This is a genomic window from Epibacterium sp. MM17-32, assembly GCF_022348205.1.
Lineage (GTDB): Bacteria > Pseudomonadota > Alphaproteobacteria > Rhodobacterales > Rhodobacteraceae > Epibacterium.
Genome location: NZ_JAKRFC010000022.1, coordinates 1 through 43136, shown reverse-complemented (window position 1 = coordinate 43136; position 43136 = coordinate 1). Strand labels below are relative to the sequence as shown.

The 43136-nt window shown below is 62.8% G+C and carries 47 protein-coding genes; 28 read left to right on the top strand and 19 right to left on the bottom strand.

Going from position 1 to position 43136, the window contains the following annotated elements:
• The 7 genes from MHM88_RS21895 to MHM88_RS21865 all read right to left on the bottom strand — a co-directional run.
• Positions 1 to 618, bottom strand: a 618-nt coding sequence (locus tag MHM88_RS21895) for a trimeric intracellular cation channel family protein (protein WP_239368990.1), incomplete at its 3' end; no start/stop codon positions are given.
• A gap of 95 nt (positions 619 to 713) precedes the next feature.
• Complete coding sequence (rnhA, locus tag MHM88_RS21890) at positions 714 to 1187, bottom strand: ribonuclease HI (protein WP_239322604.1); 474 nt, start codon at positions 1185 to 1187, stop codon at positions 714 to 716.
• The gene (locus MHM88_RS21885) at positions 1180 to 1779 is read right to left on the bottom strand and encodes a trans-aconitate 2-methyltransferase (protein WP_239368988.1); all 600 of its coding nucleotides are present in this window, start codon (positions 1777 to 1779) and stop codon (positions 1180 to 1182) included. The genes rnhA and MHM88_RS21885 overlap by 8 nt, the downstream gene beginning before the upstream one ends.
• Complete coding sequence (locus tag MHM88_RS21880) at positions 1776 to 2234, bottom strand: DUF3429 domain-containing protein (RefSeq protein ID WP_239368986.1); 459 nt, start codon at positions 2232 to 2234, stop codon at positions 1776 to 1778. Before MHM88_RS21880 ends, MHM88_RS21885 begins: the two co-directional genes overlap by 4 nt.
• Positions 2234 to 2851, bottom strand: a complete 618-nt coding sequence (locus MHM88_RS21875; protein ID WP_239322607.1) for a LysE family translocator — start codon at positions 2849 to 2851, stop codon at positions 2234 to 2236. The genes MHM88_RS21880 and MHM88_RS21875 overlap by 1 nt, the downstream gene beginning before the upstream one ends.
• Before the next feature lie 139 nt (positions 2852 to 2990).
• On the bottom strand, positions 2991 to 3941 hold the full coding sequence (gene ispH / locus MHM88_RS21870; RefSeq protein WP_239368984.1) for a 4-hydroxy-3-methylbut-2-enyl diphosphate reductase: 951 nt from the start codon (positions 3939 to 3941) through the stop codon (positions 2991 to 2993).
• Positions 3942 to 4100: 159 nt separating this feature from the next.
• On the bottom strand, positions 4101 to 4670 hold the full coding sequence (locus tag MHM88_RS21865) for an NYN domain-containing protein (RefSeq protein ID WP_239322609.1): 570 nt from the start codon (positions 4668 to 4670) through the stop codon (positions 4101 to 4103).
• A 138-nt stretch (positions 4671 to 4808) separates the two neighbouring features.
• On the opposite strand from MHM88_RS21865, the gene folK reads away from it, so the two are divergent.
• The 14 genes from folK to recO all read left to right on the top strand — a co-directional run bounded on the left by folK (position 4809) and on the right by recO (position 16133).
• Positions 4809 to 5378 carry a 2-amino-4-hydroxy-6-hydroxymethyldihydropteridine diphosphokinase gene (gene folK / locus MHM88_RS21860; RefSeq protein ID WP_239368982.1) on the top strand — a complete coding sequence of 190 codons (570 nt, stop codon included), beginning with the start codon at positions 4809 to 4811 and terminating at the stop codon, positions 5376 to 5378.
• A 113-nt stretch (positions 5379 to 5491) separates the two neighbouring features.
• Positions 5492 to 5845: a DNA-directed RNA polymerase subunit omega gene (gene rpoZ, locus MHM88_RS21855; protein WP_005615037.1), complete on the top strand. Its 354-nt coding sequence runs from the start codon at positions 5492 to 5494 to the stop codon at positions 5843 to 5845.
• A gap of 36 nt (positions 5846 to 5881) precedes the next feature.
• The gene (locus MHM88_RS21850) at positions 5882 to 8014 is read left to right on the top strand and encodes a bifunctional (p)ppGpp synthetase/guanosine-3',5'-bis(diphosphate) 3'-pyrophosphohydrolase (RefSeq protein WP_239322611.1); all 2133 of its coding nucleotides are present in this window, start codon (positions 5882 to 5884) and stop codon (positions 8012 to 8014) included.
• 31 nt (positions 8015 to 8045) lie between these two features.
• The gene (locus MHM88_RS21845) at positions 8046 to 8750 is read left to right on the top strand and encodes a DUF2062 domain-containing protein (RefSeq protein ID WP_239368980.1); all 705 of its coding nucleotides are present in this window, start codon (positions 8046 to 8048) and stop codon (positions 8748 to 8750) included.
• 174 nt (positions 8751 to 8924) lie between these two features.
• Entirely contained in the window at positions 8925 to 9683 is a 759-nt protein-coding gene (locus MHM88_RS21840; RefSeq protein WP_239368978.1) for a pyridoxine 5'-phosphate synthase, read from the top strand.
• On the top strand, positions 9680 to 10117 hold the full coding sequence (locus MHM88_RS21835) for an ABZJ_00895 family protein (RefSeq protein WP_239368976.1): 438 nt from the start codon (positions 9680 to 9682) through the stop codon (positions 10115 to 10117). The genes MHM88_RS21840 and MHM88_RS21835 overlap by 4 nt, the downstream gene beginning before the upstream one ends.
• 23 nt (positions 10118 to 10140) lie before the next feature.
• Entirely contained in the window at positions 10141 to 10767 is a 627-nt protein-coding gene (locus tag MHM88_RS21830) for a LysE family translocator (protein WP_239322615.1), read from the top strand.
• Positions 10768 to 10790: 23 nt separating this feature from the next.
• A complete protein-coding gene (locus tag MHM88_RS21825; RefSeq protein ID WP_239368974.1) occupies positions 10791 to 11420 on the top strand; it encodes a LysE family translocator in 630 nt (209 codons plus the stop codon).
• Between the two features lie 19 nt (positions 11421 to 11439).
• Positions 11440 to 11871, top strand: a complete 432-nt coding sequence (acpS, locus tag MHM88_RS21820) for a holo-ACP synthase (protein WP_239322617.1) — start codon at positions 11440 to 11442, stop codon at positions 11869 to 11871.
• 345 nt (positions 11872 to 12216) lie between these two features.
• On the top strand, positions 12217 to 13053 hold the full coding sequence (lepB, locus tag MHM88_RS21815; protein WP_239368972.1) for a signal peptidase I: 837 nt from the start codon (positions 12217 to 12219) through the stop codon (positions 13051 to 13053).
• A gap of 221 nt (positions 13054 to 13274) precedes the next feature.
• Positions 13275 to 13961 carry a ribonuclease III gene (gene rnc, locus MHM88_RS21810; RefSeq protein WP_239368970.1) on the top strand — a complete coding sequence of 229 codons (687 nt, stop codon included), beginning with the start codon at positions 13275 to 13277 and terminating at the stop codon, positions 13959 to 13961.
• On the top strand, positions 13958 to 14863 hold the full coding sequence (gene era / locus MHM88_RS21805; protein ID WP_239368968.1) for a GTPase Era: 906 nt from the start codon (positions 13958 to 13960) through the stop codon (positions 14861 to 14863). The genes rnc and era overlap by 4 nt, the downstream gene beginning before the upstream one ends.
• A gap of 211 nt (positions 14864 to 15074) precedes the next feature.
• Positions 15075 to 15404 (top strand): DUF1491 family protein, encoded by a 330-nt coding sequence (locus tag MHM88_RS21800; RefSeq protein ID WP_239368966.1) that lies wholly within the window; start codon positions 15075 to 15077, stop codon positions 15402 to 15404.
• A gap of 3 nt (positions 15405 to 15407) precedes the next feature.
• Positions 15408 to 16133 carry a DNA repair protein RecO gene (recO, locus tag MHM88_RS21795; protein ID WP_239368964.1) on the top strand — a complete coding sequence of 242 codons (726 nt, stop codon included), beginning with the start codon at positions 15408 to 15410 and terminating at the stop codon, positions 16131 to 16133.
• Positions 16134 to 16156: 23 nt separating this feature from the next.
• Here the strand turns inward: recO and MHM88_RS21790 are convergent, their stop codons facing one another.
• On the bottom strand, positions 16157 to 17083 hold the full coding sequence (locus MHM88_RS21790; protein ID WP_239368962.1) for an RICIN domain-containing protein: 927 nt from the start codon (positions 17081 to 17083) through the stop codon (positions 16157 to 16159).
• Between the two features lie 322 nt (positions 17084 to 17405).
• Between MHM88_RS21790 and MHM88_RS21785 the strand changes: the two genes are divergently transcribed.
• Positions 17406 to 19289, top strand: a complete 1884-nt coding sequence (locus tag MHM88_RS21785) for a PhoX family phosphatase (protein ID WP_239368960.1) — start codon at positions 17406 to 17408, stop codon at positions 19287 to 19289.
• 191 nt (positions 19290 to 19480) lie between these two features.
• On the opposite strand, the gene dgt is transcribed toward MHM88_RS21785, so the two are convergent.
• From dgt to MHM88_RS21770, 3 genes are all read right to left on the bottom strand, one after another.
• Positions 19481 to 20857, bottom strand: coding sequence for a dGTP triphosphohydrolase (gene dgt, locus MHM88_RS21780; RefSeq protein WP_239368958.1), 1377 nt, complete (start codon positions 20855 to 20857; stop codon positions 19481 to 19483).
• A 276-nt stretch (positions 20858 to 21133) separates the two neighbouring features.
• Positions 21134 to 22048: a cation diffusion facilitator family transporter gene (locus MHM88_RS21775; RefSeq protein ID WP_239368956.1), complete on the bottom strand. Its 915-nt coding sequence runs from the start codon at positions 22046 to 22048 to the stop codon at positions 21134 to 21136.
• A 4-nt stretch (positions 22049 to 22052) separates the two neighbouring features.
• Positions 22053 to 22820 carry a sulfite exporter TauE/SafE family protein gene (locus MHM88_RS21770; RefSeq protein ID WP_239368955.1) on the bottom strand — a complete coding sequence of 256 codons (768 nt, stop codon included), beginning with the start codon at positions 22818 to 22820 and terminating at the stop codon, positions 22053 to 22055.
• A gap of 144 nt (positions 22821 to 22964) precedes the next feature.
• Here MHM88_RS21770 and MHM88_RS21765 point away from each other — a divergent pair, with 144 nt between their 5' ends.
• Complete coding sequence (locus tag MHM88_RS21765) at positions 22965 to 24662, top strand: acyl-CoA dehydrogenase family protein (RefSeq protein ID WP_239368953.1); 1698 nt, start codon at positions 22965 to 22967, stop codon at positions 24660 to 24662.
• 118 nt (positions 24663 to 24780) lie between these two features.
• Positions 24781 to 25464 (top strand): SGNH/GDSL hydrolase family protein, encoded by a 684-nt coding sequence (locus MHM88_RS21760; RefSeq protein WP_239368951.1) that lies wholly within the window; start codon positions 24781 to 24783, stop codon positions 25462 to 25464.
• 97 nt (positions 25465 to 25561) lie between these two features.
• Here the strand turns inward: MHM88_RS21760 and MHM88_RS21755 are convergent, their stop codons facing one another.
• Positions 25562 to 27160, bottom strand: coding sequence for a phosphoenolpyruvate carboxykinase (locus MHM88_RS21755; RefSeq protein ID WP_239322630.1), 1599 nt, complete (start codon positions 27158 to 27160; stop codon positions 25562 to 25564).
• Positions 27161 to 27547: 387 nt separating this feature from the next.
• Here MHM88_RS21755 and MHM88_RS21750 point away from each other — a divergent pair, with 387 nt between their 5' ends.
• Genes MHM88_RS21750 through MHM88_RS21720 form a run of 7 tightly spaced genes read left to right on the top strand, consistent with a single transcriptional unit; the run spans position 27548 to position 33004 of the window.
• Positions 27548 to 28249 carry a response regulator transcription factor gene (locus MHM88_RS21750; protein WP_239322631.1) on the top strand — a complete coding sequence of 234 codons (702 nt, stop codon included), beginning with the start codon at positions 27548 to 27550 and terminating at the stop codon, positions 28247 to 28249.
• 39 nt (positions 28250 to 28288) lie between these two features.
• Positions 28289 to 30025: a sensor N-terminal transmembrane domain-containing protein gene (locus tag MHM88_RS21745; RefSeq protein WP_239322632.1), complete on the top strand. Its 1737-nt coding sequence runs from the start codon at positions 28289 to 28291 to the stop codon at positions 30023 to 30025.
• Between the two features lie 10 nt (positions 30026 to 30035).
• Entirely contained in the window at positions 30036 to 30488 is a 453-nt protein-coding gene (locus tag MHM88_RS21740) for an HPr kinase/phosphorylase (protein ID WP_239368998.1), read from the top strand.
• Complete coding sequence (rapZ, locus tag MHM88_RS21735; protein WP_239368996.1) at positions 30472 to 31371, top strand: RNase adapter RapZ; 900 nt, start codon at positions 30472 to 30474, stop codon at positions 31369 to 31371. Before MHM88_RS21740 ends, rapZ begins: the two co-directional genes overlap by 17 nt.
• Before the next feature lie 9 nt (positions 31372 to 31380).
• Entirely contained in the window at positions 31381 to 31788 is a 408-nt protein-coding gene (locus MHM88_RS21730; protein ID WP_239322633.1) for a PTS sugar transporter subunit IIA, read from the top strand.
• Positions 31789 to 32058 (top strand): HPr family phosphocarrier protein, encoded by a 270-nt coding sequence (locus tag MHM88_RS21725; RefSeq protein ID WP_239322634.1) that lies wholly within the window; start codon positions 31789 to 31791, stop codon positions 32056 to 32058.
• A 37-nt stretch (positions 32059 to 32095) separates the two neighbouring features.
• Entirely contained in the window at positions 32096 to 33004 is a 909-nt protein-coding gene (locus MHM88_RS21720; RefSeq protein ID WP_239368994.1) for a lysophospholipid acyltransferase family protein, read from the top strand.
• Between the two features lie 213 nt (positions 33005 to 33217).
• Here the strand turns inward: MHM88_RS21720 and MHM88_RS21715 are convergent, their stop codons facing one another.
• On the bottom strand, positions 33218 to 34093 hold the full coding sequence (locus MHM88_RS21715) for a 3-hydroxybutyryl-CoA dehydrogenase (RefSeq protein WP_239322635.1): 876 nt from the start codon (positions 34091 to 34093) through the stop codon (positions 33218 to 33220).
• Positions 34094 to 34261: 168 nt separating this feature from the next.
• Between MHM88_RS21715 and MHM88_RS21710 the strand changes: the two genes are divergently transcribed.
• On the top strand, positions 34262 to 35086 hold the full coding sequence (locus MHM88_RS21710; protein WP_239322636.1) for a DUF6473 family protein: 825 nt from the start codon (positions 34262 to 34264) through the stop codon (positions 35084 to 35086).
• 105 nt (positions 35087 to 35191) lie between these two features.
• Here MHM88_RS21710 and MHM88_RS21705 read toward each other — a convergent pair whose 3' ends face one another.
• The 6 genes from MHM88_RS21705 to MHM88_RS21680 form a co-directional block, all read right to left on the bottom strand.
• Positions 35192 to 36121: an electron transfer flavoprotein subunit alpha/FixB family protein gene (locus MHM88_RS21705; RefSeq protein WP_239368949.1), complete on the bottom strand. Its 930-nt coding sequence runs from the start codon at positions 36119 to 36121 to the stop codon at positions 35192 to 35194.
• A complete protein-coding gene (locus MHM88_RS21700) occupies positions 36121 to 36879 on the bottom strand; it encodes an electron transfer flavoprotein subunit beta/FixA family protein (protein ID WP_239322638.1) in 759 nt (252 codons plus the stop codon). The genes MHM88_RS21705 and MHM88_RS21700 overlap by 1 nt, the downstream gene beginning before the upstream one ends.
• 273 nt (positions 36880 to 37152) lie before the next feature.
• Positions 37153 to 37725: a cob(I)yrinic acid a,c-diamide adenosyltransferase gene (locus MHM88_RS21695; protein WP_239368947.1), complete on the bottom strand. Its 573-nt coding sequence runs from the start codon at positions 37723 to 37725 to the stop codon at positions 37153 to 37155.
• 3 nt (positions 37726 to 37728) lie between these two features.
• Positions 37729 to 37932 (bottom strand): twin transmembrane helix small protein, encoded by a 204-nt coding sequence (locus MHM88_RS21690; RefSeq protein ID WP_239322640.1) that lies wholly within the window; start codon positions 37930 to 37932, stop codon positions 37729 to 37731.
• A 69-nt stretch (positions 37933 to 38001) separates the two neighbouring features.
• Positions 38002 to 38832 (bottom strand): SDR family NAD(P)-dependent oxidoreductase, encoded by an 831-nt coding sequence (locus MHM88_RS21685; protein ID WP_239368945.1) that lies wholly within the window; start codon positions 38830 to 38832, stop codon positions 38002 to 38004.
• A 32-nt stretch (positions 38833 to 38864) separates the two neighbouring features.
• Positions 38865 to 39509 (bottom strand): SH3 domain-containing protein, encoded by a 645-nt coding sequence (locus MHM88_RS21680; RefSeq protein ID WP_239368943.1) that lies wholly within the window; start codon positions 39507 to 39509, stop codon positions 38865 to 38867.
• A gap of 314 nt (positions 39510 to 39823) precedes the next feature.
• On the opposite strand from MHM88_RS21680, the gene parC reads away from it, so the two are divergent.
• The 3 genes from parC to MHM88_RS21665 all read left to right on the top strand — a co-directional run.
• Entirely contained in the window at positions 39824 to 42172 is a 2349-nt protein-coding gene (parC, locus tag MHM88_RS21675) for a DNA topoisomerase IV subunit A (protein WP_239368941.1), read from the top strand.
• Positions 42173 to 42306: 134 nt separating this feature from the next.
• Positions 42307 to 42903 carry a hypothetical protein gene (locus MHM88_RS21670; protein ID WP_239368939.1) on the top strand — a complete coding sequence of 199 codons (597 nt, stop codon included), beginning with the start codon at positions 42307 to 42309 and terminating at the stop codon, positions 42901 to 42903.
• Positions 42904 to 43016: 113 nt separating this feature from the next.
• Positions 43017 to 43136 (top strand): GTP-binding protein (locus MHM88_RS21665; protein ID WP_239368992.1); only part of this gene is annotated, 120 nt, incomplete at its 3' end.

The window sequence follows — 43136 nt, the reverse complement described above, 5'->3', positions numbered from 1 at the left end:
GCGCGGCGGCCGGGGTTTGTAAACCGGCAGATGCCACCCGAAGGCCAAGGATCCGGCGCGGGTTGCCCAGGTCACCGCAGCGCATCCGATCAGGGCCGAGCCTGGCGCCAGCCCCAGCCAGATCAGCGTCACCGCCACAATCGCCCCGGCCATGGCGCAGGAGATGTAGAGCTCTCCCTGTTTCAAAACCAGTGGAAGCTCGTTGCAGACCACATCGCGCAACAGTCCGCCGAGGCTGCCGGTTGCCATGCCCATCAACACCACGATCACCGGACCATGGCCCAGCTCCATCGCTGCCCCGGTGCCGGCCGGCACCGCGATCGCCAGGGCAAAGGTGTCGAGCCAGATCACCCAGCGCAGGCGGCTTTCAACCAGGTGGGCGGTGAAGAACACCAGAACGGCAACGCCGGAGGCCAGCAGGATGGGCATCGGATCGCCGACCCAGAAGACCGGATGCCGATCAAGCAGCACATCGCGCACGGTGCCGCCACCCACGGCGGTCAGGCAGGCGATGAAGGCAAAGCCGACGATGTCCAGTTGCGCACGGCTGGCAACCATCGCCCCGGAGGCCGCGAACACAATGACCGATGCGTAATCGAGAAGGGTCAGAAAGCTCATGCGGTGATCCCCTGTGTGACGGTGTGGCGCGAATGCCCCAGCAGGCTGCGTTGCGGTCGATCACAGAGCAGGCTCTGGCCCGCGCAGCGTGATCGCTATCCCGCAGGCGCCTTGCCGGAGGATTTGAACGGCGCCATGCCCGCGCGGGCCAGTTCATCCGCACGTTCGTTTTCCGGGTGGCCCGCATGGCCCTTGACCCATTCCCAGGTCACATCATGGCGCGCCTGTGCCGCATCGAGGCGCTGCCACAGTTCCACGTTCTTCACCGGCTTTTTGGCCGCCGTTTTCCAGCCGTTCTTCTTCCAGCCGAAGATCCAGCCGGTGACGCCGTTCTTAACATAGGCCGAGTCGGTCACCACGGTGATCTTTGACGGCCGGGCGAGGCTTTCCAGCGCATGGATCGCGGCCAGCAGCTCCATCCGGTTGTTGGTGGTTTCTTTCTCGCCGCCCTTCAGCTCGCGTTCCTTGACGACGGTCTCGCCGTCCATGGCACGCAGCAGGGCGCCCCAGCCGCCGGGGCCGGGATTTCCGGAGCAGGCTCCGTCGGTGTAGGCAAATAAATCAGGCATGGGCGGTCAGTACGACAAAGGTCTCCTCGGCGCCAGCCAATCCTTGGCCATTTCCGCGCGACACGTTGACGATGGTAAAGCCGAAGAACTCCAGAATATCCCGCAGTTCCTCCTCACGATAATAGGCGTAGAACCGCCCCAGGTCATCACGACCTTCGCCTTCGCCCAGCTTCATGCCAAGGGCCAGGCGGCCGCCGGGCTTGAGGGCACGGCGCAGGCGCATCAGGTGGGTGGGGAAATCGTCCCGCGGGGCATGCAGAAGGCTGAAGAAGGCCCAGATGCCATCGAACACACCTTCGACGGCGATGTCCTCGAACTCGGCCACGCTGACCTCGACCCCGTAGGTGGCGAGCGCATAGGCTGCCATCTCGGGCGAGGCATCCACCGCCGCCACCCGATAGCCATCATCGCGAAACCGCGCCGCCCAATGGCCCGGGCCGCAGCCCAGATCCAGGACAGTGCCGCCCGCGGGCAGCCCGGCGACAAAGGTGCCGTAATCCTGTTCGTGGTCGGTGTCCTTGGCGCGGGCAAATCCCTTGGCATAGTCTTCGGCGGCCTTTGCATAGACGGCCATGGTTTCTTCATCGCTCATAGGAACACTCCGACGGACAGGGACAGGACGACAATGGCGGTCAGGAGCACACGCAACCGCATCCACCAGCCCGGCGTCAGCCGCCAGAGGCTGAACATCATGTCGAGCAGCAGCAGGCCGAGAAACCCCCAGATCAGGTTCATGCCCGCACTGACCGGCCCGCCGCCGGTCATGAAAAACGCCCAGAGCGCCGGGATCACCGACAGGGCGTAGCAGGCCGCCGATTGCAGGCGACCCGAGGCGCGGGTGGCATAGCCCCAGAGCACGCCGGACATGAAGCTGAGGATGACCGAGCCATAGAACAGCTGCACATAGGGGCCGACAAACCGCGGGCCGAGGGCGCTGCTGCCCCAACTTTGCAGGGAGGGGACCAGCAGCGTCAACGCGCCCCAGACAAAGGGGATCACCCCGGCCAGCCCAAGGACCAGCGGTGCGGTTGGAATGCCGCGCAGCATCAGGCGCGCTCCATCGCCAGGCGTATGGCCAGAGCGCCAAAAATGGCGGCAAAGCTGCGGTTCAGCCATTTGACCACCCGGTCCGAGCCAAGGATCAGGCTGCGGGCCTGGGCGGCGAACAGGCCATAGAGGACAAACACCGCAAAGGTCATCGCCATGAACACCGCGCCGAGGCTGACCATTTCCTGGGTTGTGCTGGCTGCATTGCCGCTCAGGAACGGCGGCATCAAGGCCAGAAAAAAGACCGAGAGCTTCGGGTTCAGGATGTTGATGAGCGCGCCGCGCTGGGCGATCTTGATCCCCGGCTGCGGGTCGGGCTTGGCGGCGGAAACCGACAGCGCGCCATCGGATTTCAGCATTTGCCAAGCGAGATACAGGAGGTAGAGCACGCCCGCGATCTTCACGCCCTGAAACAGAAGTGCCGAGGAATGCAGCACCGCCGCCAGTCCAAGCGTGGCCGCCGCCAGGTGGGGCAGGATGCCGATGGTGCATCCAAAGGCGGCCCAGATCGCCGCCCGTCGCCCGCGACCAAGGCCAAGCGCCAGCGTGTAGATGACACCGGTGCCCGGTGCGAGAACGACAACAAAGGCCGTCAGCAGGAATTGCAGGGAAATCAATGAACCGGTTCCTTATGATGCGAATGAGGCGGCAAGAACAAATGCCTCCTCAAGGTAGTCGCAGCGCCCCGGATCGCAAGCCTTTGCGACGATTGCGGTCGTGCAGAGCCGGATCACACAGCCTGATCACACAGTGGGATCAGGCGGTGCGCAGGGCGCGTGGGACCTTGAATTCCACGTTTTCCACCGCCGTTTCCACCAGTTCCACGGTGACCTCATAGCGGCTGCGGAAGGCGTCGATGACCTCGTTGACCAGCAACTCCGGTGCCGAAGCCCCGGCGGTGATGGCAATGGAGCGAATGCCGTCGAGCGCGCGCCAGTCGATGTTTTCAGCGCGTTGTACCAACTGCGCATAGGTGCAGCCGGCCTTCGCCCCCACTTCGACCAGGCGCCGGGAATTGGAGGAGTTCGGCGCCCCCACCACCAGGAGGGCGTCGGATTTCGGCGCCACCGCCTTCACCGCCTCCTGACGGTTGGTGGTGGCGTAGCAGATGTCTTCTTTGTGCGGGCCGATGATGGCGGGAAACCGCTCCTGCAGGGCGGCGACGATGTCCTTGGTGTCATCGACCGACAGGGTGGTCTGGGTGACAAAGGCGAGACGCTCCGGATCGCGGACCGCCACCCGGGCCACATCCTCGACGGTCTCGACGAGCAGAACTTCGCCCTCGGGCAGCTGGCCCATGGTGCCGATGGTTTCCGGGTGGCCCTTGTGACCGATCATGATCATCTGCAAGCCCGCCTCGGCATGGCGCTGCGCCTCGATATGGACCTTGGAGACCAGCGGGCAGGTGGCATCGACAAAAACCATCTCGCGGGCCTGCGCGGCAGCGGGCACCGATTTCGGCACCCCATGTGCGGAAAAGATCACCGGCCGGTCATCGGGGCACTCTTCCAGTTCCTCGACAAACACCGCGCCCTTGGCCCGCAGTTCGTCGACGACGAATTTGTTGTGCACGATCTCGTGGCGCACAAAAACCGGCGCGCCCCATTTCTCCAGCGCCATCTCCACGATCTTGATGGCCCGGTCAACGCCGGCGCAAAACCCGCGCGGCGCGGCAAGATAGAGGGTCAGGGGTGGTTTCTCGGTCATGGATCGACGTTCCCGGGGCAGGCGGAGGACAGGCAGGATGTGCCCCAGAGGTAAGGCCTGTGGCCTGCGAGGTCCAGTGCCGGCGGCACCGCAAGCGCCCAAAAGAAAACACCCGGCGGTTGGGGCCGGGTGCTTTCCATGTGAGTGGTTGTATCGGGCTCAGCTGCCTGTCGAGGCAGAGCGTGTCTCGCTCGGAACTTCGCGCGGTGGTCGGCCGATGACTTCGCGCAGCTCTTCAAGCTCGATGAAATTGTCGGCCTGACGGCGCAACTCGTCGGAGATCATTGGCGGCTGGCTGCGGATCGTCGAGACGACCGAAACCCGGACGCCCTGACGTTGCAGGCTGGCAATCAGAGGGCGGAAGTCCCCGTCGCCGGAAAACAGTACGATATGATCGACGCGCGGTGCCAGTTCCATGGCATCGACGGTCAGTTCAATATCCATGTTGCCTTTGACTTTGCGACGGCCCATGCTGTCGGTGTATTCCTTGGCGGGTTTGGTCACCATGGTGAACCCGTTGTAATGGAGCCAGTCCACAAGCGGGCGAATCGGTGAATACTCGTCGTTTTCCAGCAACGCGGTGTAGTAGAAGGCCCGAACAAGCTTGCCGCGCCGCATGAATTCCTGGCGCAGAAGCTTGTAGTCGATGTCAAATCCCAATGCCTTGGCAGAGGCATATAAATTCGAGCCATCTATGAACAGCGCGAGCCGTTCGTCCTTGTAAAACATTTTAAATGTGTCCTTCTGGTGTCGCAGGGACCGGATGTCCGTGAGTGAGTGAAATAAATGCCGATCCTGCGGGTGGACTTAATTTAGGTTATTTGGCACTCCCCGCAAGTGTTAGCTCTTATGGAATTGGGGTCAAGCATGGCCGAAATCCGGTCGTCATTTCTGGTTGCACTCGGCAGCAACCTGCAGAACGCGGGCACCACACCGCTGGAGACTGTACAGGCTTGCCTGGCGGAATTCGCCCCGGCAGGGCTGCAAGTTATTGCAATTTCGAACTTCTATCGCACCCCGTGTTTCCCGGCCGGGGCGGGGCCCGACTATGTCAACGCGGCGGTTGAACTCCGTGCCAACCTCTCACCGGCGGAGGTTCTGTCGCGATTGCACAAAATTGAGGCACAGTTTCAACGCACCCGGACACAGAGATGGGGCATGCGGACCCTGGACCTGGACCTGCTGGCGGCAGAGCAACGGATTCTGCCGGATGTGCAGACCTACGAGACCTGGCGGACCTTGCCAGCAGAGCGTCAGCGCCAGGAGGCTCCGGATCAGCTGGTCCTGCCGCATCCGCGGATACAGGACCGCGCCTTTGTGCTGGTACCGCTGGCGGATGTGGCGCGCGACTGGGTGCATCCGATCCTGAACCGCAGCGTCGGGCAGATGCTGGCGGACTGTGATGCGGCGGATCTGGCCGAGGTACAGGCGCTCTAGCGGGCAATCACGCGAGGTTTTCCTGCAATTGTGAACTCTGTCGACTTGTCAAGTCCGGTGATTCATCATAGAAGCACGTCTTCTGGACCCAGAACTGTATTGGAGAGTCGCCCATGGCCCGCGTGACGGTCGAAGACTGCGTTGACAAGGTTCCCAACCGATTTGAGCTGGTGATGCTGGCCGCGCATCGTGCGCGTGAGATCTCTGCCGGTGCCGAACTCACTGTGGACCGCGACAACGACAAGAACCCGGTCGTCTCCCTGCGCGAGATTGCCGAGGAAACCCAGAGCGCCGACGCCCTGCGCGAACGCCTGATCGAGAGCAACCAGTCTCAGATCGAGGTGGACGAGCCGGAAGAGGATTCCATGGCGCTTCTGATGGGTGGCGAAGCCGACAAGCCGCAAGAAGACGACATGAGCGAAGAAAAGCTCCTTCGGGCTCTGATGGAGGCTCAGGGTCAAGGCTGATCCGGGCTGCATGAAGCGAGAGGTTGCGGACCGGCAATGACATCTGCTGATGATCTGATTTCCCTGGTCCGCGACTACAACCCGAAGGCAAATGAACAACGCCTGCGTGATGCCTATGCCTTTGGCGAGGACATGCACGAGGGGCAGTTCCGGCATTCGGGAGAACCCTATTTTACGCATCCCGTAGCGGTGGCCGCGATCCTGACGGAACAGCGGCTGGATGATGCGACCATTATCACCGCGCTGCTTCACGATACCATCGAAGATACCAAGGCCTCTTATGAAGAGGTCTCCTCGCGCTTTGGCGAGGAGGTGGCGATGCTGGTGGATGGGGTCACCAAGCTGACCAACCTGCAACTGTCCTCGCGCGAAACCAAACAGGCGGAAAACTTCCGCAAGCTGTTTATGGCGATGTCGAAGGACCTGCGGGTCATTCTGGTGAAGCTTGCCGACCGTCTGCACAATATGCGCACCATCCGCGCTATGCGGCCCGAGAAACAGGCCCAGAAGGCGCGCGAGACGATGGACATCTACGCGCCGCTGGCGGGCCGCATGGGCATGCAGTGGATGCGTGAGGAGCTTGAAGACCTCGCCTTCAAGGTGTTGAACCCCGAAGGACGCCAGTCGATCATCCGCCGCTTTGTCACCCTGCAACGGGAGACCGGCGATGTGATCCACCGGATCACCGGCGACATGCGCGGCGAGCTGGAAAAGGCCGGCATCGAGGCGGAGGTCTTTGGCCGCGCCAAGAAACCCTATTCGATCTGGCGCAAGATGCAGGAAAAGGACCAGGGCTTTTCCCGCCTCTCCGACATCTATGGGTTCCGGGTCATTACCCGATCCGAAGAGGACTGCTATCGCACCCTTGGCACCATCCACCAGCGCTGGCGCGCGGTGCCGGGGCGGTTCAAGGACTACATCAGCCAGCCGAAATCCAACGGCTATCGCTCGATCCACACCACGGTGTCGGGGCGCGACGGCAAGCGGGTGGAGGTGCAGATCCGCACTCGTCAGATGCATGACGTTGCTGAATCCGGTGTGGCCGCGCATTGGTCCTATCGCGACGGCGTGCGTACCGAGAACCCCTTTGCCGTTGATCCGGCCAAGTGGATCGCCTCGCTGACCGAGCAATTCGATGGCGAGGACGATCACGACGAATTCCTCGAAGCGGTCAAGCTCGAGATGTATTCGGACCAGGTGTTCTGCTTCACGCCCAAGGGCGACGTGATCAAGCTGCCCAAGGGCGCGACACCGATCGATTTTGCCTATGCCATCCACACCCGCATCGGCCATGCCTGCGTGGGCGCCAAGGTCGATGGCATCCGCGTGCCGCTGTGGACGCGACTGCGCAACGGGCAGTCGGTCGAGGTCATCACCGCCGAAGGTCAGACACCACAGGTCAGCTGGCTGGAAATCGCCACCACCGGCAAGGCCCGCACCGCCATTCGCCGGGCCCTGCGCGAGGCGGACCGCGAACGCTTTGTGAAGCTCGGGCATGAACTGGCCCGTTCCGCCTTTGAGCATGTGAACAAGAAAGCCACCGACAAGGCGCTGGAAACCGCCGCCCGCGCCCTGCGGGTGAGCGATGTGACCGAACTGCTGGCCCGCCTTGGTGCGGCAGTGATCACCGCCCATGATGTGGTACAGTCGGTCTATCCCGAACTCACCGACAAGGAAGGCGAGGAGGTCTCCCCCCGCCGCGCGGTCATCGGGCTGGAGCCGGGACAGAAGTTCGAGCGTGCCTCCTGCTGCGAGCCGCTGCCGGGCGAGCGGATCATCGGGATCACCTCGCGCGGGCATGGTGTGGTGGTGCATACGGCAGATTGTGACCGCCTCGGAGAATTCGAGGACCAGATGGAGCGCTGGGTCGATGTGCATTGGCATTCCGGCACCCATCCGGCGGTCTACAGCACCACGCTGGAACTGACGATCGGCAACGATGCCGGTGTCCTGGGCCGCATCTGCACGCTGATCGGTGAAAAAAAGGCCAATATCTCCAATCTTGAATTCGTTGACCGGAAACCCGACTTTTACCGCTTGATGATCAATGTGGAATTGCGTGATGTGGAACAGTTGCACTCGTTGATATTGACATTGGAAGCTGAAAGCGACGTCGCTGCGGTCGCGCGCTACCGGGAACAGCCTGGAACGCAACACCGTCCGATCTAGCCTCTTTGGCAGCAAGCACAGGGACGATCCTTTGGTATTCAGGCGCCGAGACAGACGCCCGCCGCTGAGGGCGGTTGCGGAGTTTCTCTGGCCCCGTGGGGGCTGGGGCCGGGCGTTCCTGTATGTCAAACACCGGATTCGCCGGCTGCCAGACAGCCCTGAACGCATCGCGCGCGGGATCTGGGCGGGGCTTTTCACCACGTTCACGCCGTTTTACGGGGTCCACTTCATTGTCGCCGCGGTGCTGTCGCGGTTGATGAACGGCAACCTGCTGGCCGCGCTTTCGGCAACCTTTTTTGGCAATCCGCTGACTTATGTGCCGATCGGGGTGATTTCGCTCCAGACCGGCCACTGGGTGTTGGGCAGCCAGCCGGTTGCCGAGGTGGATGCCACGCTCACCGACAAGTTCCTCGCCGCCGGGTCGGACCTTTGGTACAACGTCTATGCCATTGCCACCGGCATGCCGACGGATTGGTCGGGGTTGGAGATTTTCTACGACGAGGTCTTTTATCCCTATATGATCGGCGGGGTCATCCCGGGGATCATCGTGGGCACCATCGGCTATATTCTGTCGGTGCCGGTCATTCGCACCTATCAGCATCGCCGCCGCCGCAAGATCAAGGCGAAGTTCGAGGCGATCAAGAAACGCGCCGAACTGGAAGCGGTCAACAGCCCGCATGCCCCCAGCGGGACCAAGCCGCCCGGCCGCACGTCGCGTGTTCTGCGTCCGGACTAAAGGGGCGCATTGCTCAAGTTCGACCTGCGTGCCTCTTCGGGACGGCTGCGTGGCCCGCGCGACGGGTCAGCGGGGGTGACGGAGAATTGTATCACTTGCCGCCTTGCGCCTTGCCTCTGCGCCGCGGCCCGCTAGGCTCGCGCTCAAAGACAGCAACGACAAAGAGCTTCTCTCATGTCCAAGACTTCCCTGCGCCTCGGCGTCAATATCGATCACGTGGCCACGGTGCGCAATGCGCGCGGTGGTGCCTACCCGGATCCGATCCGTGCCGCCAAGCTGGCAGAAGAGGCGGGTGCGGACGGGATTACCGCGCATCTGCGCGAAGATCGCCGCCACATCACCGATGCGGACATCGATGGTCTGATGGAGGCGCTCTCGGTTCCGCTGAATTTTGAAATGGCGGCGACCGACGAGATGCAGAAGATCGCGCTGCGTCACAAACCGCATGCCGTCTGCATCGTGCCGGAAAAGCGCGAGGAGCGCACCACCGAAGGCGGGCTTGAGGTGGCGCGCGAGGAAAACAGGCTGGCGCATTTCATTGCTCCGCTGCGCGATGCGGGGTGTCGCGTGTCGATCTTTATCGCTGCGGACCGCAAACAGATCGAGGCTGCCCATCGCATCGGCGCAGAGGTGATCGAGCTGCACACCGGCGCCTATTGCGACCATCACGCCGAGGGCAATCTGGCTGCCCGCGATGCGGAGCTGGAAGCGCTGCGGGAGATGGCCAGCTTTGCCCATTCCCTCGGTCTCGAGGTGCACGCGGGGCATGGTCTGACCTATGAGACCGTGCAGCCGGTGGCGGCTTTCCCGGAGGTGATGGAGTTGAACATCGGGCATTTCCTGATCGGCGAGGCGATCTTTCGCGGCCTCACCCCGGCCGTGCAGGAGATGCGCCGCCTGATGGATCTGGCCCGGGAGGGCGTTGCGCAATGAAGCTGGGTCGGTTTGCCGTCGTCTATCTGGCGACCATTGTCGGAATGCTGGTGATCGTCCTTCTGGTGCAGGCGATCGCCCGGTTCGATATCAGCAATTCTGGCATGGCCATTATCCCGGCGATGGTGGCGGCGCTTGTCGAAGGGCAGTCGTTCGCGCGCGCCGAAAACCGCCTGCCCGAAAGCCCGGAAATGTGGCGCTTTGCGCGCCGGGCCTCGGTCATTGTTCTGGGCCTCACCATGATGTCGGCTGCGGTCTTCAGCATCGCGGTGCCGGAGATCGCCTATATGCTGCGCCAGCCGAACGGGGCGTTGCTGCTGCTGCTGGCGATCCTGTTTCAGACGCTGGTGTCGTTCTTCCTGATGCGTCTGTTCCTGGCGAGTGGCGCAAAATCTGCGCTTAAGGCCGCAAGCCGGAAGGGTGACCGGAGCTAGATAAGGAAGGGGCGAAAACGCAAATGATCCTCGAGACACCCGCAGCGTCCTTTGGCCTGATCGCGCTGGCGTTCCTTGTGGTCACGGCCTCGCCAGGCCCGGCCAATCTGGCCTGCGCGGCGGTGGCGATGTCCGAGGGGCGCAGGGCGGGACTGCGCATGGCGCTTGGACTGGCGTTGGGGCTGTCTGCCTGGGGGCTGGCGGCGGTGGCGGGACTTGGGACCCTGCTGAGCCGGTTCGAAGGCGCGCTGGTGGTGCTGAAACTGTTCGGTGCGGCGTATCTGCTGTGGTTGGCGATGGATGCAGCCCGATCCGCGACACGGGTCACGCCACCGGTTCTGCCTGTCTCGGGGCGCAGCCGGTTTCGCCGCGGGCTGATCTTGAACCTCTCCAATCCCAAAGCGGTGTTTGCCTGGATGGCGGCGCTTTCGATGGGGCTCGAAGCGGAGGACGGTCTGGGGCCGATGTTGTTGGCGGCGCTGCTCTGCATGGGTCTCGGAGTGGTCAACTACCTGCTCTGGGCGGTCGTGTTTTCCACCAGACCCGCCATGCGCGCCTATGATCGGATGCGCGGCTGGATCGAGTGGGCGGTGGCGGGGCTGTTTGCTATCGCCGGGCTGGGCCTGTTGCGCGCGATCCTGGATCGCTGAAACCGCTGCAAAGGAGCGTAAGGATGGAGACGTCACATTTTCTGTTGCCGCTTGCGACTGTGGTCCTGGGTTGGGTGCTGGCAGGCGGCAGCCCCGGACCGGCGACGCTGACCATTTCCGGCACTGCCATGGCGCAGGGGCGGCGGGCTGCCGTGGTGCTGGCGCTGGGGGTGCTGAGCGGGTCGGCACTCTGGGGGCTGGTTGCGGCGCTTGGCTTTGCGGCGATCATGCGGGCCAATGTCTGGATGTTTGAGGTCATCCGCTACGCGGGGGCGGTCTATCTGTTCTATCTGGCGGTAAAGTCGCTGCGTGCGGCCTGGCGGGGGCAGGCACGGCGAGCGCCTCCGGCGGCGGATGGGGTGCTCTTTGTCAAGGGGCTGCTGCTGCATCTGACCAATCCGAAGGCAGTTCTCGCCTGGGGCGCGATCTATGCCATTGCACTTGCGCCCGGGGCGCCGGCGGCGGCGGTCTGGCAGCTTTATGGCCTGCTGATCTGTGTCTCCGCGATGGTGTTTGTCGGCTATGCGCTGCTGTTTTCGGTTGCCGTGATCGGTCGTGCCTATGCCCGCACGCGTCGTGGGTTTGAATTGGCCTTCGGGCTCCTGTTTGGTGCCGCGAGCCTCAAGATCCTGACGTTACGGTTGGCTTGGTGATGTTTCACAGGAGGCGCGCATGATTTTGGGGATTGGCACGGATCTGGCCAATATCGACCGTATCCAGCGGACGCTGGACCGGTTTGGCGACCGGTTTCGCAATCGTGTCTTTACCGATGTGGAGCAGGCCAAATCGGAACGCCGTCGCGATGTGGCTGGCACCTATGCCAAACGCTGGGCCGCCAAGGAGGCCTGTTCCAAGGCGCTGGGAACCGGGCTGCGGATGGGAATTGCCTGGAAGGACATGGCGGTGTCGAACCTGCGCAGCGGCCAGCCGGTGATGCAGTTGAGCGGCTGGGCGGAAGCGCGGCTGGCCGAGATCACACCGCCGGGCCATGAAGCGGTCATCCATGTGACGCTGACCGACGACCATCCCTGGGCCCAGGCGATCGTGCTGATCGAAGCGCGCCCAGTGGCGGCCGGGTCGACGCAATCTCCGGATCACCTTTAACCCCAGATGCATTACGCCACCGGTGCAGGGAGGGGTTGCGCTGCGCCACGCGCATCGCGCAGGGGGCGGGCGCCGCACCTGCGGTGCGGCGCCCGCCGGATCAAGACCAACCGGCCTGCCCAAGCACCCCGCCTGTCGACGTTGCCGGTGGCCGCAACCGGATCGATGCCCGGAGAGACCGCGGCTTCGCGGAGCCCATGATGTCCGCCAGCGGCATCAGCCTCGCGTTGCGACGCCGCGTCCCTTGCTGCGCCACATCATGCCCGTGCCAACGCCACCGCTTGACTTGCGGCGGGCAGCCCCGCATGTACGCCCGGACCCGCCCACAAACGACCGGAGAGCCTGATGGCGTCGAAAACCACTGCTGGGAATTCAATCGTCGAGACGATCAAGACCATTGTCTATGCGCTGCTGATTGCCGGTGTCTTCCGCACCCTGTTCTTTCAACCTTTCTGGATCCCGTCCGGCTCGATGAAGGAAACGCTGCTGGTCGGCGATTTTCTCTTCGTCAACAAGATGGCCTATGGATACTCCTACGCGTCCTGCCCCTCGATCCGCCTCGGGGCGATCGGGGTCAATATCGATGCCAAGGACATCTGCGGCTTCCTTGATGGCGACAACAGCCGGATCCTCGGCGGCACGCCGGAGCGGGGCGATGTGGTCGTCTTTCGCCACCCCGTGAATGGCACCGACTACATCAAGCGCCTGGTCGGGCTGCCGGGAGACAAGCTGCAAATGAAAGACGGGGTGCTGCACATCAATGGCACCGCCGTCGGGCTGATGGATGATGGCGTGTTCGAAGAAACCATGGAACGCCAGGGGCCGCAGGGGACCTTTCCCCGCTGCGAAAACGATCCGGTCGGGCAGGGCGGCACCTGCGAGAAATCACGCCGGATCGAGACCCTGCCGGGTGGCACGTCCCATGCCGTGATCAATATCGGCATGCAGGGCAGTGACAATACCGGCATCTATCACGTCCCCGATGGCCATTACTTCTTCATGGGGGACAATCGGGACAACTCTGCCGACAGTCGCGTGCCGCAGGCCGTGGGCGGGGTCGGCTATGTGCCCTATGAAAACCTGATCGGGCGCGCCGACCGGATCATGTTCTCTTCTGCCGGTCGGTCGATGTTGTTCTTCTGGACCTGGCGCGGGGACCGCTTCTTCAAAGGGATCTACTGATCTTTCCCGTCCTGTCGTTCCTGGCGAGAGCCGCAGGCATCCCCGCCTGCGGCTCTTTGCGTTGCGGGGCGCTCCGGGTTGGTGGCGCGGGCGTGACCGGGGTGATTTTACCGCAAACGCAAGGCAGGATCCCGCGCGGGGTGCTTTCCTCTTTCGCGGTGGTGGGATATGGAACAAATCCACCGGGGCCATCGCGCCCCACCGTTGTTCGAGGACCACACGTGAAGCTTTCCCGCGATATGCTCGCTTTTCAGGACCGGCTTGGCTACCGTTTTGCCAGCCCGGAGCTGCTGTTGCGCGCGCTGACGCATCCCTCCGTGTCGTCGCCCACCCGACAGGACAACCAGCGTCTGGAATTCCTCGGCGACCGGGTATTGGGGCTGGTGATGGCGACCGCGTTGCTGGAGCATGACAAACAGGCCACCGAAGGCCAGCTGGCCCCGCGGTTCAACGCGCTGGTGCGCAAGGAAACCTGCGCCGACGTCGCCCGTCAGATCGATATCGGTGCGGTGCTGAAATTGGGCCGTTCAGAGATGCTCTCGGGCGGGCGGCGCAAGCAGGCGCTGCTGGGGGACGCGATGGAGGCGGTGATCGCCGCGATCTACAAGGACGCGGGCTTCGAGGCGGCGCAGAGTGTTATCCTGCGTCTCTGGGGCAAGCGGATCGGCACAGTCGAGGATGACGCGCGCGACCCCAAGACCGCGCTCCAGGAATTTGTCCAGGCCCGCCGCCAGCCGCCTCCGGCCTATGTGCTGGTTGCCCGGACAGGCCCCGATCACGAACCCGTCTTTACGATCGCCGCCCGGCTCGAGGATGGCACCGAAGAACAGGCCACCGCAGGATCCAAACGCCTTGCGGAACAGGCTGCCGCAAAGGCCCTGCTGGCCAAACTGGAGCAAGAGACATGACCACACGCGCAGGCTTCATCGCCCTCATCGGCGAGCCCAACGCCGGCAAATCCACGCTCCTGAACCGCATGGTGGGGGCAAAGGTGTCCATCGTGACCCACAAGGTGCAGACCACCCGCGCCCGCATCCGCGGCGTGGCCATGGAAGGCGACAGCCAGCTGGTGTTTGTCGACACTCCCGGTCTGTTCCAGCCGCGCCGCCGGCTTGACCGCGCCATGGTCGCGGCCGCCTGGGGCGGGGCCGCGGATGCGGATGTGATCGTGCTGCTCATCGAGGCTCATCGCGGTGTCACCGAAGGCGTCGAGCGTATCATCGAAAACCTCGGCGAAGTCGCACAAGGCCGCCGCGTGGCCCTGGCGATCAACAAGATTGATCGGGTGCAGTCAGATGTGCTCCTCGGCCTCACCAAGGACCTGAACGACCGGTTCCCCTTTGCCGAGACATTCATGATCTCGGCGGAAAAGGGCTACGGCACCGACGATCTGCGCAGCTGGCTGGCAGCGGAACTTCCCGAAAGCCCCTGGCTCTATCCCGAGGATCAGATCGCCGATCTGCCTCTGCGGATGATCGCGGCGGAAATGACCCGGGAAAAGCTGACCCTGCGCCTGCATCAGGAACTGCCCTATCAGCTCACCGTCGAGACCGAGAAATGGGAAGAGCGCAAGGATGGTTCCGCCCGCATCGATCAGGTGGTCTATGTGGTGCGCGACGGTCACAAGGGCATCGTTCTGGGCAAACGGGGTGAGACGATCAAGGCGGTGGGCCAAGCCGCGCGCGCCGAATTGGAAGAGTTTCTGGATCGCAAGATCCACCTCTTCTTGCAGGTCAAGGTGCGCCCGAACTGGCTCGAGGAATCCGAGCGCTATTCGGAAATGGGGCTGGAATTCAAGGACGGCAACTGACGCCGCCCCGACCTCCGACATAACGCCACCGCAGCCCGGGGCGATCACGAGAGCGTCTTCATCTTCTCGAAAATATCCCCGCCGGAGGCTCCGCCGCTGCGTCCGGCGCGCCTTCTGCGGCACTTGCGCCGCGCCGTCATCTTTCCCTAAATACTCCCGCCGGAGGCGCCCATGGGATGCCCCGCAGGCCGCCATTGCAGCAGGAGCGCCCATGTCCCGCCTTACCGCCCGTTTCTGGGTTGATGCCTACCTGGCCCGCTTGCGGTTTCAGCACATCCCCGCCTTTGTCACCGCCCATGGTGATGACACTGCCGGTGCGGTGCTGGTCAAGCTCAATACGCTCGACGGGCAGGCCCGGGTCTATCAGCGTTCGTTTGACCTGATGACCGGAGACCGCAAATGGGTCGAATTGACCGCAGGCGCGGATGCCGAGGCCGAGGCCTCCATCGCCCGGCAGCGCCAGTTCGACAGCGACCTCTGGGTGATCGAGGTCGAAGACCGCGCAGGGCGCCACCTGCTGGATGAGCCGGGGCTGGACTAGGCGATGGACTGGCGCGATCACGGCATTCTGCTGACGGTGCGCCGGCATGGCGAATCCTCCGCCCTGATCGAGGTCTTTACCGAACATCACGGGCGGCATGCAGGGCTTGTGCGGGGCGGCGCCAGCCGCAAGATGGCCCCGCATCTGCAACCGGGGGCACAACTGGATCTCGGTTGGTCGGCGCGGCTCGAAGATCACCTCGGCACCTACAAGGCCGAACCCCTGCGCAGCCGCGCGGCGCTGGCGATGTCGGGGCGACTGGCACTGGCCGGGCTCAATGCGGTCTGCGCGCTGCTGGCCTTTGCGCTGCCGGATCGCGAGCCACATCCCGATCTCTACCGGCGCAGCGAGGCGCTGCTGGAACTGCTCGACAATGCCGACCTCTGGCCACTGGGTTATCTGCGCTGGGAACTGGGTCTGCTCGAGGAGCTGGGCTATGGCCTTGATCTGACCGCCTGCGCGGTGACCGGCGCGACCGAGGGGCTGGCGTATGTCTCCCCCAAGACTGGCCGCGCCGTGTCTGCCGCCGGGGCGGGGGACTGGGCCGACCGGCTGCTGCCGCTGCCGCCGGTGATGCTGGAGCAGGGCGCGGCGGCGGATAGCGAGATCGTGACCGCGCTCGGCACCACCGGTTACTTTCTTGAGACTAAACTGGCCCCGGCGCTGGGGAACCGCCCCCTGCCGCAGGCGCGGGGGCGGTTCCTTGACGCTCTGGCCCGGCGCGTCTAGCGAAGCCTCGGGCCACCTGACGCTCAGTCGGTGGTGTTGCGCCAGACCGAGAACAACACCATCGTATCGTTGTTATCCGCATCCGAGCCGCCGTCGTTGGAGGCCAGCATGGTCGCCAGCCCGTTTGCGGCCACATCCATCTGCTGGGTGGCCACCACGATGGGCGACCGCTGCCAGACATCGTTGTCGTAGTATTGCACATTGCCGAAATAGGTCAGCTGTTCCGGCACCCCTTCGGTGGTGGAAATAGTGACGTGGTCCAGCGCATATTGCGATCCCGCTGCGCCGCCTGCGCTGTCTTTTTGCACGTAGTTCAGCCCGTCACCGAACAACGACAGCCGCTGAGTATAGCCCGAGGTCTGCGTGCCCTGGATGAAGACCGCCAGGTGACCGCCGCTGGTGCCGCTCTGGAACGGTTCCAGGTCGATCGGCACCGGCGCGAAGAGGGTGACATCATCCTCCGCACCGCAGGCGGCGATTTCCGCCTGATCGCCGATTTGCAGATCGCTCTGGATGCACCACTGGTTCGACGCCAGCGTCAGCGCCCCCTGTCCCGTCCAGGTGAAAAGCTGGTTGGTATCGGTGCTGCCGACACAGTTCCAGACCTGCACCTTGGTGCCCTTGCCGGGATGCGCGGTATCCACGTCGAGACACTGATCCTGCTGCCCGGGCGTGCCGAAGACGATGCGCTGCGGCGTGGCGGTGTTCTCGGACACATGCCAGCGCGGCGCGTCGCTGTCGCAGGCGACGCCGACAACGTCGGTACCGGCCACGGGTGGCTGGGTCTTGACGCCGAGGCAGACCCGGCTGTCGTCGTCGGGGGCATTGATCACCATGACGCCGGTCGGTGAGGTGCTGTCCTGCGCCATGACCGATGTCGCAGGAAGGGAGAACGCGACAACACAGAGGAAGCGGCAGAGCCGGGGGATGGGATGGAAAAGATCAAACACGAACCAATACTCCTTTTATGGTTGCACGATTAGGCAGATAAACAATCTAAGGAGTCTTTAATGGGGGTCGTGAACAACCTGAGGTGGTTTATAGGCGCGAAGCGGACGAAGAGGTAACCCTCTCCACTACGCGGGCCAATGCGCGGGTTTTTGCCGTCAGGGACCGCCCTCGGGACAATCGCGCCAGCCGCGATGCGGAAACCGTCACAGTGTTGATACCTCGGGCAAAGATAGTGCCGGCGATTCACAATGGGACCGCCGCTGCCCGCGGTCTTTCCCAGCACACGCCACCAAGGTGGTTATCAGCAAGGAAGGAATGAACATGGTTGATAAGACGCTCCTCGATCTCTCCTGGGACGATTTTGACGAACACCGCGATCCGCGCCCGGCGTCGAATGAGTTTGATGCCGTGGTCGAACGTGCGGTGTCGCGTCGCGGGTTCCTTGGCGGTGCGCTGGCCTTTGGGTCCGGTGCGGCGGTCTTCGGCACCGGGCTGATGTCCTCCACCACCGCATCGCGCGCGGAGGGACATGCAAAATTTGCGTTCAAACCGATCGACATCGCCACCGACCACGCGGTTCACGTGCCCGAAGGCTATAAATCCCAGGTTCTGGTGCGCTGGGGGGATGCGCTCTGGTCTGACGCCGATGGTGCCTATTCTGCCGAAACCGGCGTGTCGCCCGAGATGTCCGACAAGGTCTTTGGTGAGAACACCGACGGCATGGAACTGTTCGAGGTCGACGGGCGTGAGATCATCACCGTCAACTCCGAGTATGTGAACCCCAAGATCAACTTGCCCGCCGCCTCCGAAGGTGTGCCGCAGACCGCCGAAGAGGTTATGCTGCTGAAGAACCTGCAGGGTGTCACCGTCATGGAGATTGCCAAGGGCGACAGCGGCTATCAGGTGGTCAAGGACAGCCCCTACAACCGCCGCATCACCCATGAAACCGAAATGACCCTTGCCGGTCCCCTGGCTGGGCACGATCTGGTCAAGACGAATGCCGATCCCGAGGGCCGCACCGTCAAGGGCACCATGAACAACTGCGGTTCGGGCAAGACCCTCTGGGGCACCTATCTGACCTGCGAGGAAAACTTCAACGGCTACTTCGGCGCCACCGGCGAGATGCCCGAGGGCCAAGGCTACATCCGCTACGGCATCGGGGGTGAGGGGCGCTACGCCTACGAGAAATTCGACGCGCGTTATGACCTGTCGAAAGAGCCGAACGAGCCGCACCGCCACGGGTTCGTAACCGAAATCAACCCCGCCGACGCGACCTCCACGCCTGTCAAGCGCACCGCTCTGGGTCGCTTCAAGCATGAGAATGCGGAAATGGTCCACGCCGCCGATGGGCGCATCGTGGTCTATATGGGCGATGATGAACGGGGCGAATATCTCTACAAATACGTGTCCACCAACACCTGGGCCGAAGGCGAGCCGACCGACGGTCTGCTGGACGACGGTCAGCTTTATGTGGCGAAGTTCAACGACGATCAGACCGGCGAATGGCTGGCCCTGACGCCGGAGGCCACCGGCATGGAGGCGGCAGAGATCCTCTGCTTCACCCGCATGGCGGCATCGGCGGTGGGCGGCACCACCATGGACCGTCCGGAATGGGTCGCCTGCAACCCGCTCAAGGCCGAAGGCTATTGCGCGCTGACCAACAACAAGAATCGCGGCGTGAAGCCGAATGCCGGCGGCGATGACACCTCCGTCAACGGTCCGAACCCGCGCGAGACCAACAACTTTGGTCAGATCGTGCGCTGGACCCCGGCCGAGGACAACCACGCCGTCGCGGGGTTTACCTGGGATCTCTACGTGATGGCGGGCAATCCGAAGGTCTATGACAACATCTATGCGGGGTCTGCCAACATCAACGAAGGCAATATGTTCAACTCGCCCGATGGCATGGCCTTTTCTTCGGACGGCATGCTCTGGATCCAGACCGATGGCGATGACGACAACGAAGGCGAGTTCGAGGGCCAGGGCAACAACCAGATGCTGGTCGGCGATCCGGAATCGGGCGAGATTGCCCGCTTCATGACGGTGCCCAACGGCGCCGAAGTCACCGGCCTGTGCTGGTCGCTCGACAAGACAGTCGCCTTTGTCGGCGTCCAGCATCCCGGTGGTGCCTGGCCCGATGGCGAAGGAAAACCGCGGTCGTCCATCGTTGCCGTCTGGCGCGAAGACGGTGCCATGATCGGCTAAGCTTCGGCGCGTGCCAACCAAACAGAGCCCTCTCCGGATGGAGGGGGCTTTTGCTTTGACGCCGTTGCAGCGGGTGTCCGTGGGACGGTTCTCTGACTTTGTTCAATAATGTCTGAGTGATATGTCATGCCTTCTGATCCGAAGTTTTAACTGAGAAACAATCGGGCAGACGGGCTGATGTCATCTTGGGCCTATCCTGGAACCTGGCCGGTAATCATGTCCCGTACGCGCAGCGCATAGCGGTCGGTCATGCCGGAGACAAAATCCGTCAGCGCATGAGCTGCCGTGTGGTCGTCCACCACCCCGCGCAGGTCGAGATCCACCGCCCGCACCAACTGCGCCCAGTAGCTGTGCTGCGCGAGCAACCGGTCGGAGTCCCAGTTGCAGGCGTTCAACGCTTCGAACAGCGCGTGGAACTCGTCGAGGATGGTGAAGATGACCTGACGCCCGACAATCTCCAGCTCGGTCTTGCGCCGGGCGGTAAAGATCCGGGCGTTGGAAATCTGCTTCAGCCGGTCAAAGGCCTGCGCTTTGGACGAAACCTCCATCAATCCATCATTGAACGTGCCCGCCATGATGGCGTCATAGTTCTCAAGGAACGCCTGCACCGCGCTGTCAATCGACGCCCCGATGGCCATGGCCCTCAGCATGCCGACCCTGTCGTGACGGGTCATCATCGCGTCGTCCTCGCGATTGGGCTTGCCGGTGATCTCTTCGAGGATGCCGGACACGGTCTCATTGTCCAGATCACCAACAGTTGCCGCATCTTCGAGGTCGAGAATGCGATAGCAAATGTCATCCGCCGCTTCGACCAGGAAGGCCAGCGGGTGCCGGCGCCACCAACGCTGGCCCTGCGGGGTGCGCTCCTCGGGCAGGCCAAGCGCCGTGGCGGCCTCTGCAAAGAGCTCTTCCTCAGCTGCAAAACAGCCGAATTTCTTGAGGCCGACATATGCGGTTCCTGCCTCCATCGCCTCGCGGGCGGCGTGGCGTGTGGTGGGGTATTTCGCAAAGGCGCCCAGCGTTGCGTAGGAGAGCCGCATACCGCCTGCGCGCCGGGCCATTTCCAGGCGTGCAACGATGCGGAACCCCTGGGCATTTCCCTCGAAGGCTTCGAACTCGCCGCGATGCCGGGCAGGGATACCCGCCGCGATGCCTGTGCCCTGACCTCCATTCGCGGCGAACTGGCGGCTGAACCAGTCACCGATGCTGGCCTCGCCGGAGTGGCCGAAGGGGGGATTGCCGATGTCATGGACCAGACAGGCCGCCTGCACCGTCCCGGCCATCACGTGTTGGAGCCCCTCGGCCAGAAGCCCCTCCTTGACCAGCGCCTGCCCGACCTGGATGCCAAGCGACCGCCCCACCGAAGAGGTCTCCATCGAGTGGATCATCCGGTGGTGGACATGGTCGTGGTCATAGAGGGGGTGCACCTGGGTTTTCTGCGCCAGCCGCCGGAAGGGTTCCGAAAACAGGATGCGGTCATAATCCTGCAAATAGGCAGGACGATCAGGCGCATCGGGGAAATCCGGTCGACACAGGCGTCCCGGGTTCAGCAGTTGCGTCCAGTCCATGGGGCTCTCCTGTGCCAGTCCGTCGGGTGGTGCCTAGAAAGCCTGTCGGGGGTCGAAATGCAACCGGTCTATAGCAGGACACCCAACGGGAATGGAGCAGGCAATTGGGGAGCGGGGGGCGCTCCCGCCCATCTGCACCACCCGCCCCTGGCGGCTGATACAGAACGGTTGGGCCGGGCGGGGGCCGCGCCGAAGGCGCGGCCCCCGCCCCCGCGCGATGCGCTTGGCGCAGCGCAAAACCTCTGACCGTTCGCCCGATCTTGATGTGTGGGAGGACTAGGGAGCCGGTGGCTCCAATCCGCTGTCTTCGAGCTTGTGGTCCGGTTCCACATGGATCGTGACATGCACGCCGGGCAGGGCGGCTTCGATCTCCGCCTCCAGCCGATCACAGATCACATGGCTTTCGGCGACGGACATGTCACCGTCGACGACCATGTGGAATTCCACGAACATCGCCTTGCCCGCCCGCCGGGTCTTGATGTCGTGGATCTGGAGCGCGCCGCCGCCGGAGCCCAGGATGACCGCTTGAATCTTTTCCTGTTCCTCGGCGCTTGCGGCTTTGTCCATCAATCCGTCGACCGACTCCGAGACGACATGCAGGCCTTCGCGCAGGATGTTTATGGCCACCAGCAGCGCGATCACCGGGTCCAGCATATGCCACCCCGTCAGCAGCACCAGAACCAACCCGCAAATGACCCCGAAGGAGGTCCAGACATCCCCCATGAGATGCCGTCCTCCGGCTTTGAAGGCGGGCGAGTTCAGGCGCGTCCCGCTGCGCAGCAGGACTTGCGCCCAGATCAGGTTCACCCCCAGGGCAAGGCAGTTTACGGTCAGCGCAAGCGGTGTTAGCGCCGCTTTGGTGATGCCAAACAGCGCCCCGTAGGCCTCGTGCAGGATCAGGGCGGCGGCCAGGATGATCATGATGCCTTCGATCACCGCGGAAAAATACTCTGCCTTGTGGTGGCCAAAGGGGTGTCCGGCATCCGCGGGACGTTCGGCATAGCGGATGGCAAACCAGGCCAGGACCGCCGCCGATACGTTGACGAGGCTTTCCATCGCGTCGGAGAACAGGGCCACCGATCCGCTCAGTCCCCAGGCCCCGAGTTTCAGGGCGAGTACCATCACGGAAACAAGAATGGTGCCACCTGCAACCTGGCGGACCGTGAGGCGGGTCTCCAAACCAAAGCACATCCGCTCAGCCCACCCAGGCGCGACGCAAGAGGTTGAGGCCGGCGATCAGCAGGACAAACAGCGTTGCCCGGCGAAAGGTGCTCTGCTCGATGCGATCCTGCAACCGGCCGCCGATCCACATCCCCAGTACCGCAGGCAGGATCATCAGAACCGAGAACGGCAAGGTTTCACGGCGCATCACGCCTGAGCCGATATGGGCAAAGAACAGCACCACCGCCCCAAGGCCGTAGATTACGCCCTGTATGCGCATCTGCTCCTTCTTTTCAGTGCCAAGCGCAGTCAGATAGGCCACCGTGGGCGGCCCCCAGATACCGGAGAACCCGCCGATGAACCCGGCAAAGGCACCAATGCCAATTTCCATGCGGCGCGAGGCCTTATGCAGCACCAGCTGTCTGCCCATCAGCTGCGTCAGCGCAAAGAACGTGATCGGCGCCCCGATGATCAACAACATCACCTGAGCAGGCAGGATCCGCACCATCTGCGCGCTCAGCAGCAGGAACAGCCCGCCTACCAGCAAAAAGGCGCGAAAACGCTTCATCGACTCCCAGGCGGCGCCCGGCCCCTGTTTGAGCGCCTGAAACCCGTTGGTCACCAGTGTGGGCAGAATCAGCCCTGCCAGCGCCAGATCCGGTGCCATGATCGAGCTGAGACCCGACACCATGATCATCGGCATGGCAAAACCCACGAGGCCCTTGATGGTGCCGGCAAGCAGCGCCACGACAAAGGCGAGGACAAACCCGGCAGGGGCAAGAAAGGGAAAGAACTCCGTCATGACCTGCGTTTAGCACAACCAGCACGTGCTGCACGCGCAAAACGACAAGGTAACAATAGAACATTATTCCGGCCATTCAGGATTTAATGTTGCGCTGCACCTGCGAAATAGCCTATCACCAGTGCAGCTTTGAGGAGGACGCTCATGCCCCATGATGGACAATTGGATGGACAGGATATGACCCCCGCGACGCCGCTGCTGCCAGACCTTCTGTCGCTGACCGAGGGCGCTCTGGCGCCGCTGGATGCGCTGCTGGAGATCGCAACATCGCGGGTGCGTGAGACCGTCAGCGATGGCGGGCGCGTGTCGGGCGCTCTGGTCGAGCAGAATCAATACGCTGCCCATGGGCTCGCGTGGCTGGCCACCTATGTCTACGCCCTGCGTCAAATGCACGGCTGGGCCGAGGCACTCTCGGGCGCGGGCAGGTTTGGCGAGATGGAGCAGTTGATCCACCAGATCGCCTTTGGAGAATATCTCTGGCAGATCTACGGCGGCATTCAGATGAATCAGGGCGAGGTTCTGCGCCTGCAGGATCTGGGGCTCAGCCAGGATGACCAGCGCGCGATGATGGCACCGGCGGTGATGACGCTGACGCAGTCCGGCAACACCCAGGCGGCGCGGGTGCGGCTGGTGGAACTGATGGAGCAGCAATCAGGCAGCACCATGTTCGGCACCTCCGGTCTGGACGAGGAGCTGGAGATGATCCGCGACCAGTTCCGCCGCTACGCGCAGGAGAAGGTCGAGCCCTTTGCCCATGACTGGCACCTCGAGGACGAGTTGATCCCGATCGAGGTGATTGAGGAGCTGGCGGAGATGGGCGTCTTTGGCCTGACCATCCCGGAGGAGTTTGGCGGCTTTGGCCTGTCCAAGGCCTCGATGTGCGTGGTCTCCGAGGAGCTGTCGCGTGGCTATATCGGGGTGGGCAGCCTTGGTACGCGGTCCGAGATTGCCGCGGAGTTGATCCTCGCCGGGGGCACCGACGCCCAGAAGGCGAACTGGCTGCCCAAGATCGCCAGCGCGGAGATCCTGCCGACCGCTGTTTTCACCGAGCCGAACACGGGGTCTGACCTCGGATCTCTGCGCACCCGTGCAGTCAAGGATGACAATGGCGATTACACGATCACCGGCAACAAGACCTGGATCACCCACGCGGCGCGAACCCATGTGATGACGCTTCTGGCGCGCACCGATCCGGAGACCACCGACCATCGCGGCCTGTCGATGTTCCTGGCGGAGAAGGTGCCGGGCACGGATGAGAACCCGTTCCCGACCGAGGGCATGACCGGTGGTGAGATCGAGGTCTTGGGTTATCGCGGCATGAAGGAATACGAACTGGCCTTTGATGGCTTCCACGTGAAGGGCGAGAACCTTTTGGGCGGCGAGGAAGGCAAGGGCTTCAAACAGTTGATGGAGACCTTTGAGTCCGCCCGCATCCAGACCGCGGCGCGGGCCATCGGGGTGGCGCAATCAGCGCTGGATATTTCCATGCAATACGCGCAGGACCGCAAGCAATTCGGCAAGGCGCTGATCAACTTCCCCCGGGTGTCGTCGAAACTGGCGATGATGGCGGTCGAGATCATGGTGGCGCGGCAGCTCACGTATTTCTCGGCATGGGAAAAAGATAACGGCCACCGCTGCGATCTGGAGGCCGGAATGGCGAAACTGCTGGGTGCACGGGTGGCCTGGGCGGCGGCGGACAACGGGTTGCAGATCCATGGCGGCAACGGCTTTGCGCTGGAATACAAGATTTCCCGCGTGCTGTGTGATGCGCGCATTCTGAATATCTTTGAAGGTGCGGCAGAGATCCAGGCGCAGGTGATCGCGCGGCGACTGCTGGCCTAGAAGACGCGAATAGCACTGCGCTCGACCACGGGTGGGCTCGCCCCCCTCCCGTGGGGACGTCGAGCATTTTCGTCAAATTGCCCGGCGCATCTGGAGAGATTTGTGATATCGCTCCGGTATGATGCGCTTCCTTTTCCTCTGCCTGCTCTTCCTGAGTGCCTGCGGCGATAGCCCCGTTGGGCGCGAGGCCCGCATTCTTGCCATGGGCGATTCCATGATGGCGTGGAACAGCCTTGGCGGACAGTCGATCCCGGATGTTGTCGCTGATCAGTTGGGAGAGCCGGTCGTTGATCGTTCCGTGTCGGGCGCGCGGATGATCTATCGCCTGCCGATCAGCGGTGCCGCGGGCCTGTCGATCCCGAAGCAATATCGCGCAGGCCCTTGGGACTGGGTGATCCTGAATGGTGGCGGCAACGATCTGTGGTTGGGATGTGGCTGCGGTCAGTGCGACCGAAAGATGGATAGGCTGATTTCCGAAGATGCCGAGACAGGGGTTTTTCCCGACCTTGTCACCCGCATCCGGCAGGACGGCGCACGTGTGATCCTGCTGGGGTACTTGCGCACGCCGGGCCGGTCATCGCCGATCGAGAACTGCCGTGACGAAGGCGATGAGCTGGATGCCCGTCTATTGAAACTGGCCCAAGCAGACGCCGCTGTGACCTTCCTGCCTGCGGCCGACCTGGTGCCTCATGGCGATCTGAGCTTTCATGCGCTTGACCGCATCCACCCTTCGCCCAAGGCCAGCCGGATCATCGGCGGCAGGGTGGCAGAGGTCATTCGGTTGGCGCCTGCCAGCCACTAACAGATAGAAAAAATCACCGTCTCACCTTTTTTGATGCGCCGGAACGCAAAAGCCCCCGCCGAGGCGAGGGCTTTCTGATTTCACGACAGCGGCGGGATCAGCAGATCGCGGCAGCCTTCACGTCGTCGTCGATGTAGGGCAGGTACTGCTCAAAGTTGTCAGAGAACATTTGCACCAGTTTTTCGGCCTGGGTGTCATAGGCATCCTTGTCATCCCAGGTGCGGCGCGGGTCCAGCAGCACTTCGGCCACGCCCGGCGCAGCCACCGGCACGTCAAAGCCGAAATTCGGATCCTTGCGGAACTCCGCATTGGCGAGGGAGCCATCCAGCGCTGCTGTCAGCAGGGCGCGGGTGGCTTTGATCGGCATCCGCGAGCCGGTGCCATAGGCGCCGCCGGTCCAGCCGGTGTTCACCAGCCAGCATGTCGCACCATGGGCGGCGATCTTCTCGCGCAGCAGGTTGCCATAAACCTCTGGGCGGCGCGGCATGAAGGGCGCACCAAAGCAGGTGGAGAAGGTCGGCTCCGGCTCGGTCACACCACGCTCGGTCCCGGCCACCTTGGAGGTGAAGCCGGACAGGAAGTGATACATCGCCTGTGCAGGTGTCAGCCGCGCGATCGGAGGCAGCACGCCAAAGGCATCACAGGTCAGCATGATGATATTCTTCGGATGGCCGCCACGCGCCGACTCGGAGGCATTGGAGATGTAATGCAGCGGGTAGGCACAGCGCATGTTGGCGGTCAGGCTGTCATCATCGAAGTTGAGATCGAAGGTTTCCGGATCGAAAGTCATGTTCTCGATCACGGTGCCGAATTTCTCGGTGGTGGCGTAGATCTCGGGCTCCGCCTCGGGGTTGAGGTTGATGGTCTTCGCGTAGCAGCCACCCTCGAAGTTGAAGGTGCCGTTGGAGGCCCAGCCATGCTCGTCATCGCCGATCAGCACCCGGTCGGGGTCTGCCGACAGGGTGGTCTTGCCGGTGCCGGAGAGACCGAAGAACACGGCCGTGTCGACCGGGTTGCCCTTGGCATGGTTGGCGGAACAGTGCATCGGCATGATGCCCTTTTCCGGCAGCAGGTAGTTCAGCAGGGTGAACACGGACTTCTTGTTCTCGCCTGCATATTCGGTGCCGCCGATCAGGATCAGCTTGCGGTCGAAGTTCAGCGCGATGACGGTTTCCGATTTGCAGTCGTGCTTTTTCGGGTCCGCCTGAAAGCTGGGGCAGTTGATGATGGTGAAATCAGAGGTGAAATCATCCAGATCCTCGCGGTCGGGACGCCGCAGCAGGTGACGGATGAACAGGTTGTGCCAGGCCAGTTCGGTCACCATGCGCACGTTGATCGCATGCACCGGATCGGCGCCACCGACCAGATCCTGCACGAAGTAGTCGCGCCCCTTCATGTGCTCCAGCATGTCTTCATAGAGTGCGTCGAACCCTGCAGGGCTCATTTCGGCGTTGTTCTCCCACCAGATGGTGTCTGCAACGCTGTCGGTCTTAACGACATGTTTGTCCTTGGGCGAGCGGCCGGTGAACTTGCCGGTGGTCACCAGAAAGGCGCCGCCCTTGCCGAGAGTGCCTTCGCCGCGGCCCAGGGCCGCTTCGACCAACGCAGGCTCCATGAGGTTGTAATAGACATTGCCCAGACCCTCGATCCCTTGATCCTCGAGGCGGAAGTGCGGGTTGACCCGTCCAGATGTCATCTTGTGTCTCTCCTGGGTGTCGGCCTGTTGCGTAGGATTGCGGCCGCATGGAACTTTCGCTGCGCCGAACGGCGCCGAGGCGCAATAATAGCACCTCTTGTCCGGGTCTTAACATGAGGTTTTGCAGGAAGAACAGGACGCTTTGGCGACGTTAGCGCAACCACGCAAACCTTTAGCGCCACCAGAAGTTTCGCATAGTGAACGATACTGTTTCACACGCGTGTCACTGATGTTTCACGACCGCGTCTTTAACGATTGCTAAGACATTTTTGCGTCAATGGGCGCCAAGATTTTGCCTGATTCGTTAATCAGGGATTGATTCGGGGCGTCTTCCACGCGACAAAGGACGCAAAACAAACGAATAATGAGCAGATAAGGGCAAATCCGATGTCAAAGATTGCTTTGGTCGATGACGACAGGAACATCCTGACCTCGGTGTCGATGACACTGGAGGCCGAAGGGTTCGAAGTCGAAACCTATAATGACGGGCAGGCGGCACTCGACGCGTTCAACAAGAAACTGCCGGATATGGCGGTTCTGGACATCAAGATGCCCCGCATGGATGGCATGGACCTGTTGCAGCGTCTGCGCCAGAAAAGCCAGATGCCGGTGATCTTCCTGACCTCGAAGGATGACGAGATCGACGAGGTTCTGGGCCTGCGTATGGGGGCGGATGACTACGTCAAGAAACCCTTTTCGCAACGGCTTCTGGTGGAACGCATCCGGGCGCTGCTGCGCCGCCAGGAGGCCGTCGCCACTGACGAGGTCGGCACGGCGCCGGAGACCAAGGTGATGGAGCGCGGCCACCTGCGGATGGACCCGCTGCGCCACGCGGTGAGCTGGAAAGGCCAGGATGTGTCCCTGACCGTGACCGAGTTCCTGCTGTTGCAAGCGCTGGCGCAACGTCCCGGATTTGTCAAAAGCCGCGATCAGCTGATGGATGTGGCCTATGATGATCAGGTCTATGTGGACGACCGCACCATCGACAGCCATATCAAGCGGCTGCGCAAGAAGATGCGCAGCGCCGATGCGGATTTCGCGGCGATCGAGACCCTCTATGGGATCGGCTACCGCTATAACGAAGAGTAAGGTCCCGGTGGTCGGGAGCTTTGGCGGAGATAGGCGCGCATGCGCGACTCGAGCGTGACTGACAATGACCGGCTTTCGGGCCGGGACCGACGCCGCGATGGTGATGTGGTACTGGGCGATGACTGGGTCGCCCCGGAGCAGACGGTCGGACGGGAGATGCAGGCGCGCCGGGCCCGCAGAGGGCTGTTTTCCCTGCGCAGTTCGCCGCTGACCCGCAAGATCATCACCTTCAACCTGATTGCCCTGATCATTCTTGTATCCGGCATCCTGTACCTGAATTCCTCCCGTCAGAGCCTGGTGTACCAACGTCTCGGCACGCTGGTGTCGGAGGCGATGCTGGCGTCGGATGTGCTGGAAGCGGAACTGCCCGCCGAAAGTGCCGTCAGCCTTGCGGCAGGCGAGGGCATTGATGTCTCCGGGGCGCTGCAAAGCCTGTCGTTGCGCGGCGGGGTCGAGGTCTTTGTCTATGACGCCGACCTGACGCTGGTGGGGCGACAGCAGGGGGTGATGCGCGCCGATGCGCTGAACCGGCTGAATGAAAACGACGAAGGGCGCACGCTGATCACCGATTCGCTGACCGCGATCTGGACGGCGCTGGGCGGCGGCAACCGCGCGGCGACCCCTCCGGATGTGATCGAGATACCCGAAGCACAATTGGCGGATCTGACCCAGCGCGCCCTGGCGGAGGGCACGCAGGTCAGCGCGGTGCCGGATACGGCGGGGGGCACTGTCTATGCGGCGGCGACTCCGATCCTGCATCTGGGCAACACCGCGGGTGTTCTGGTCATGACCTCGGCCACCGGCGAAATCGACCGGCTGGTCCGCAGCGAGCGTGAACGGGTCTTGCAGATGTTCGTGGTGGCGCTGCTGGTCTCCGTCGGCCTGAGCCTGGTGCTGGCCTCCACGATCGCCAACCCGCTGGCCGATCTGGCAGAGGCGGCAGAGCTGGGCAAGGATCGTGACAGCGACAAGGTCAAACCGGGACGCATCCGCATTCCGGACCTCTCCGCCCGCCCCGATGAAATCGGCCGATTGAGCCGGGCGCTGCGCGGAATGGTAAAAGCGCTCTATAATCGTATCGATAGTAACGAACAATTTGCAGCTGATGTGGCACATGAGATCAAGAACCCTCTGGCCAGTTTGCAGTCTGCTGTTGGCACGCTGCGCATGGTTCATCGGGAGGACCAGCGGGAGAAGCTGATGGAAGTGATTGAACATGATGTGCGTCGTCTCGACCGGTTGGTGAGTGACATCTCCAACGCGTCGCGGCTGGATGCTGAACTGGTGAAGGAGGACGAGGAAGATTTCGACCTGCTGACCATGCTCGGCAATCTGAACCAGTATCTGGGTGAGGATGCGCGCGGCAAGGGCATCGATTATATCACCGAGCTGCCGAATGAGCCGATTCTCATTCGTGGGCTGGAGGCGCGGCTGGCGCAGGTCTTTGTGAATCTGATCACCAACGCGATCTCTTTCTGCGAAGAGGGCGACGCAATCCGGGTCTGGGCGCGGCGCCGCGACAATCGCGTGCTGGTGGTGGTCGAGGACACCGGCCCCGGCATTCCCGAACAGGCGCTGTCCAAGATCTTTAAACGCTTCTACTCGCAGCGTCCGGACGAGCATTTCGGCAACAACTCGGGTCTTGGCCTGGCGATCTCCAAGCAGATCGTCGAGGCTCATGGCGGCGTGATCTGGGCCGAGAACATCCGCCCGACCGAAGCGGACCTGACCTCGGAACCCCTCGGCGCGCGTTTCGTGGTCGGCCTGCCGGTCTGACCCGGTGGCCCTGCGCGCCACTGATGCAACAACACTGCACGCCAGTTGCGTCGCGCTCGATGGGCGCGGCGTTCTGATATGTGGCGCGTCCGGAGGTGGCAAATCGACGCTGGCGCTGGAATTGATGTCGCGGGGCGCGGCGCTTGTCGCGGATGATCGCACCGAGGTGAGCCGACGCCAAACGCAGCTGTTCGCCCGCGCACCGGAGGTGATTTCAGGCCTGATCGAGGCGCGTGGTGTTGGTCTCTTGAAGGCGGCAGCCGTGGCGGAGGTACAACTTCACCTCATTGTCGACATGGATGAACTTGAAACGCAGCGGCTCCCACGCCACGTAACCAGACAGATCCTGGGGGTGACGCTGCCCCTGTTGAAGCGCGTGGATGCGCGCCATTTTCCAGCGGCGCTGATCCAATATCTGAAAGGCGGAGCCATTGACCCCGACGGAGATCGAGACCGGCCCTGACACGGCCCCTGCCGACGCCTCGCCGCGCCCACCTCTGGTGCTGGTGACCGGCCCCTCGGGGGCCGGGCGGACCACGGCGATCAACGTGCTGGAGGATCTGGATTTCGAGGCGATCGACAATTTGCCGCTGCGGCTGGTGCCGGGGCTGGTGGATGCCGGCGGTGCAGATCGGCCTTTGGTGCTGGGGCTTGATCCACGCAACCGTGATTTCTCGACCGAGGCGCTGGTCGACCTGATCGACCGGCTGAAGGCGCGCCGCAGTTTCGAAACCACGGTGTTCTACCTGGATGCAAAGCCCGAGGTGTTGCTGCGGCGTTTCTCCGAAACGCGACGCCGGCACCCGTTGTCGCCCGCCGAAAGCCCGGAGCTGGGCGTCGCGCGAGAGCTGGACCTGATGCGCCCGATCCGGGATCGCGCGGACATGCTGGTGGACACGTCGGAGCTGAACGTGCACCAGCTGCGCGCGGAGGTGGAGCAGCTCTTTGCGCCGAAGGGGCGCATGCTGGCCGTGGCGTTGCACAGTTTTTCCTACAAACGGGGGATCCCCCGCAGCGTCGATATGGTGTTCGATTGCCGGTTTCTCGCCAACCCGTATTGGGACCCTGCGCTGCGCGACTATGACGGGCGGGACCAGGTGGTACAGGATCACGTGCGCGCGGATGCACGGTTCCAGGGCTTCTTTGACCGGGTCCTCGATCTGACGCTGAGTTTGCTCCCTGCCTACCGCGAGGAGGGGAAGTCGCATTTTTCCATTGCCTTTGGCTGCACAGGTGGGCAACACCGTTCCGTCACATTGGCGGAAACACTGGCAAAGGCCCTTGCGCGCGAGGGGCAGCAGGTGTCAATTAGGCACCGCGAGCTGCCTGGCCAGCAATTGAAGTGAGAGAGCCGCTTGATCGGGATCGTGATCGTCGCACACGGAGGTTTGGCCAAGGAATACCTGGCCGCCGTTGAACATGTCGTTGGGCGCCAGCCTGCGCTGATGGCGATTGCCATCGGCCCTGAAGACGACCGCGATGCCAAGCAGGACGAGATCTGTTCGGCAGCGAACTCCGTCGACATCGGCGACGGCGTGGTCGTGGTGACGGATCTGTTTGGGGGCAGCCCCTCGAACCTCAGCCTGCGCGCCTGTGCACCGGCCAATCGCCGGATTCTCTACGGCGCCAATCTCCCCATGCTGATCAAACTGGCAAAGTCCCGCCATCTGCCGGTGGCGGATGCGGTGCGTCACGCGATGGAAGCGGGGCGCAAGTATATCAATTCCCAAAATGTGAACCCCGAAGGGGGAGCGGCAGAATAAATGGCTCGAAAAACACTCAAAATCATAAATGAAAAGGGCCTGCACGCCCGCGCCTCGGCCAAGCTGGTGGAGGTTGTCGAGGGCTTTGACGCATCTGCCGAAGTGGTCAAGGACGGCATGTCCGCCTCCGGCGACAGTATCATGGGGCTTTTGATGTTGGCAGCGTCCAAGGGAACGACTATTGACGTCGAAACCTCGGGACCGGACGCGGATGCGTTGGCCTCTGCCGTCGAAGCCTTGGTGGCTGACAAGTTCGGCGAAGGCTACTAGTCTGTCGGAACGGTCCAGAAAGACGGGACGGGTGAAAGTGGCTGACACCGCGCATAACAACAACTCCGGCCTTGCGCCGCAGGACACTCAGGCCCCCAAGGGCACATCCACGGGCGAGATCTATGATCGGCGCACCCTGACCTATGCCAATTCCTTCGATGATCGCTGGACGTCACTGGCGATCCGCACGCTGGAGTGGTTCACGGGCAAATTCACCATCCTGCGCATGGTGTCGAAATTCGAAAAGCGCAATGCCGACTACCGCGGCAACAAGTTCTGGCGCGGGGCGCTGGATGTCATGGGCATCAAGCTGCAAACGCCCGAGGAGCAGATCCAGCGTATCCCCGAGGAGGGGCCGGTGGTGGTCGTGGCCAACCATCCGCACGGCATGGTGGACGGCATGATCTTTGCCGACCTGATTGGTCGGAGGCGTCTGGACTATCGCATCCTGACACGGTCGGTCCTGACCGGGCTGGACGAGGCCGCAACGTCTTTCATGATCCCGGTGCCCTTCCCGCATGATCCGGATGCGCAGCGCAAGATGGTGGAAATGCGCGCCAAGGCGATGGCCCATCTGAAGGAGGGCGGCGTCGTGGCGCTGTTCCCGTCCGGCGTGGTGATGTCCTCTGACAGCTGGTGGGGTCCGGCGGTGGAGCGGGAGTGGAATGTGTTCACCGCACAGCTGATCCGCCGGTCCGGCGCCAAGGTGGTGCCGATGTTCTTCCCCGGGCGAAACTCGCGCGCCTATCAGATCGCCTGCCAGGTCTCGCCGATACTGCGGCAGGGATTGCTGCTGCATGAGATCGTGCGGTCTTGCAACAAACCCCAGGCCCCTGTGGTGGGGGAGGCGCTGACGGAGGCGCAGATGGAGCGTCTGCACAGCGATCCGCGCGGTTTCATGGCCTGGCTGCGGGAGCACACGCTCAGCCTGGGCCAGAAAGACTGAGGTTAAAGGGCTTCTGAGTCACCAAAGCAGCAGCCCCGAAGCCCTCGTCCCCTGATCCCGGCCTGGCAAAACCGCCCCCATTCCGCAAGAAAAATAGCGGTTTCCACGCCTTAGGGGCGCGGAGCCTCCGCGATTTGTCTGGCGGCCCGGGCGCGGCCTTGCCCGTTGGAGCTCAGGCGACGAGGGCTCCGAAGCAGCAGCAAGAGCAGGGTTTCAGCGCGTCGGGACGGGTGTTTCGCCGCGGTAGTCGTAGAAGCCGCGCTGCGTCTTGCGGCCAAGCCAGCCGGCCTCGACATATTTGGTGAGCAGCGGGCAGGGGCGGTATTTGGTATCGGCGAGCCCGTCGTGCAATACGTTCATGATCGCCAGGCAGGTGTCGAGGCCGATGAAGTCGGCCAGTTCCAGCGGGCCCATCGGGTGGTTGGCGCCCAGCTTCATCGATTCGTCGATCGAGCGCACGGAGCCCACGCCCTCATAGAGCGTATAGACCGCCTCGTTGATCATCGGCATCAGGATGCGGTTGACAATGAAGGCGGGGAAGTCCTCGGCGCTGGCAGCCGTCTTGCCGAGCTTTTCGACCACGGCCTGGCAGGTCTGAAAGGTTTCCTCATCGGTGGCGATGCCGCGGATGAGTTCCACCAGTTGCATCACCGGCACCGGGTTCATGAAGTGGAACCCCATGAAGCGCTCCGGACGGTCGGTGCGGCTGGCAAGGCGGGTGATCGAGATCGAAGAGGTGTTCGAGGTGAGAATCGTATGCGGTTGTAGATGCGGCAGGAGATCTTCGAAAATCGCTTGCTTGACGGCCTCGCGCTCCGTTGCCGCCTCGATCACCAGATCGGTCTGGCCCAGGTCCGCCAGGGTCAGTGTGGTGGAGATCCGCTCCATCGCGGCGGTGACATCGGCATCCGAGATCTTGCCCCGGCTGGCCTGGCGGGCAAGGTTTTTCTGGATCAGGGACAGGGCGCTGTCCAGCGCTTGCTGGCTTATGTCGTTGAGAACAACATGAAATCCGGAGAGCGCCATGACATGGGCAATGCCGTTGCCCATTTGACCCGCACCGATAACCCCGACTGTTTTAACGTCCATGATGGATGGCCTTTCCTTGTGCCTGCCCAGTGCCTGCGGCCGGATACTAATGGTTTCGCGCCCGCAGAAACAAGGCTGATCGACGCCGTTTTCAGCAAATTCGCCGATTAGCGGTTTGGAAAGATTCGGGCTGCAATATGGCTCTTGGGTGAAAAAGTGGTGGAAGAAATGAGCTATGAACTCAAAAGCGCGGATGCGCTTGTGAGCGAGCTGTGCAGCTACGGCGAGTCACGGCTTCGGGTCCGGGGCCCAGAGCGCGATCTGCGCGATCCTTATATCAGCTTTCTCGGCGGGACCGAGGTTTTTGGCCGGTTTATCGAACGCCCCTTTCCGCAAGGTGTCGAAGGGCAGGTCGGGCTGGCCTGCGTCAACCTCGGGTGTGTGAACGCAGGGGTGGATGCCTTTCTGCATGACGACAGCCTGATGGAAATTGCCGCCGGCGGACAATTGACGATTCTGCAGGTGATGGGGGCGCAGAACCTCAGCAACAGTTTCTACAAGGTGCACCCGCGCCGCAATGACCGGTTCCTGCGACCCTATGATGCGCTTGTGCATCTGTTTCCCGAAGTGGACTTCACCGACTACCATTTCAACAAGCACATGCTGACCTCATTGCGGGCCATCTCTGAGGATCGCTTTGCGCGTGTCTGTGCAGATCTGCAGGAGACCTGGCTGACCCGCATGGGGCGGCTGATCGGCATGCTGAACGGTGACGTTGTGCTGTTGTGGTTGCGCTATGACATGGGCGCGGCAGAGACGCTGGGCCCGTCGCCGACGCTGGTGGAGCCCTCGATGCTTGATGTCCTGCGGCCCAGTGTTGCGGATGTGATCGAACTGGATGTGGCCACGGCCGAACAGGCGCAGGATATTCCCGGGATGATCTTTGGCGCGATGGATCTGCCTGCGGCACGACTGATGCTGGGGCCAAAGGAGCATGACCGGATTGCCGATGCGGTGGCCTCGCGGTTGCTGCGGGTTCTGGCCGCGGCCTGATGCGCAGCCCGCCGTTCGCCGGAGGGGCGGGCACGTGCTATGTCAGCGCAAAAGAAAAGAGCCCACGCAATGCGTGGGCTCCTGTCATTTCTGATCGGGGCTGGCTCAGCCGAGCTTTTCGGTCAGCGCCGGAACCGCCTCGAAGAGATCCGCAACCAGACCGTAATCGGCAACCTGGAAGATCGGGGCCTCTTCGTCCTTGTTGATCGCGACGATGATCTTGGAGTCCTTCATGCCCGCGAGGTGCTGGATCGCGCCAGAGATGCCAACCGCGATATAGAGCTCGGGGGCGACGACCTTGCCGGTCTGACCCACCTGCCAGTCGTTCGGCGCAAAGCCCGAATCGACCGCCGCACGGGAGGCACCAACCGCCGCGCCCAGCTTGTCGGCCAGGGCTTCGATGATCTTGAAGTCTTCCTCGGAGCCGACGCCGCGACCACCGGAGACAACCACGCCTGCAGAGGTGAGTTCGGGGCGATCGCTCTCTGCGACCTTGTCCTCGACCCAGGACGACAGACCGGGGTTTTCTGCTGCGGAGATGGTGTCCACCGAGGCGGAACCACCTTCGCCGGCTGCGTCGAATGTCGAGGTCCGGAAGGAGATGACCTTCTTCGCGTCGGAGGATTTCACAACCTGGATCGCGTTGCCCGCATAGATCGGACGTTCGAAGGTGTCGGCGTCCACCACGGCGGTCACGTCGGAGATCACCATGACGTCAAGCAGGGCTGCCACGCGGGGCAGAATGTTCTTGGCGTCGGTGGTCGCAGGCGCAACGATGTGGCTGTAGTCGGAGGCCAGACCGGCGATCAGCGCGGCGGTTGGTTCCGCCAGGCGGTGGCCGAGGCTTTCGTCTTCGGCAACCAGAACCTTGGCGACGCCGTCGATCTTGGCCGCGGCTTCACCGGCAGCAGCCGCTGCGGCGCCTGCCGCCAGAACGGTGACATCGCCCAGGGATTTTGCGGCGGAAACGGCCTTGGCGGTTGCGTCAAGGGACAGTTCGCCACCGGTGACTTCGGCAAGGAGAAGAACAGCCATTACACAGCTCCCGCTTCTTTGAGTTTCTCAACCAGCTCATCGACGGAGCCCACCATGATGCCAGCGGAGCGGGCTTCGGGTTCCTTGGTCTCCACCACGGTCAGGCGCGGGGTGACGTCGACGCCGTAATCGGCGGCGGTTTTCTCGTCGAGCGGCTTTTTCTTTGCCTTCATGATGTTCGGCAGCGAGGCATAGCGCGGCTCATTGAGGCGCAGGTCCACGGTGACGATCGTCGGCATCTTGACGGAGATGGTCTGCAGACCGCCATCCACTTCGCGGGTCACCTTGGCGTCGTCGCCCTCGATGTCCACGGCGGAGGCAAACGTCGCCTGCGACCAGCCCAGCAGTGCGGAGAGCATCTGGCCGGTGGCGTTCATGTCGTTGTCGATCGCCTGCTTGCCGGCGAGCACGAGGCCCGGCTGCTCTTCCTCGACAACTTTGGCGAGGATCTTGGCGACGGCGAGCGGCTCGATGTCCTGGTGAACGTCATCTGCGGCCACCACGAGGATCGCACGGTCAGCACCCATGGCCAGCGCGGTGCGCAGGGTTTCCTGCGCCTGCTTGACGCCAATGGAGACGGCGACGACCTCATCGGCCTTGCCCGCTTCCTTGAGGCGGATCGCCTCTTCCACGGCGATTTCGTCGAAGGGGTTCATCGACATCTTGACGTTGGCGAGGTCGACACCGCTGCCGTCCGCTTTGACGCGGACTTTCACGTTGTAGTCGATCACGCGTTTGACAGGTACGAGTACCTTCATTGGGCGTTTCTCCTTAACAATCGGGGTTCGCTTGCGCGGCCCCATGAGTGCTCTCGGGGTGTTGATACCGGCTAGACGGGCGTGGCAACAGGGTAAAATCGTCACGTTTTGGCCCGCGGACGTCGCGTTCGCCAAAAGAACGTTTAATTTCGTTGCGGAAATTTGGCGGACGAAACCTGTGGTGAGGCACAAAGAAAGACCCCCGCGCCGGGTGACGCGGGGGATGTTTGCGTAAACATGCGCGAATCAGGGTTGCGGTGGACGCCACGCGGCTCAGCGGTTGGCGCCGGGGACCCAGAGCACGTCCTGTGCACCGTTGTCATTGGCGACGCGAGAGGCCACGAAAAACCAGTCCGACAGGCGGTTGAGGTAGATCAGGACCGAGGGATTGACGTCCTCGTCGGTGGCGAGGTCAGTTGCCAACCGTTCCGCGCGGCGCGCTACGGTGCGGCAGACATGAAGATGTGCCGATAGGGCGCTGCCGCCCGGCAAAACAAAGCTGCGCAAGGGGGCTAGCGCCTTGTTCATCACGTCGATTTCGGCCTCGAGCCGGTCCACCTGGGCTTGCACCATGCGCAGAGGGGGATACTCGGCCTCGGCGTCCAGATGCATGTCCGGGCGGCACAGGTCGGCGCCTAGGTCAAAGAGGTCATTCTGGATCCGCGCCAGCGCCGCGTCCATCTCGCCCTCGGCAACCAGGCGCGCCACGCCCAGCTGGGCGTTCAACTCGTCCGAGGTGCCATAAGCGGTGACGCGGGCAGAGTGTTTGGCGACGCGATCACCGTTGCCGAGCGCGGTATCGCCCTTGTCCCCGGTGCGGGTGTAGATCTTGTTCAGGACCACCATGGGTCAGTTCCCTCCTGCGCTGAGAGCGACGAAGCCCAGCAGCAGAACCACTGCCAGGAATTGAAAGAAGATGCGCAGACGCATCATCTTGTTGGCATTCTTGCGGTTGAAGTCGCCTCCGATTCCAAAGCCGCCAATCCCGATCGCCAGGACAATGACCACGGCCGCCATTGCCAGTATGCCCAGGATGTAAAGTGGTGTGCCCATTGTTGATCTGATCCTTTGTTGTCCGGTGGCGCGCGGCGTCGGGGCCGGGCCGCTCGACAGGTGATGCGACTATCTAAAGCGCAGGAGAATGCGGTCAATCGCCCGTGTCGAGAGAAACCGTCGCAGGGTGCCGGCGATGTAGGTGGGAGTGGTCACGTAATAGCGCGGACGCGGGCGACGGGCCTCCAGCGCATGGGCCAGTTTTTGCGATACCGCCGCAGGTGGCAGTTCAAAGGTATCGGGACCGCTGGAATGATACAGCCGCTTCAGCAGCGTCGCCTCGTAGCGGGCGCGGATGGGGGAGGCCTTCCAGTCGATGTGTTTCTCGAAATGCGGGATCGAGTTCTGTCGGATGTGCGATGTCACCGGGCCGGGTTCAATCAGCACGACGTGAATGCCGGTGTCGGCCAATTCCAGCCGCAAGGTGTCCGTCAGCCCTTCGAGCGCGAATTTGGTGGCCGCATAGGCGCCGCGCCAGGGGTAGCTGACCAGCCCCAGCACGGAAGAATTCTGAACGATCCGGCCATGTCCCTGTGCCCGCATCACCGGAATCACCTGCCGGGTCAGCTCATGCCAGCCAAAGAAGTTGGTCTCGAAGATCTCGCGCAGACCGTCTGTGGGCAGATCCTCGACCGCACCGGGCAGGCCATGAGCGCCATTGTTGAACAGCGCGTCCAGGGTGCCGCCGGTTGCGTCCAGCACTTCGGCCAGGCCGCTGCGGATACTGTCGGGGTCGGTGTAGTCGATGCGGGGACTGTCAAAGCCTTCGCCGCGCAACCGGTCACAGTCGCTGGCCTGCCGGCAGGAGGCAAAGACGTGCCAGCCGCGTGCCCGCATATCGTGGGCGGCGGCATAGCCAATGCCGGTCGAACAGCCTGTGATCAGCAGTGTCTTGGTCATTTCGGGCTCCGGAAGTAGGGTCCGGGGCCGAGTTATGACCCTTTCGCGCTCAGCAGGGAAGCGGCAATCCAGCCCACCTGACCGGTTTTGGGGGTTTCGAGCAATGCCCAGCCCGAGGGGTCGTCGTTCAGAACCCGCACCTGATCGCCAGCCAGGAGCTGCACCAGCACCGGAAAGCGGGTGCCCGGGCCAAGCCGGACATTGGCCCGCGATGCCCGCACGCGGCGTATGTCTCCGACCGGCTCCGGGGCGGCAACGGTGGCGACGGGCTGCGGGGTGGCTGCGGTGATCGACGCCAATCCCCCTTCGAGCGAACCGATCTGCAACCCGGTGGCCGGCAGGCTGAGCGAGACCCGCTGCGGTTCGGGCGTGCTGTGCTGGGTGGTGTTCAGCCCCGTGCCGCGCGGGGTGCCGGGCGCGGGGGTGTCGCGGTTGCCGGATGCAGTCTTGATCGCCGCAGGTGGCGGTCCCTGATAAGGTGTCAGCACCGGCGCACCGAGGCGGATTTCAGCCGGGCTGCTGACAATGCGATTCCGGTTTCGCTTTGAATCGGCGAGGGCTTCCTGCCGCTGGATGAGGCTGTCGGGCGGTGCGGGTGGCTCAAAATCGGCACCACCGCTCAATTCGTAGAACGCCAATGCCAACCCGGCAAAGGACACAATCAAAAACCGCGACATGGCGCGTACCCCCTACAAATGATCGCTTCAAACCTCGTGCGGTCCCGGTGTCGACGGCTTCCCCTCGCGCTTGGACAACGTCGGGGACGGCGGCCGGGGTCCCAATGGCAGTTGGGAGAATCGCCCGTGACGCGATCAATACATCACAATCTTAGCATAAAATGAGGGGAGCCGCGGCGGTTTCCTCCCCTTAGGCCGCGCGCAGAGGCCAAAGGCGACGCAACGCGTGTTGAGCGCGCCGGTCGAGGCTTTCATCTGTTGATAACCTGCCAAGGCCGCTTGCCGCTCGACGAGGGGAGCAGTATCACAAGAACATGACCGACCTGGTAGATGATCCGACTCCCCCCGAAATGCCTCAAGAAGGCGAGATTCTGGAACCGTTGCGCCGTGCGATCGGCGAGCGTTACCTGACCTATGCGCTGAGCACGATCATGCACCGGGCGCTGCCCGATGCGCGCGACGGGCTGAAGCCGGTGCATCGGCGCATCCTCTATGCGATGAACCGCCTGCGGCTCAGCTCCAGTGGCGGCTTTCTGAAGTCCGCCAAGATCTCCGGCGACACGATGGGCGATTTCCACCCCCATGGTGATGCGGCGATCTATGACGCGATGGCGCGGCTGGCGCAGGATTTTGCGGTCCGCTACCCGCTGGTCGACGGCCAGGGCAACTTTGGCAATATCGACGGCGACAACCCGGCGGCCTCGCGCTACACCGAGGCGCGCATGACCTTCATCGCCGAGGCGATGCTGGAGGGGTTGAACGAGGACTCGGTCGATTTTCGCGACAACTACGACGGCCGTCTCCAGGAACCCTCGGTTCTGCCGGCGACCTTTCCGAACATCCTTGCGAACGGCGCCAGCGGCATTGCCGTCGGGATGGCGACCAATATTCCGCCGCATAACATCGCCGAGCTGATCGACGCCTGTATCCATCTGATCAAGGCGCCCAACGCGGGCGACGACACGCTGCTGCAATATGTGCCGGGTCCGGATTTCCCGACCGGGGGCACCATCGTGGAGCCCAAGGAAAACATCGCCCAGGCCTATCGCACCGGGCGCGGCTCTTTCCGTCTGCGCGCCACCCACGAGATCGAGGATCTGGGGCGGGGGCAATGGCAGATCGTCATCACCGAGATCCCCTATCAGGTGCAGAAGTCCAAGCTGATCGAGAAGATTGCCGAGGTCATCCAGACCAAGAAGGTGCCGATCCTCGCGGATGTACGCGACGAGAGCGCCGAAGACATCCGCATCATTCTGGAGCCGAAATCCAAGAACGTCGACCCGGAGGTCCTGATGGGGCTGATGTATCGCAACTCCGATCTGGAGGTGCGGTTCTCGCTCAACATGAACGTGTTGATCGACGGGGTCACGCCCAAGGTCTGCTCGATGAAAGAGGTGCTGCGCGCCTTTCTCGACCATCGCCGTGATGTGCTTCAGCGTCGCTCGCGCCACCGGATGGCCAAGATCGACCACCGGCTTGAGGTGCTCGACGGTTTCATCATCGCTTTCTTGAACCTCGACCGGGTGATCGACATCATCCGTTATGACGAGGATCCCAAAGCGGCGCTGATGCGTGAAAACTGGGATCGCGAACATCCCCGCGCCTTTACCGAGGCGGAATATATCACGCCAGCTGCCGGCGACGGCGAACTCTCCGAGGTGCAGGCCGAGGCAATCCTCAACATGCGCCTGCGCAGCTTGCGCAAGCTTGAAGAGATCGAACTCACCCGCGAGCGCGATGCCTTGCGTGAAGAACGCAAGAGCCTTGCGGAGCTTCTGGACAGCGAAGATCTGCAGTGGAAGAAGATCACCGAACAGCTGCGGGAGACCAAGAAACAGTTCGGCAAGGACTATTCGGGCGGCGCGCGGCGCACCCAGTTTGCCGAGGCGGGCGAGGTCGAGGACGTGCCGCTTGAGGCGATGATCGACCGCGAGCCGATCACCGTGGTGTGCTCGCAGATGGGCTGGATTCGCGCGATGACGGGCCATATCGACCTGGGTCGCGAACTGAAGTTCAAGGACGGCGACGGGCCGCGTTTCATCTTTCACGCGGAAACCACCGACCGGCTCCTGGTGTTCGGCTCCAACGGGCGGTTCTACACCCTGTCGGCGGCCAATCTGCCGGGGGGGCGCGGCATGGGGGAGCCTCTGCGCCTGATGGTGGATCTGCCCAACGAGGTCGAAATCGTCGATCTCTTCATCCACAATCCCGAAGGCCGCCTGCTGGTGGCGTCGGACGCGGGCAACGGGTTTGTCTGCGCCGAAAAGGAAATCGTGGCGCAGACCCGAGGTGGCAAACAGGTTCTGAACGTCAAGGACGACGAGCGCGCCAAGATCTGTATCCCGGTCTCGGGCGATCACGTTGCGGTGGTCTCGGAGAATGGCAAATTCCTGGTGTTCTCGATCGAGGAAATGCCGGAGCTCACCCGTGGCAAGGGCGTGCGGCTGCAGAAATACAATATGGCACGCGGGCGTCAGGGGGCGCTGGAACTGGACGGCGGGCTGGCCGATGTCACCACGTTCAACTGGGACGAAGGGCTTCAGTGGGAGATGGGCGGCGGCAAGACCCGTCACGAGACCGACCTCAGCCAATGGCTTGGCAAGCGGGCCGGGGTTGGCAAGCGGCCGCCCTATGGGTTCCCGAAGTCCTACAAGTTCAAATAGCGGCAACAACTTGCCGGAAAACATGTGGCCCCCGCGCAACCGCGCGGGGGTTCGCCGTTGTGCGGGTTTACCGGCAGGGAAGTCCCGGTCTATCACTTGGCGACCCTGATCCGACCGCGAGATAGAGAATGTTGATGATCCGCACCTTTGCGCTTCTGGCCGTCACCGCCCTGCTGGCCGCCTGTACCCCGCCCAGCCCCGATGACGCGTTGCGTGATCTTGGCAGTTTCAAGCTTGGCCATAACATCGTTGTTGCCCCCAAGGTGCAGATGGTGCCCGGGTCCCGCAAGGTGGAGCCGGATGAATGGGTCGATCTGCTGACCAATGAAATGGCGGCGCGCTTTTCGCAATACGAAGGCGACCAGCTCTATCACTTCGGCCTGAGCGTGGAGGGCTATTTTGTCGCGCCGGGCGGCGTGCCGCTGGTGCTGAGCCCGAAATCGGTGCTCGCCGTGAAGGTCACCGTCTGGGATGACGCCGCGAACCAGAAGCTGAACGCCGAGCCGAAGACCTTCACCGTGTTCGAGACCACCTCGGGAGAGAGCTTCCTGGTGGGCTCGGGACATGCCCGCACCCGCGAAGAGCAGATGCTGGGGCTGGCGCGCAACGCGGTCAGGGAAATCGAGGTCTGGATGGCAGAGCAGCACCAGGAAAACGGCTGGTTTGCGCCCGATGCCCCGGAGGCCGCAGAGGCACCGTCGCAGGCGGATGCGACCCCGGCCAGCGAGTAGCGCGTTTGTCAAGAACGAACCGCTTGATTTTTGCGCGTAAACCAAATAAGCCGCGCGCGCAGAGGAAACCGGGTCCGGTCGGACCCCCCAATTTTCAAAAGGGCGCCTAAGGAATGGCAAAGGAAAAGTTTGAGCGTAATAAACCGCACGTCAACATCGGCACCGTTGGCCACGTTGACCACGGTAAAACCACGCTGACCGCAGCAATCACCAAATACTTCGGCGACTTCCGC

Bases quoted from the DNA above. Each gene is read 5' to 3' on its own strand.
- MHM88_RS21835 (WP_239368976.1), top strand. From the start codon at position 9,680: ATGAAGCTGGGTCGGTTTGCCGTCGTCTATCTGGCGACCATTGTCGGA.
- MHM88_RS21680 (WP_239368943.1), bottom strand. From the start codon at position 39,509: ATGTCGCGGTTTTTGATTGTGTCCTTTGCCGGGTTGGCATTGGCGTTC.
- MHM88_RS21775 (WP_239368956.1), bottom strand. From the start codon at position 22,048: ATGTGCTTTGGTTTGGAGACCCGCCTCACGGTCCGCCAGGTTGCAGGT.
- rnhA (WP_239322604.1), bottom strand. From the start codon at position 1,187: ATGCCTGATTTATTTGCCTACACCGACGGAGCCTGCTCCGGAAATCCC.
- ispH (WP_239368984.1), bottom strand. From the start codon at position 3,941: ATGACCGAGAAACCACCCCTGACCCTCTATCTTGCCGCGCCGCGCGGG.
- MHM88_RS21725 (WP_239322634.1), top strand. From the start codon at position 31,789: ATGGCTCGAAAAACACTCAAAATCATAAATGAAAAGGGCCTGCACGCC.
- MHM88_RS21760 (WP_239368951.1), top strand. From the start codon at position 24,781: ATGATGCGCTTCCTTTTCCTCTGCCTGCTCTTCCTGAGTGCCTGCGGC.
- acpS (WP_239322617.1), top strand. From the start codon at position 11,440: ATGATTTTGGGGATTGGCACGGATCTGGCCAATATCGACCGTATCCAG.
- MHM88_RS21885 (WP_239368988.1), bottom strand. From the start codon at position 1,779: ATGAGCGATGAAGAAACCATGGCCGTCTATGCAAAGGCCGCCGAAGAC.
- MHM88_RS21865 (WP_239322609.1), bottom strand. From the start codon at position 4,670: ATGTTTTACAAGGACGAACGGCTCGCGCTGTTCATAGATGGCTCGAAT.
- MHM88_RS21750 (WP_239322631.1), top strand. From the start codon at position 27,548: ATGTCAAAGATTGCTTTGGTCGATGACGACAGGAACATCCTGACCTCG.
- MHM88_RS21745 (WP_239322632.1), top strand. From the start codon at position 28,289: ATGCGCGACTCGAGCGTGACTGACAATGACCGGCTTTCGGGCCGGGAC.
- MHM88_RS21825 (WP_239368974.1), top strand. From the start codon at position 10,791: ATGGAGACGTCACATTTTCTGTTGCCGCTTGCGACTGTGGTCCTGGGT.
- parC (WP_239368941.1), top strand. From the start codon at position 39,824: ATGACCGACCTGGTAGATGATCCGACTCCCCCCGAAATGCCTCAAGAA.
- MHM88_RS21880 (WP_239368986.1), bottom strand. From the start codon at position 2,234: ATGCTGCGCGGCATTCCAACCGCACCGCTGGTCCTTGGGCTGGCCGGG.
- MHM88_RS21850 (WP_239322611.1), top strand. From the start codon at position 5,882: ATGACATCTGCTGATGATCTGATTTCCCTGGTCCGCGACTACAACCCG.
- MHM88_RS21670 (WP_239368939.1), top strand. From the start codon at position 42,307: ATGATCCGCACCTTTGCGCTTCTGGCCGTCACCGCCCTGCTGGCCGCC.
- MHM88_RS21700 (WP_239322638.1), bottom strand. From the start codon at position 36,879: ATGAAGGTACTCGTACCTGTCAAACGCGTGATCGACTACAACGTGAAA.
- MHM88_RS21705 (WP_239368949.1), bottom strand. From the start codon at position 36,121: ATGGCTGTTCTTCTCCTTGCCGAAGTCACCGGTGGCGAACTGTCCCTT.
- MHM88_RS21800 (WP_239368966.1), top strand. From the start codon at position 15,075: ATGTCCCGCCTTACCGCCCGTTTCTGGGTTGATGCCTACCTGGCCCGC.
- MHM88_RS21785 (WP_239368960.1), top strand. From the start codon at position 17,406: ATGGTTGATAAGACGCTCCTCGATCTCTCCTGGGACGATTTTGACGAA.
- MHM88_RS21755 (WP_239322630.1), bottom strand. From the start codon at position 27,160: ATGACATCTGGACGGGTCAACCCGCACTTCCGCCTCGAGGATCAAGGG.
- folK (WP_239368982.1), top strand. From the start codon at position 4,809: ATGGCCGAAATCCGGTCGTCATTTCTGGTTGCACTCGGCAGCAACCTG.
- MHM88_RS21765 (WP_239368953.1), top strand. From the start codon at position 22,965: ATGCCCCATGATGGACAATTGGATGGACAGGATATGACCCCCGCGACG.
- MHM88_RS21840 (WP_239368978.1), top strand. From the start codon at position 8,925: ATGTCCAAGACTTCCCTGCGCCTCGGCGTCAATATCGATCACGTGGCC.
- era (WP_239368968.1), top strand. From the start codon at position 13,958: ATGACCACACGCGCAGGCTTCATCGCCCTCATCGGCGAGCCCAACGCC.
- MHM88_RS21710 (WP_239322636.1), top strand. From the start codon at position 34,262: ATGAGCTATGAACTCAAAAGCGCGGATGCGCTTGTGAGCGAGCTGTGC.
- MHM88_RS21830 (WP_239322615.1), top strand. From the start codon at position 10,141: ATGATCCTCGAGACACCCGCAGCGTCCTTTGGCCTGATCGCGCTGGCG.
- recO (WP_239368964.1), top strand. From the start codon at position 15,408: ATGGACTGGCGCGATCACGGCATTCTGCTGACGGTGCGCCGGCATGGC.
- MHM88_RS21690 (WP_239322640.1), bottom strand. From the start codon at position 37,932: ATGGGCACACCACTTTACATCCTGGGCATACTGGCAATGGCGGCCGTG.
- dgt (WP_239368958.1), bottom strand. From the start codon at position 20,857: ATGGACTGGACGCAACTGCTGAACCCGGGACGCCTGTGTCGACCGGAT.
- lepB (WP_239368972.1), top strand. From the start codon at position 12,217: ATGGCGTCGAAAACCACTGCTGGGAATTCAATCGTCGAGACGATCAAG.
- rpoZ (WP_005615037.1), top strand. From the start codon at position 5,492: ATGGCCCGCGTGACGGTCGAAGACTGCGTTGACAAGGTTCCCAACCGA.
- MHM88_RS21685 (WP_239368945.1), bottom strand. From the start codon at position 38,832: ATGACCAAGACACTGCTGATCACAGGCTGTTCGACCGGCATTGGCTAT.
- MHM88_RS21770 (WP_239368955.1), bottom strand. From the start codon at position 22,820: ATGACGGAGTTCTTTCCCTTTCTTGCCCCTGCCGGGTTTGTCCTCGCC.
- MHM88_RS21715 (WP_239322635.1), bottom strand. From the start codon at position 34,093: ATGGACGTTAAAACAGTCGGGGTTATCGGTGCGGGTCAAATGGGCAAC.
- MHM88_RS21695 (WP_239368947.1), bottom strand. From the start codon at position 37,725: ATGGTGGTCCTGAACAAGATCTACACCCGCACCGGGGACAAGGGCGAT.